Below are 55,024 nucleotides of genomic sequence, written 5' to 3'. Positions count from 1 at the left end.
ACCTTCAGTCGAGAGGATCGCGCCCGCTATCGCGACAAGGTCCGCCGCTGCCTAGATGTCTTCGCCGAGATGCTGCGCGAGTCGCGCTTCGACCTCGACCGGCCGATGACCGGCGTGGAGATCGAGCTGAACCTGGTCGACGAGGCGTCGAATCCGGCGATGCGCAACGCGGACGTGCTGGCGGCCATCGCCGATGAGAGCTTCCAGACCGAGCTGGGCCAGTTCAACGTCGAGATCAACGTGCCGCCGCGCCGGCTGACCGGCACCGGCACTGCCGACTTCGAGGAGTACGTGCGGGCCAGCCTCAACGCCGCCGAGGTGAAGGCCCGGGCGATCGGCGCACACATGGTGATGATCGGCATCCTGCCGACGCTGCGCCCCGAGCACCTGACCGCCGAGACGCTGTCGGCCAACCCCCGCTACAAGCTGCTCAACGAACAGATCTTCGCGGCCCGCGGTGAGGATCTGCCGATCACCATCAGCGGGGTGGAACGGTTGGCGGTCACCGCCGACACGATCACCCCGGAGGCGGCCTGCACCAGCACCCAGTTCCACCTCCAGGTCAGCCCGGCCCAGTTCGCCGACTACTGGAACGCCGCCCAGACGGTGGCCGGCATCCAGGTCGCGGTCGGCGCGAACTCGCCGCTGTTCTTCGGCCGGGAGCTGTGGCGCGAGACCCGCATCCCGCTGTTCCAGCAGGCCACCGACACCCGGTCGGAAGAGATCAAAGCCCAGGGGGTACGCCCCCGGGTCTGGTTCGGCGAACGCTGGATCACCAGCGTGTTCGACCTGTTCGAGGAGAACGTGCGCTACTTCCCGGCGTTGCTGCCGGTCTGCGATCCGGAGGACCCGGCGCAGGCCCTCGCGGCCGGCGAGGTGCCCAATCTGGCCGAGTTGCGCCTGCACAACGGCACCGTCTACCGGTGGAACCGCCCGGTGTACGACGTGTCGCGGGGCCGCCCGCACCTGCGGGTGGAGAATCGGGTGCTGCCGGCCGGTCCGACAGTGTTGGACACCATCGCCAACGGCGCCTTCTACTTCGGGTTGGTGCGCGCCCTCGCCGAGTCGGACCGGCCACTGTGGTCGCAGATGTCGTTCAGCGCCGCCGAGGAGAACTTCACCAGCTGCGCCCGGCACGGCATCGACGCGCAGGTCTTCTGGCCCGGTCTGGGCTACCTGCCCGTCACCGAGCTGGTGTTGCGCCGGTTGCTGCCGATGGCGCATCACGGCCTGGACCGGTGGGGGCTCGACCCCACCGAACGGGACCGGTTGCTCGGCATCATCGAGCAGCGCTGCCTGACCAGCCGCAACGGCGCGACCTGGCAGGTGGAGACGCTGCACCGGTTGGAGTCGGCCGACCACCTGGACCGGCCGGAGGCGCTGCGCGAGGTGGTCCGGCACTACGTCGACCTGATGCACAGCAACCGGCCGGTGCACGAGTGGCCGATCCCGTGAGCGCCCCGGGTGACCCGATCGGCGCGGGGCTCAGCCTCGCGGGGTGGGGACACCGAAGAGGTCGATGATGCCGCCGGGAAGCTGGGCGAGCAGGTCGTGTCGCTCGTCGTCATTCAGCGCCTCGGCGACGGTACGCAGCACCGCCTGGGCGTGTTGACGCACCTGGTCCGCGTTCGCGACCTGTTCGCGGTCGCCGACGTGCTTCAGGAACTCGCCAATGTCCCACCGGCGGCCCTGCGGATTACGGGTGACCGAGGCGTCCAGCCGATCCGGTAGCTGTGCCGCCAGGTTGTCCGCCTCCTGTCCGGCGAGCCGTTCGCCGAGCACCGACAGGACGGCCTGTATGGACCGCACGGCTTCGTTCTCACCGAGGCCCGCGCGCTGCCGTACCGTGGCGATCATCTGCTCGTACTCCATGCCCCGCTCCTTCGGTCTCGTCGGCATGCCGTGAGGGCCTGCCTGCGGACGAACGGGGTGAGTTCCCGGGCTCCCTGACCACAAACGGGGTCACTCGCGGATTCGGACTCCCCGCCATCGGCGGGCGGGGCCTCGCAAACATGCCAGTCACGTCACTCGGGTCGCCAGCTGAGCCAGGTCGCGCCGTGCGTCGTCCCTTGTAGACGGGACGCCGGTGGCCACTTCTAAAACAGACCCTTACGGCACCGGCCCCGAGTCGGCCGAGGCGCTCCGCAGGGCGGTGATGACCACCGCGCCCGTCACCATCTCCCGGGACCCGGCCGAGACAGCCGCCTCAGTGGTGGTGCCGGGGCGCGCAACGGGGCCCCTGCTCGGCGGCTGCCTGACGCTGATCTCCACCTCGCTCGGCGCGGGGGACAGCAACCGGCTGTACAGCTGGAAACCGGCCTTCTCCAGCGCCCGTTGCTCGGCGACGTTCTCCGGGTGCGTACCGGCCTGGATGCGCTGGGCCGGGCTGTGCTGAAAGAGGTAGTCGCAGAGCAACGCCTGCGCGCGCCAGCCGACGCCCCTCCCCCGCCACTGCGGCAGCAGGACAATGCCGATCTCCCAGTACGACGCCCGTCCGGCGTAACGCCCAGCGGTGTAGCTGACGATGCCGGCGGCGGCCTGCTCCTGCTCGACCTCGACGACGAGCCGTCCGTCGTCCCCGCCGAGGTAGCCGTCGACGGCGAACCGCCGCGCCGGCGCGCCGGCGTCCCGGAAGCCGGCCCAGTCCAGCCCGATCAGGCCCGGCTCGGTGCAGAACCGCCGCAACATCACCAGGTCGGGCTCGGCAACCGGCCGTAGCCGGGCAGTGAGATCAACCGAGACAGACATCGACATGTCACCAGTTCCATGGCGTCACGCCAACTCGCGCCGAGCCAAGGCCGGGTACGGCGCCGTGCGCACGCAGAGGGACTGATAGCCGAGGTTCTGGTCGGCTCCTTTGGAGCTGAATCGTTGACGACATCACCCCCGGCCCACCCCGGCCAAGCCGCCGGGCTCCCCGGCAGAGGCAGCCAAGCCCGCCGGACCGCATCGTTTGCGACATCAGCTCCAAAGGCAGCGCGCGAAGCCCGCCGGCCGGCAGACCTGGCCGCCGGTCAGACCTTGAGCAGCACCTTCGTACAGTCGTCCTGCTTCTTCTGGAAGATCTTGTAACCCTTCGGGGCGTCGCGCAGCGGCATGCGGTGGCTGACGATGAAGCTCGGGTCGATCTCGCCGCGCTGGATGCGCTCCAGTAGCGGTCGGGTGTAGCGCTGGACGTGGCACTGACCGGTCCGCATGATCAGCGAGCGGTTCATGAACGCGCCCATCGGGAACTTGTCGACGAAGCCGCCGTACGCGCCGACGACCGAGACCACCCCGCCGGAGCGACAGGCGAGGATCGCCTGCCGCAGGGCGAACGGCCGCTCAGTCTCGACCCGCGCGACCTGCTTGGCCCGGTCGTAGGCGTACATGGCGGCGTTGCCGTGGTGGCCCTCCAGGCCCACCGCGTCGATGCACGCGTCGGGGCCCCGACCGGCGGTCATCTCGTTGAGGGTGTCCAGCACGTCGGCTTCCTCATAGTTGATCGTCTCGGCGTCGATGTGCTCCTTGGCCAGCCGCAGCCGGTACGGGAACCGGTCGATGACGATCACCCGCTCCGCGCCGAGCAACCGGGCGCTGGCCGCGGCGAGCAACCCGACCGGCCCGGCGCCCCAGACGGCGATCACCTGCCCCGGTTTGATGTCGCACATCTCGGCGCCCATGTAGCCGGTCGGGAACACGTCGGCCAGCATGACCGCCTGGTCGTCACTGATCTCGTCGGGCACCTTGACCGGGCCGACGTCGGCGAACGGCACCCGGGCGTACTCGGCCTGGCCGCCGGCGTACCCGCCGAGCAGGTGCGAGTAGCCGAAGATGCCGGCCGGCGAGTGCCCCATGATCTTCTCGGCGATGCCGGCGTTCGGGTTGGAGTTCTCGCAGACCGAGTAGAGGCCGCGCTGGCAGGACGAGCAGTGCCCGCAGGCGATGGGGAACGGCACCACCACCCGGTCGCCCGGCTTGAGGTTGCGCACCTGCGGGCCGACCTCGACCACCTCGCCCATGAACTCGTGGCCGAGGATGTCGCCCTTGCGCATCGCGGGGATGTAGCCGTGGTAGAGATGCAGGTCCGAGCCGCAGATCGCTGTGGTGCTGATCCGGACGATCGCGTCCCGGGCATTCAGGATCTTCGGGTCGGGTACGTCGATGACCTTGACGCTGTCGGTGCCCATCCAGGCGGTGGCCTTCATCAGCGGTCCCTTTCGTAAAGCTCGGGCGGTCAGCGACGGGACGCCGGCAGCGGCTGGGCGGGTCGCTGCATGGCCTGTTGGCGTACGGAGATGCCGTTGGGGCTGCCCTCGGAGCGGACGACCTCGCCGGTCTCCAGGACCTGCTTGAACCGGCGCAGGTCGTCACGGACCTGCTGCTCGGGTTCCTCCCCGAAGAGCTTCGCCACCACTCGCCCGAGCGCGCCGGCCGGCGGGGCGTAGCGCAGCTCCACCCGTACCTCGGTGCCCCGGTCGCCGGGTGCGGGCACGAACCGGACCCGCCCGGCGTTGGGCACCCGGGTCCCCGGCAGCGACCGCCAGGTGATCGACGTGTTCGGCTGGTCGTCGATGATCTCGGCGTCCCACTCGACGCGGTGTCCGGCCGGACCACGGGCGATCCAGTGCGAACGGCGCAGGTCGTCGGCGCGGACGGACTCCAGGTGCGCCATGAACCGGGGCAGGTTCTCCATGTCCCGCCAGAACCGGTACGCCTCGGCGGGCGACCGGTTCACCGTCACCGCGATCTGCATCCGGATCACCCGGGCGCGGGCCCGTTGATCCCGACCGACGCGCACGGCGGCGAGCACGTCGACGGCGGTGATGCCGGCGATGGCGAGGGTGGTCAGCGCGACCCGCTGGCGGCGTTTCCCGCCGCGGTCGGCGAGGGCCCGCCCGAGCAGGGCGAGGTCCATGGCGTCGCCGGCCACCCGACTCCAGGCCCAGCCAGCCGGGCGGCGGCCGCTGAGCAGGCCGGCGGCGCTGCCCAGCTCGCGCAGGCCGATGGCCGGAAGCACGGACCGCGCGACCGGGGAGTCGTCCACCCCCGTCAGTCGCGCGAGAGGTCCGGGCGCGACCAGCGCGCCCACTCCCAGGGCCAGGCTCAGCAGGCCGAGCGCGCTCGGCAGCGTCGCCGGCACCGGCCCGTCCAGCTCCGGCAGGAGCACAGTGTCGACACGACTCATGTCCGGTTCCTTCCGGTGGGCATCGCCGCCGGTCCGCCGGCGGGGGCACCCGTGACGCTATGTCGTGCCGGTGCCGCATGCGGCGGGTTCGGGGCAGAACGTCCGATGCGGTCGGTGTGGCCGGTCGGCTGACCCGGATTCTGGCCGGAACCCGGAACCTTCTCCGCGGCCCGTTGGTGGGAATGGTGGAGAAGGGGGGTGACGGTGTCCGACGGCGATCTGATCTCCGAGCTCTACGCCGGCTGTTTCCGACGCCTGGTCGTCCAGCTGTACGCGGTGACCGGCGACCTGACCGAGGCGCAGGAAGCGGTCCAGGAGGCGTTCACCCGGGCGCTGATGACGCCGGGGCGGTTCGCCGGGCTGGAGAACCCGGAGGCCTGGTTGCGTCGGGTCGCTGTGAACTGGGCCCGCAGCCGGTTCCGCCGCCGTCGGATGCTCGACGGGCTGCTGCGCCGCATCGGTCCACCGCCGGCCGTCGCCGACCACTCCCCGGAGCACCTCGCCCTGCTCGCGGCGCTGCGCGCCCTGCCGGAGGGGCAGCGACACGCGCTGGCCCTGCACTACCTCGTCGACCTGCCGGTGGACGAGGTCGCCGCGACGCTGGGCGTGTCGTCCGGGACGGTGAAGTCCCGGTTGTCGCGGGGCCGGGTCGCTCTGGCGGCGTTGCTCGCCGACACCGACGCTACGGAAACCGGGAGGATCGATGTCCGTTCGTGAGTTCTCCGGCTTCGACGTTGACACCGTCACCGAGGCCGTCGCGCAGCCGCCCCTGGACGAGCTGCGCACCACCGCCCGCTCCCGTCGGCGCCGGTCGGTCGCGACGGTGACGACCGCACTGGTCGCACTGGCCGGGCTGGCGGTCGTACCGCTCGTGGTCGAGCCGGACCGGGCCGCGCCGGCCGACCCGCCGACGCCGTCGGGTGCGCAGTTCAGCCAGTTCACGCTGACCGGGCCGGATTCCGGGGTCGACGTACGGCAGGACGGATGCGTCGTGCGCTTCGCCTACACCGGCGACGGCGGCCGCAGCTGGTCGGACTGGGACGCGGCGCGCTTCGAGGGCACCCGATGTGCGGCCGGCATCGCCGCCGGGACGCCGGGCAGCGGCACTGACTTCTTCGTACTCGGTGAGCGGTCCTACCTGGTCACCGACTCGGGGACGGCGAAAATCTCCACCGACTACGGCCGCACCTGGCGGGACGCGGCGTCCGCGATCGTCGCCGTACCCACGTTCCCGGCGACGGCCCGACCGGTCCTCTGCGGGTTCGGCTGTCGGCCGGTGTTGGAGCCGCTGGCGGTGGACCCGTCGAGCGGAACTGTGTACCGACTCACCGCCACGGCGCCCTCGTGGCGTGCGCTGTACAGCCTCTACCCGGCAGCGGACGGCAGCATCTGGGCCACGTACCGGATGGCAAGCGCCCAGGGCTCGACAGTCGCCCGCAGCGCCGACCGAGGCGCCACCTGGACCACCTGGGAGGTGGCCGACGGCGGGGATGTGATCTCGGCGGTCGGGATCGACGACCAGGAAGGGTACGTGCTGACCGAACCGACCACGGCGGGTGGCGGGGCGCGGCTGCTGCGGACCACTGACGGCGCGAAGACCTGGACGGACACCGGCGCCGAGCTGTCGGATCAGCTCCACTACGACCTCACTGTGGGGTCCGACGGGTCCCTGCTGGCGATCACGCCCGGCGAGGGCACCGACGACGACCGCCGTGCGCGGCTGCTGGTCAGCCGGGACGACGGAGAGCACTTCACCGTCGCCCGGGAGTACGGCCGGCTCGTCGGTGCGGTCAGTGTCGCTCCCGGCTACGCCTGGATCTTCGGGCGTGACGACGGGTCGACGGGCGAGCCGGACCACGTCCTCGTCACCACGGACGCGACCACCTGGACCCGCTTCTCGCTCGCACAGTGAACAAGGGCGCCGCCCGGCGTTAGGAGTGCGCGGCACCGGGTAGCCGGCATCCGCTCTTACCAGCGCCCGAGGAGGTGGGATGTCGGCGACCAGCGCCTTCTTCGAGCGGTTGACGGTCGCCGGCCAGGATCCGCGGTTCAGCAAGGTCTGTGGCAGCGTGCGATTCGACATCCGCGACGACGGCCACCTGGAGCAGTGGCTGCTGGACATCGATCATGGTCGGATGCGGGTGACCCGAAGCGGTGGCCCCGCCACCACCGTCATCCAGGTGTCCGCGCAGGTCGCGGAGGCGATGGCGCGGGGCGAGGTGAACGGGCTGGCGGCGATCACCCGGGGCGAGATCATGGTGGATGGTGACCTCGCCCTGGCGTTGCGCATCGGGCGGCTGTTCCCGCAAGAGCCCGGAAGGCTTCAGCGCGACGACCCCGACAGTGGGACGTGACCGATGAGGGACATAGCGGGCACTGCGGCATGCATCGACGGGAACACCTTCATGGTGTCCGACGCCAGCGGCGACGTGGAGTCCTCCCCGAGCACCCCGGTCGGCCTCTTCGCCGCCGACACGCGCTTCCTGTCCCGCTGGAGACTCACCGTCAACGGCGAGTGCATGACAGCCCTGTCGGTGGACGACAGCCAGTACTTCGAGGTCACGTTCTTCGTGGTGCCGGGCGCCGCGGTGGACTACGTGGAGGCCGACGTGTCGGCCATTCGGCGTCGGCGCATCGGTCCGGATCTCACCGAGTCGCTGACGATCTTCAACTATGGCGAGCAGGACATGACACTCGACGTACGTCTGGAGGTGGCCGCCGACTTCGCCGACATCTTCGAGATCAAGTTCGACATCGGCGACAAGACCGGCGAGCACTACACGCGTGTCGGCCCGAACGAGTTACGGCTGGGCTACCGGCGCGGCACCTACCGACGTGAGGTCGTCGTGTCGGCGAGTGAGCCCGCGGAGTTCGACCCGGGGGGCCTCCGGTTCGCGGTCCGGCTGCGCCCCGGGCAGCAGTGGTCGACCCGGTTGCAGGCCGCCATGCTGGCGTTGCGTCCGGACGGCGTCGACCTGCGCGCCGCCCTACGCGCCCAACGGCCGGACGAGTCCACCCTGCCCACGAGCGTGCAGGCGTGGGTCGCGGCGGCCCCGACCCTGGACACCGACAGCGTCGGCCTCCAGCAGGTCTACCACCGCAGCCTGGTGGACCTGGCGGCGCTGCGCTTCGCGCCGCTCTCGCTCGGCGGCGCGAGCGTGCCCGCGGCCGGGTTGCCCTGGTTCATGACCCTGTTCGGCCGCGACAGCCTGTTGACCTGCCTACAGACCCTGCCGATCACCCCGTCGCTGACCCCACCGACGCTGCGGATCCTCGCGTCGTTGCAGGGCGCCCGGACCGACGACGTGCTGGAGGAGGACCCGGGCCGGATCCTGCACGAACTGCGCTACGGGGAGTCGGCAGCGTTCGAGGAGCAGCCGCACTCCCCCTACTACGGCACTGTGGACGCCTCACCGCTGTTCGTGGTGCTGCTCGACGAGTACGAGCGGTGGAGCGGCGACACCGCGCTGGTCATGGAGTTGGAGCAGGAGGCCCGCGCGGCCCTGACCTGGATCGACAGGTACGCGGACCTGACCTCCACCGGCTACGTCTGGTACCAGCGACGCAACCGCGCCACCGGGCTGGACAACCAGTGCTGGAAGGACTCCTGGGACAGCATCTCCTACGCCGACGGCCGGCTGCCGGGCTTCCCGAGGGCCACCTGCGAAACCCAGGGGTACGCCTACGACGCGAAGATCCGAGGAGCACGCCTGGCCCGTACCGTGTGGGGTGATCCTGCCTTCGCCGATCGCCTGGAGAGCGAGGCGGCGGCCCTGTACGACCGGTTCAACCGGGACTTCTGGCTGGAGGACCGCGGCTTCTACGCCCTCGCGCTCGACCACGACGGCACTCCCGTGGACAGCCTGTCCTCCAACATCGGGCACCTGCTGTGGAGCGGCATCGTGCCACCGGAGCGGGCTCCCCGGGTGGTCGAGCACCTGATGGGTCCGGCGTTGTTCTCCGGTTGGGGGGTGCGGACGTTCGCCGAGGGGCAGCGCCGCTACAACCCGCTCGGCTACCACAACGGCACGGTCTGGCCGTTCGACAACTCGTTCATCGCCTGGGGTCTGCGCCGCTACGGGTTCAGCAACGAGGCGGCCCGCATCGCCGAGGGCATCCTCTCCGCCGCCACCTACTTCGAGGGTCGGCTACCCGAGGCGTTCGGCGGGTTCGACCGCGAAACCACCCGGTTCCCGATCCGGTACCCGACCGCCGGCAGTCCACAGGCGTGGTCCAGCGGCGCCACCATGCTGCTGATCCGCACCATGCTCGGCATCAACCCGCACGATGACCACCTGACCGTGGACCCCGCGCTGCCCGCCACCTTCGGGCGGATCGCTCTCCTGGACATCCCCGGCCGTTGGGGCATGCGCGACGCGTTCGCCCGGCAACGCTCCGACCAGCACTAGCGAGACGCTCAACTGACGGTGAAGCCGCCGTGGGTACGCGCCTCCCGCAGCCAGTCGAGCCAGGCCATCCACAGCTCGTCGGTCTCCCACTCGGCCCGCGGGGTCGTCGGCGACGCCTCGTAGAGAATCAACGCCTGCTCGATCTCGGTCCGGCCCACCAGCCAGGGGCCGTTGCTCGTCAGCTTGAACTCGGGGATCCCCACCTTGCCGGGGCTGGTCTGCGCGGCTGCCGCCCGTTCGGCCTCCTTGTAGGCGTCGCGTCGGCGCTGATCGCTGCGCCAGTCGTCGACGCTGTCGAACTGCCAGTCCGGAAAGGGCTGTGGCGTTGCCTGGTAGGTCATGCCGGCTGACCGCATGCGTTCCCGGCAGAACCCCATGCCGGCGATGTTCAGGTTGAACTGGTGGGCGGCAGCGAGCGACGAGTACTCGTCGTAGCACTGTGGCCAGTTGCCGCACGATCCATTCAGATCCATGCACGCTTCGGCGTGGGCGCGCGCGGTAGCGGCGGGTTCGGGCAGATCAACGTGTTCGAAGGTGTAGCCCATCGGATCCCCCGGCCGCCGGCAGAACAGGAGCTTGGCATTCTGCCCGACGCCGACGAGCGACGCCCGCCGTGCCTACCCGGTCAGAACCCAACCGGCGGTAGGTCCGGTGGCCCGGAAGGTGCGCCGGTACGCGTCCGGTGGCACGCCGACGGTGCGGTGGAAGTGCCGACGCAGCGTCGCGGCCGTGCCCATGCCAGCCGCCTCGGCGATGGCGTCGATGCTGTCGTCGGTCTGTTCCAGCAGCTCCTGGGCGCGGCGGATCCGCTGCGTCGACAGCCACAGCAGTGGGGTGGTGCCGGTGGCCGACCGGAAGTGGCGGGCCAGGTTGCGTGAGCTCATGTTCGCCTGCCGGGCCAGGTCCTCGACGCTCAGCGGCCGGTTCAGGCGGGCCAGCGCCCAGGGGAACACTGTGGCGAGCGGGTGGTCGTCGCGGGCCGGCACCGGGGTGGTGACGTACTGGGCCTGACCGCCGGCGCGGTGCGGCGGCACGATCAGGCGGCGGGCGACGGCGTTGGCGACGGTCGAGCCATGGTCGCGTCGGATCAGGTGCAGGCACAGGTCAATCGCTGCGGCCTTGCCGGCGGAGGCGAGCACTGTGCCGTTGTCGACGTAGAGCACGTCCGGGTCGACCCGTACCCGGGGATAGCGGGCGGCCAACGCCTCCGTGTGCGCCCAGTGCGTGGTGGCCCGCAGCCCGTCGAGCACCCCGGCGGCGGCCAGCACGAACGCGCCGGTGCACAGCGAGACCATCCGGGCACCCGCCCGGTGGGCCGCGCGGACCGCGTCGAGCAGGTCGGGGGGTACGTCCCCGTCGACGTCCTCGACCGACGGGATGATCACGGTGTCGGCGCGGGCCAGCCGGTCCAGCCCGTCGTCGGGGGCCACCAGGAAACGGCCGATCCGGACCGGGGCGGGGCCGCAGATCGTCACGTCGTACCAGGGGTCGGCCAGGCCGGAGGGGTCGTGGGCGAAGACCTCGCAGGCCAGCGCCAGCTCGAAGTGCAGCATTCCGTCGGTGGCGGCGATCGCAACGAGGGCCATGTCCGAAACTGTACGGGGGTTGGCGTTCCCGACACTGGTCGGCCGTCGGCCGCTGCGGGAGGCTTGGTCCAGTCGATAGTTCGAGGGGGCAAGCGATGGGCTACAGCGTGGCGGTGTTCGGGGCGTACGGGCACACCGGACGGTTCGTGATGGCGGAGCTGCGTGAGCGCGGGTTCGGCGCGCTGGCGGTGGGCCGCGACCCGCGCCAGTTGGCGGCGTTCGGGCTCGCCCACCGGGTGGCGTCGGTCGACGATCGGGCCTCACTCGACGCGGCGCTGACCGGCGTGGACGCGGTCATCAACTGCGCCGGCCCGTTCGCGTCGACCGCCCCCGGCGTGATCGAGGCCGCGCTGCGCGCCGGGATCCCGTACGTGGACGTGGCGGCCGAGATCGAGGCGAACCTCGACACGTTCGCGCACTTCAACGAGCGCGCTCGGGCGAACGGTGTCGCGGTGGTCCCGGCGATGGCCTTCTTCGGCGGGCTCGGTGACCTGCTCGCGACGACGGCAATGGGCGACTGGACGTCGGCCGACGAGGCGCACGTCGCGTACGGACTGAGCAGCTGGCACCCGACGGCCGGGACGGTCGCCGCGGGCACCGTCTCCCGCGAGCGCCGCGCCGGCCGTCGGGTCCGCTACACCGGCGGCCGGTTGGAGTACCACTCCGGCGGGGATCTGCCGAGGGTGGACTGGGACTTCCCCGCGCCGCTGGGCCGGCGCACCGTCCTCGGGGAGTTCACCATGGCCGACGTCGTCACCATCCCCCGTCACCTGGCCATCCCCGAGGTCCGCACCTACATGACCGTCGACGCCGCCACCGACCTGGCCGCCGCGGCGGCGCCGGTCGCGGTCGACGGGCGGGGCCGGTCGGCGCAGACGTTCACTGTCGACGTCATCGTGCGCCGCGGCGACACGCGCCGCCGCGTCGTGGCCAGTGGCCGGGACATCTACGCCGTCAGCGCGCCCCTGGCCGTGGAGGCGGTCCGGCGCGTCCTCGATGGTCGGACGAGGACCAGCGGCGTCGCCTCCGCCGGCGAGATGTTCGACGCGCCCGACTTCCTGCGCGCGTTGTCGCCGACCATCCGCGTCGAACCGGTCAGCGACTGAGGCCGAGAATTCGACCACAATCTGTTACTCAAAATCCGTAATCATTGCGCCAGAACGGGGCGACGGGACTTATAAGAAACTTAAGACTGTACGAGCGAAAAATTGTCATCCGGAGCCACCGAGCTGGCTGCCAGGGCACTTGTCGAACGGCCTCCTTAATTCTTTCCCCGCGAGTTGATGAAGGCCCCTGACGTGCACATACTCCTCCCGACAGGAGCTTTTGTCGTCGACTCGAAGGAAACCACTGGTAATGCGGACTCCCCCCGCGCACGTCGCACCGCCGGATCGGGCGCGAAAGCGCCGTCGCGTCACTCGCATCACGCTCGCCTCCGCTGTCGTCGCCGCGCTGGCCGGCAGCGGCATCTACATCGCCGGCGCCCAGGCCGAAGAGGTCGCTGTGCCCGGCCGGGTGCAGGCAGAGGCCTTCGCGGCACAGTCCGGGGCGCAGACCGAGGGCACCGGCGACGCCGACGGCGGCCGGAACGTTGGGTGGCTCGCCAGCGGCGACTGGCTGCGCTACGACGGTGTGTCGGTAACGGGCGTCGACCTGACGGCCCGGGTCGCCTCGCACAACGCCGCCGGCGGCACCGTCGAGTTGCACCTCGGCGCGCAGAACGGTCAACTGCTGGCCAGCTTCCCGATCGCCCAGACCGGCGGCTGGCAGAGGTGGACGAGCGTCACCGCGAAGGCGTCCGCCGTGCCGGCCGGCGCGCAGACCGTCTTCGCCGTCCTGAGGAGCGCCTCGACGTCGGATTTCGTGAACCTGAACTGGTTCACGTTCGGCCCCGCGACGGGCTCGTCGCCGAGCGCGTCGGTCACGCCGAGCGCGTCGGCCGCCCCTTCGGCCACGCCGAGTTCCACCGCGTCCGCGTCCCCGTCGACGTCCGTCCCGCCGAGCGCGCCGGCCGGCGGCTGGGTGCCCGTCGACCAGGCGAAGTGGAACAGGGAACTGGCCGCCTTCAACGCCATCAAGCCGAAGGCGGTGCCGCCGGGCACCACCCGGGTGCCGGAGTTCCACACCGACTGCGGCGTCGCGAATTCCGCCCCGGACGACCCGATCGTCCTGCCGGGCCTCGCGGGCGCCTCGCACATGCACACCTTCTTCGGCCCGAAGATCGACGCCTTCACCACGACTGACAAGCTGTTCGCCGCGGCGAACACCTGCAACGCCCCCGGGGACAAGAGCGCCTACTGGACCCCGGAACTGCGCAAGGACGGCAAGGCCGTGCCGATCAAGAGCATGCGCATCTACTACGGCTCACGGGTCAAGGACCCGTCGACCGTCAAGCCCTTCCCGCCGGGCCTCGTGGTGGTCGAAGGCGACGCCAAGCGGCAGGTCGACACTCCGAAGAACGCCGGTAGCAACCAGTTCTGGTGCGCGGGCAGCGCCGAGATCGGCCGCAGCGCCGACGGCAACTGGCCGAGGTGTGCCCCCGGCGGCAACCTGATCTTCCAGCTCGTGTTCAAGGACTGCTGGGACGGCAAGAACATCGACTCCCCCGATCACAAGTCGCACATGGGCGACCCGGTGAACGGCGTCTGCACCGGCACGTACCCGGTGGCCGTGCCGGATCTCTCCTTCATGGTCAACTACGAGTCGCTGGGCGGTGACAGCCTCAGCCTCTCCTCCGGCAAGCCGTCATCCATGCACGGCGACTTCATGAACGCCTGGGAGCCGGAGCGTCTCGGCGACCTGGTGAAGTCCTGCCTCAACCAGAACGCCAAGTGCGGCGTCGACACGACCTTCGCCGGCGGCTGACCACCGCCCCCGCCGTCGACGGACGGCCCCCACGCTCAGGCATGGGGGCCGTCCGTCACCGCACCACGGTGGTCACAGAACCAGGCTGACGCCGAACGCCTTGCACACGGTCGAAATGTCCTTACCGGCCTTCTCGAAGACCGGATTGTCGGCGGCGGTCGCCGGGTCCGCCGCGGCCGCGGCCTTGGCCGCCTCGGCGCCGAACGTACGCAGGGCAGCGGCCAGCTTGCCGTCCCCGGTCGCGGCGACCGCTCTCACCTTCTTGTCCAGATCGCTCAGGATCTTCTGGTAGTCCGCCGCCGACGGCTCGCCGGCCGTGGCGAGCTTCACCAGCTCCACCCTCATCTCGTCGCTGGCCTTCTTCGCCGACTCGCAGAGTTCCTTGTCGCTCGCGCTACCCGCCGCGGGTGACGAGGCCGGAGTGGCGGCAGCGGAGGTGGCCACCGCGGACGGGGCTGCGGAGGTGGGAGCGGGCGTGGCGGATCCGGCGGTCGTCGCCTCGTCGGTGTCGCCACAGGCGGCGAGGGCTGTCGAAACGGCAAGGATCACCATGGCTGAGGCAAGACGGGAAGGTTTCACGGCGGCGATTCACCGTCGCCCACTGGCCACCGCACGGCAACCACCTATGTGGACGGCGGGGTGGTAGGAAGAGCGAGTTGCCTCACCTCAGGGAGATGATCGTGGCACGTTCCCACCTGTCCCGCCGTTCGCTGCTGACCGCAGGTGGCGCCGCCGCCGTGGCGCTCGGCGCGACCGCAGCCAGCCCGTCCGCCGCCACCGCCGCGCCCGCCGACAACCCGGTCGACACTCCGACGGAGGCGCTGCGTCGGCTGCAGGCCGGCAACCGGCGGTTCACCTCCGGCCACGGCCGGCACCCGCACCAGGGCCTGAGCGACCTGCACCGGCTCGCCGCCGGCCAGCACCCGTTCGCCATCACCGTCGGCTGCGCGGACTCCCGGGTGGCCCCCGAGGTGCTCTTCGACCAGGGGCTGGGTGACCTGTTCGACAACCGGGTGGCCGGCAACATCGTCGACGACCTGCTGCTCGGCAGCGTCGAGTTCGCCGTGGAGGAGTTCGGCAGCCTGCTCATCGTCGTCCTCGGCCACGAACGCTGCGGCGCGATCACCGCCACCATCGACGCCATCCACACCGGCGGTACGGCGCCCGGGCACATCGGCACCATCGTGGACGCCCTGCGGCCGGTCGTCGAGCCGGTGCTGGACCAGCCCGGCGACCCGGTCGAGAACGGGGTGCGCGCCAACATCGCCGCCCAGGTGGGGGCGCTCAGCGCACGCAGCACCATCATCGCCGAGAAGGTGCACGAGGGCGCGCTGCGGGTGGTGGGCGCCCGCTACGACCTGGACAACGGGCGGGTTTCCCTGGTGGCCTGAGGCAGTCACCCGATCCTGGGCCACCCGGACGGCGACGCTGGTCGGTCATCCACTGCCGCCGACCAGCGCCGCCGGTGGCGTCGCGGCAGACGGGTACGGCGGTAGTAGGACCAACCCGCCAGCGGCAGCGCGACAGTCCAGGCCAGCAGGAGCGGGAGGCCGATCAGGACGCCGGTCGGAGTGAAGATGTCGTCCGCGCTCGATTCCCCCAGATCCGCGGCGAACTGCCAGGGCAGGGTCGCCGAGTAGCCGATCATCAGGGCTGATCCCAGCACCGTTGGCGTCAGCGGCAGCCACTGTGGCACCCGACGTCCGCGCAGCCACGGCACCCACCGGGGGAAGACCACGCCCCAGTCCTGAATGAGCCCCAGCGCCAGCACGCCGCCGAGCCCGGCGAGAACGCACAGGAGGCCCAGGTAGAACGCTCCGGCCGGCAGGCCCAGGAAACCGTCGACGGGGTGGTCCCCCACCCCGGGCCCGCGACCGTGGTACCACTCGCGGAACGGACCGGGATTGGCGAACAGCGGGATGCCGAGGATCCATGGCACGTGCAGCGGGATGAACCCCATTACGGGGGCGATCCACGCCACGTGACCGGCTCGGCGGGCCCAGAGCGGCGGCGGGGGCGGGGCGGGCGTTGTCCTCGTACGTGGTGTTCGAGTCACGGCGTCGTCTCCATCAGCGGTGGGCGTTGGCACCTCTGAGATCACCGTGGCCGAACGGCGAGACGAGCGGATCGCCGCCCGGAGGGACTCGCCTCCCCCTGCCCGGGGATGGGGCCCGCACCGCGCTGATCGCGGCCGGCGTCCGCCGGGAGCGCCGCCCCGACTAGGGTGCTGACATGGTCGATCGGCACCAGGTGATGAACTTCCGGGTCCGGGCCCAGCAGCTCGACCGGGACGAGGGCACGCTCGCCGACACCGCCGTCCTGGACCTCGGGGTGCAGAACACCGGTCCGGACGGCGGCCGGTGGGCGCTGGCGGTGCGCGGGGTGGACGTGACCGGGGTGTCCGACACGGATCTGGTCCTGCTGTGGACCGTGCGGGGCGCTCCCCACCTCTACCGCCGGGCCGACGTTGCGAAGGTGGCGGCCGCCGTCGAACCCTTCTCCGAGGCCGACGCGGGCAAGCGCATCTACGACGCCGCGAAACCCTTGAAGGCCGCTGGCATCGACACGCTCGCGGCCCGGGACGAGATCGCCGACCGGATGCGGGCCGTCGTCAACACACCGACGGTCAAGGGGGACGTTTCCGGCCGGCTGGCCGCCATGCTGCCCGAGCCGTATCTGCGGTTCTGCCGGCCGTGCGACGCCACGCACCTCTACGAGATGCCGTTCCGGCTCGCCGCCGTGCGGGCCGGGCTGGAGTTGCAGCTCGACACCTCACCCCCGGTCCTGCGGCGCATCACCGGGTTCAGGAAGGCAGCCGCTGCGGGCGACCGCTTCGACCTCATCCGCGCGTATCTTCGCCTCCTCGGTCCGGCCACCCCGAAACAGGTGGCCGACTATCTCGACGCCCCGGTGAGGGACGTGAAGGCGCGCTGGCCCGACGATGTGATCGAGGTGACGGTCGACCGCGAGGTGCGCTCACTGCTGGCCGCCGACGAGGAGTCGCTGGAGTCGGCCGACGCCACTGTCACCCGTCTGCTCGGCCCGTTCGACCTGTTCCTCCAGGCCAAGGACCGGGCAACGCTGGTGCCGGACGCCGCCCACGCCAAGGAGCTGTGGCCGGTGCTGGGTCGCCCCGGCGCCGTCCTGGTCGACGGCGAGTTGGTCGGCACCTGGCGGCCGCGCAAGTCCGGCAGGACGTTCACTGTCGCCGTCCAGCCGTGGCAGCGGCTGCCGGACGCCACGCGTAGGGCCATCACCGCGCAGGCCGAACACCTCGCCGCGTACCGCTCCGTCTCCCTCAGCGGCGTCGACTTCGGCAGCTGACCGTCGACGACACTCACTCCACCGTCCAGTCGATGGCGCTCGGCTGCACCCGAGCGCAGATCGGCGCACCGGCGGCGTCGGTCAACCCGACCCGGCCGACCAGCGTCGCGTTGCCCTCGTGTGCGGCGCGCAGCAGCTCGGTCGGCACGTCGGTGAACATCAACTTCGCTCGTCGGAACATCGCGAAGCCGTCCTGGGTCACCGCGCCCCAGCTCAGGTAGAGAAACCGCGCCCCGGGGCGACCGTGCACCCAGGGGCCGCAGACGTCGAGCGCCCCGTCGATCTCGCGGCTGGACACCTCGAAGGACCAGGTGGCGCCAACCGCGTCGGCCGGCACCTGATCGACCACCTCGGCCTTGCGCTGAACCCCGACGTGCACGTTGCCCCGCCGCAGCGCGTCGGCCTCCGCACCGGAGCGCTGACCTGGGAAGTCGGTGCCGTCGATCCTGATCCGCATGCAGCGACTCTAGTTACCCGGCCGGTTGCTCGGCGGGGGTGTCGTCCTCGCCGTACTCGCCGCGGATGGGCAGGTAGTAGGCGGGCAGGAACGCGGCGATGATGGCGACGCCGGCGATCGGCACGAACGCGCCGACGAGGATGCCGGAGCCGATCCAGACCAGCGCGAGCGCGAACCGGCGGCCGATGGCCCGCGCACCGAAGGGACCGAGGCCGGGGTCCAGCAGCTTGGCCCGGCGCAGGTGCGCCCACACGATGTTGAAGAGGGCCGCCGCAATCCACAGTGTGCCGCCGTAGACGACGACCGACGCGCGCAGCCCCTGCTCCGCGCGCAAGGCGTCGGCGAGCAGTGACGTGGAGAACGGCAGGAACGCGATGACCATCAGGAGCAATGTGTTGAGGAACAGGACCCACCGGTCGACGTGCCGGACGCGGTCGAACATGACGTGGTGATTCACCCACACCTGCCCGATGAGCAGGAAACTCAGCGTGTAGGCCAGATACGACGGCCACAGCGCGCCGAGCCCCGCAACGAGGCGCCCGAAGTCGTGAGGCGGTTGGATCTCCAGCACCAGAAGCGTCACGGCGATCGCGAAGACACCGTCGCTGAAGGACAGCAACCGACCCGGGCTACGGGTGAGCCGCGAGGTTTCCCTTGTGGGAGGCACCTCACGAATTATGCTGTATGCCGGCTTTCCTTGTCGGCAACGCTGTCGGCGGTCTTCCGTAGGTAGGTCTCGGCCAACTGGCGAAGCCGTGACCTGTCGAAGCTGTCCCCGTGGCCGGGATGGACGACGGACACGTCGAGGTCGACGAGAAACTCCATGCTTCGCCGGTACGCGGCCACGTCGGAGTTCGGCAGACTGTCGATCAGGGTGCCCTCGTAGATGATGTCGCCGGAGTACAGGGTGCCGGTGCGCTCCTCCAACAGGGCGATGCTCCCCGGAGTGTGGCCGGGAAGGTGCAGCACGGTCAGCACCCGTCCGCCCAGGTCGATCCGGTCGCCGTCGTCGAGCAGGCGGTTCAGGGTCATCGGCGCGACGCGGTAGGCAGCCGGGTCGTAACCGGGATCGGGCAGGACGTCGATCATGAGCTCCGGAACGGCTTCTCCGGCGGCGTCGATGCCCAGCTTGTCGAAGAGTTCCGCGCCGTACAGGCTCGCCGGTATGCCCGCCGCCAAGATCCCGGCCTCGGCGGGGTGGGCGGCCCGGTCCCCGAACTCCGACGCCCCGCCGACGTGATCCAGGTGCGCATGGGTGAGCACGACCATCGGATCGCGCACGAACAGGCCCGGAATCGCCCGCCGCACGGCGACGACACCGAGCCCGGCGTCGATCACGATGTCCCGATCGTTGCCCCGCAACCACCAGAAGTTCGCCGACAGCAGCTCGTTGACGTGCGGCTCCGAGATCCGGATGACGTCGCCGTCCACTTCCGCCCGCGTGTACCAGTCGACCATGCCCGAGAGTGTGCCAGCGCGGCGATGCCACTTCGACCCCGCGAATCATGCTGGGCCAGGGAAAGCTCGGATGATCGAGAACAGACGGTCGGCGGGGTCCACCACTGCGGCCAGCACCGCGCCGGGCACGAGGGCCGGGTCGGTCGCGCGGATCGTGTCCGCCTCGAAGGTGGCGAACCCCGGCCCGCTGATGCGCAGGTGGAGTTCCAGCTCGGGATTCTCTCCAGCCAGGTGGTTCGCCACCGCGAGGATCTCCGCCGTCGCGGCCACACCGGTGGCGGACAGTCGACACGAGTCACGGCGCGAGCGGCCCACCACCCGCCAGCCGAAGACGCCGAACCCGACACCGACGGCTGTCGCGAGGACGCCGCCGACCAGCAGACCCCAGAAGTCGCTGGACGATCGCGGTGGGTCCAGCGTCACAGCGGCGACGAGCAGGACCGGTCCGGGTAGGCAGATCGCCAGGAACAGGAGCCGGGAGAGCAACGCGCCCACCGGTCCGACACGCGCTTCCGCTTCGCGAGGGGCACTCGTCACCCTCGCACCGTAGTGCAGCAGCTGGCTGGCCCACTCCACCGTCCAGGCGAGGCCGGGAGGCTGAATCCGTCAACGCCGGAACGCGGGAACGCCCGATCCGCCGATCCGAACGAGTACGACACACCGTCAGCCGGTCCGGGTCATGGAGATCGTCTGGCTGGTGACAGTCCTCTACATCGGCCCTGCCGCCGTCCCGCCTCTACTGGAACTGGGGCAGGCCCGAGGCCCGGCGCCCACTGCGCTCTCGGCTTCATCGAAAGCGAGCGGCAAGGAGATCACTCTCCCCGCCGCCTCTAACGTATACCGCACCTGGGGGCTTGCGGCAAGACCCCGGTCGTGGCGCAGAATCGGCGGCCGGACCAGCACAAACGAGGTAACGGGGGCGCGACGTGGGTGTGTTGTCGATGGACGGGGACCGCAGCGACCAGGCACCGCTGGTGGATCTTCGGGAGGTCGACGAGACGCAGGTGTCGGTCGTCGGCGGCAAGGCCGCGCACCTGGGCGCGCTGTCCCGGATCGACGGCATCCGGGTGCCGGCCGGGTTCTGCGTGACGACGGCCGCCTTCCGGCGGATCATGACGCAGACGCCGTCGATCGACGATCGGCTCGAACAGCTGTCGCGTCTGAGCCCGGACGACCGGGAGGCGGTTCGCACGCTCAGCGCGGAGATCCGCCGCAGCGTCGAGGAGACAGCGATCCCGGACGATCTGGCCGCCGAGATCACCGGCGCGCTCGCCCGGTTCGGCGAGCAGGCCGCCTACGCCGTGCGCTCCAGCGCGACGGCGGAGGACACTCCCACGGCGTCCTTCGCCGGCCAGCAGGACACCTACCTGAACGTGGTGGGGCCGGAGGCGATCCTGCGGCACGTCAGCCGGTGCTGGGCGTCGCTGTTCACCGAGCGGGCCGTCATCTACCGCCTGCGCAACGGCATCGACCACCGCACCGTCGAGATGGCTGTCGTCGTACAGCGGATGGTTTTTCCGGATGCCTCCGGCATCCTGTTCACGGCGGACCCGGTGACGGGCAACCGGAAGGTCGCGACAGTGGACGCCAGCTTCGGCCTCGGCGAAGCCCTGGTGTCCGGCCTGGTGAACCCGGACGTCTTCACGGTGCGCGAGGGCGAGGTCGTCGCCGGCACTGTCGCCGTGAAGGAGCGCGCCGTCGCCGCGCTGCCGGGCGGCGGGACACGCGAGGTGGCGATCGATCCGCAGCGGCAGGAGCAGCCGACGCTGACGCAGGCTCAGGTGGTGCGGCTCGTCCGCCTCGGGCGACGGGTCGAGGCGCACTTCGGCCGCCCGCAGGACATCGAGTGGTGCCTGGTCGACGACGACTTCCAGATCGTGCAGAGCCGGCCGATCACCACGCTGTTCCCCATCCCGGCGGCCGACGACCAGGAGAACCACGTCTACCTCTCGGTCGGCCACCAGCAGATGATGACCGACGCCATGCGGCCGCTGGGGCTCTCCATGTGGCAGCTGACCGCCATGGCCCCGATGCTCGCGGCCGGCGGGAGGCTGTTCGTCGACGCCACCCGGCTGCTGGCCTCCCCCGCCAGCCGCGCCGGCTTCCTCACGATGGCGGGGCGCGACGATCCGCTGATGAAGGACGCCCTGGAGACCCTCCTCGACCGCCGGGACTTCATTCCGACGCTCCCGGACCAGGGCGGTCCGGGTGAGCCGACGACCGGCGGCGCGTCCACCTCGGTCGAGACCGACCCGGCCGTCGTCGCCGAGTTGATCGAGCGCAGTGAGGCGTCCATCGGCGCCCTGCGGCGCGATATCGCGACGGTGACCGGTACGGCGCTGTTCGACTTCCTGCTGGAGGCCTTCCAGGAGCACAAGCGGGTCCTCGGCGATCCGCTGAACATGCAGGCGATCATGGCCGGCATGGAGGCCACCTGGTGGCTCAACGACCGGCTGCACGAGTGGCTGGGCGAGAAGAACGCCGCGGACACCCTCACCCTGTCCGCCCCCGGCAACGTCACGTCGGAGATGGGGCTGGCGCTGCTCGACGTCGCCGACGTGATCCGTCCGCATCCGGAGGTGGTGGCGTTGCTGAAGGACGTCGCGCACGACGACTTCCTCGACGAACTGCCGAAGGTCGCGGGCGGGGCCGAGGCGCGCGCCGCCATCGAGGCGTACCTCGACCGGTACGGCATGCGCTGCGTCGGCGAGATCGACATCACCAGGCCGCGGTGGAGCGAACGCCCCGGCACGCTCGTGCCCGTGCTCCTGGACAACGTCAAGCTCTTCGAGGCGGGCGCGGCCCGGCGGCGCTTCGAGCAGGGCCAACAGCAGGCGCAGGAGCAGGCCCGGGAGGTGTTGACGCGCCTGCGGGCGCTGCCGGACGGGCAACAGAAGGCCGACGAGACCGCGCGGATGATCGACCGGGTGCGGGCCTTCATCGGCTATCGGGAGTACCCGAAGTACGACATCATCAGCCGCTACTTCGCCTACAAGCAGGCGCTGCTGGCAGAGGCCGAGCGCCTGGTGCGGGCCGGCGTGCTCACCGAGGCCGAAGACGTCTTCCACCTCACGTTCCAGGAGTTCCACGAGGTCGCGCGCTCGCACCGGGTGGACGACGAGCTGATCCGGCGGCGCCGGGAGGAGTTCCGGTCGTACCAGGGGCTCACCCCGCCCCGGGTGTTGACCTCCGACGGCGAGGCGATCACCGGCGCGTACCGACGCGACGACGTGCCGGCCGGCGCCCTGGCCGGTGTGCCGGTGTCCGCCGGGACGGTCGAGGGACGCGCCCGAGTCATCCTGGACATGGCGCAGGCCGACCTCGAAGCGGGTGACATCCTCGTCACGGCCCACACGGACCCGAGCTGGACGCCTCTGTTCGTCGGCATCGCCGGCCTGGTGACGGAGGTCGGCGGGTTGATGACGCACGGCGCGGTGATCGCGAGGGAGTATGGCCTGCCGGCTGTCGTCAGCGTGCTCGACGCCACCCGGCTGATCCGCGACGGGCAGCGGATCCGCGTGCACGGCAGTGACGGGTACGTCGAGATCCTGCCCTGACCGACGGCACCCTCAGGAGGAACGACGATGGCGGTTTCGGTCCGACGGCTGGCGATCGTGGTGGCCACGGCGTCGACAGTGGTGTCGTTGGCGGCGTGCAGCGGCGGCGGGGACGCCACCGAGGCGCGGACGACGCCGAGCCCGCAGGTGACGCTCGCTCCGTCGCCGGCCGCCGACCAGGAGTTCCGGCGGCTGGAGGAGCAGTTCGGGGTACGGCTGGGGATCTACGCCGTCGACACGGGCACCGGCCGCACCGTGGAGTACCGCTCCGACGATCGGTTCGCGTACGCCTCGACGTGGAAGGCCCTCGCTGCCGCCGAGGTGCTCGACGGCACGACCGACGCCCAGCTGAACCGGGTGGTGCGGTACTCGGCGCGGGACCTGGTGGCGCACTCCCCCGTCACCGAGAAACACGTCGGCGAGGGCATGAGCCTGCGCGCCCTCGCCGACGCCGCCGTGCGCTACAGCGACAACACGGCCGGCAACCTGCTGCTGCGCCACCTCGGCGGGCCGGCGGGGTTCGAGTCGAAGCTGCGCGCGCTCGGCGACACGGTCACCGACGTCGCCCGCTACGAGACCGCGCTGAACGAGGCAACACCTGGCGACAAGCGGGACACCAGCACCGCGCGGGCCCTGGTGCGCGACCTCCGGGCGTACACAGTGGGGGACGTTCTGGAACCGGCGGACCGTGACGTGCTGCGCGGCTGGCTGCGAGGCAACACCACCGGCGCGGCGCTGGTCCGCGCCGGGGTGCCGGTCGGCTGGGTGGTCGGGGACAAGACCGGGACCGGCGGGTACGGCACCCGCAACGACATCGCGGTGCTCTGGCCGCCCGACCGGGCCCCGATCGTGCTCGCCGTGCTGTCCAGCCGCGACACGAAGGACGCCACCCCCGACGACGCTCTCATCGCCCAGGCCACCCGGGTGCTCGTCGCCTCGCTGTGAGCACTAGGCGGGGTGGTACTTCAGCAGGACGACCCCGGAGGTGAAGGGCTCGGCGGACATCAGCTCCAGTCGTGCCGGCGGCTGACCACCGTCGAACAGCGGCCTGCCGTGGCGCAGGAACACGGGATGCACCAGAAGGTGCAGCTCGTCGACGAGCCGGAGGTCGACGAGGGACCGGATCACTGTGAGACTGCCGTAGACCACGATGTCGCCGCCGGGCCCCCGCTTGATTTCGGTGATCTCGTCGGCGTCGAGGCGGGCGAGCCGCCGAGTGTTCGTCCAGGTGGCGGTGTTCCCCGAGGCGGAGACGACGATCTTCTCCAGCGCGTCGAGGCGTTGGGCATACCCTCGTACGTCGTCCGGCTGGTCGGGGTTCTGCGCGGTCGACGGCCAGTGGCCGGCGAAGTCGGCGTGCGTGATCCGGCCCAGCATCAGGCTGCCGGCGTTGTCCACCAGGGCCCGCTCGTACTTCTGCAGGTGGTCGTCGACCAGCAACCAGTCCATCTCGTCGTCGGGGCCGGCGACGAACCCGTCGAGGGTGGTCCACATCGACACGACGATCCTGCGCATCTCGTCCTCCGTCTTGGTGCGGTGATCCCCGGGCGGGCTACTGGCCGCCGCTGAGCGCGGCGCGGACGGGTGCTCATGCCGCGCGGGAAGGTCGCCCCTCCGGAAGCCCGTCCGCGGTGTCGATGCAGACCACCTTGCGGCAGGCTCATGTGAGCCACGCTAGGGGTCCAACTCCTAAAGAACAAGTGCTACTCCTGAATTAGGATCCAGGTAGGGTGGACGCCATGAGCGGCATGCGTAGTTACGGAGATCCGTGCGGTGTCGCGCGTGGACTGGACATCATCGGCGAGCGGTGGGCGCTGCTGGTGGTACGCGACCTGCTGCTCGGCCCCCGGCGGTTCAACGACCTGCTCGGCGGCCTACCCGGGGTGAGCCCGAACGTGCTGAGCCAGCGGCTGCGCCAGTTGACCGAGCACGGCGTGGTGCACCGGCGGGACCTGGGCCCGCCGACGCGGGTCCACCTCTATGAACTCACCGAATGGGGCCGTGCCCTGGAGCCCATCCTCCTGCAGTTCGGGCGCTGGGGAAGCCAGTCCCCACAGTCACCCGACGGCCCCCTCGGCGTCGACTCCCTGCTGCTCAGCATCAAGGCGGCGTTCGACCCGGCGCGAGCCCCGGAACTCGCCGGCAGCTACGCGTTCCACATCGACGCCGACACGTACCTCGCCGAGGTCGCCGGCGAGACGGTGCAGCTCCGGCGCGGCACGGCGTCCGCCCCCGATGCGGCGCTCACCACCGACATCGACACCCTCCGGGCCGTCTGCGGCCAGGAGATGACCGTGGGAGAGGCAGTGGAGTCGGGTGCGCTGCGGTTGAGCGGCGACGAGGAGGCCAGGCGGCGCCTCACCGATCTGCTCCTGGCCCCGTTCACCCTGCGCCCCGGCCCGCCACGCCCTGACGACCGGCGATCCGCCCCCGTGGAGAACGTCACCCTCGGCGTGGGCTGATTCCCGCCACCGCCAGCTCGAGCAGTCGGGTCGCTGCGGCGGCGGGATCCGGGTGGTGCTCGGTTGCCAGGGCGATGCCGGTGATCAGCACGAGCAGATCGGCGATGGTCACGTCCGGCGCCACCGCGCCGCAGTGCACGGCCCGGCGGACGAGTGGTTCGCCCGCCTCGGTGAGCTGCGCGGAGGCACAGTGCTCGTGCGCCTCGGTGGGGTTGGCCGTGCAGCCGCGGGTCAACGCGATGGCCAGGCCCCTGATGGTGGCGACGTTCCCGTTGACGGCGGCGAGCCAGTCCAGCAGCGCGGCCCGCGCGTCGGCGGCGTCGGAAAGCTCCCGGGCGCGGACGCCGAGGTTCTCGATCACGTCGCGGAAGACGGCGTCCAGCAGCGCGTGGCGGCTGGGGAAGTGTCGGCGCACCGTGGCCGAGCCGACTCCGGCGATGCGGGCGATCTGCTCGAGGGACGCGTCGGCGCCGTGCGCGGCGATCTCCTGCTCGGCCACGGCCAGCAGACGCGCGTAGTTGCGCCGGGCATCCGCTCGCTGGCTGGACATGGGGCGTCACCTCACGGGTTGCTAAGTGGCGGGGTCCGCCGTATCTTAGCGAAGCATAAACGGCGGGCCCCGCCGTTTATCGTTCACCCCGTGACAGGAGATTTCGCATGGCCACCAGATCCGCACCCGTCCTGGTCACCGGCGCCACGGGAAGGCAGGGTGGTGCCACCGCTCGCGCTCTGCTCGCCGCCCGCGTACCCGTCCGGGCTCTGGTCCGTGATCCCGCGACCGACCGCGCGCGGGCCGTCGAGGCCCTCGGGGCCGAACTGGTCACCGGCGACCTCGACGATCGCGACTCGCTGGTCCGGGCCGCGCAAGGAGCACGGGCCGTCTTCTCGGTGCAGATGCCCGCGATGACTGGCAACAGCATCAACTTCGACGGCGAGCTGCCCAAGGCCGTCAACCTGATCGAAGCCGCGCTGGCCGCCGAGGTGCCGCAGTTCGTGCACACGTCAGTGAGCGGGGCCGGCCAGCACACCGGAACGCCCGGCTGGACCGAGGGTCGGTGGGCGGCCATGGAGCCCTACTACACCACCAAGGCCGGCATCCAGGATCGCGTCCGCGAGGCGGGCTTCCCGCACTGGACGATCATCAAGCCGGGCTTCTTCATGGACAACTTTCTGCCCTCGGTGGCCTACCTCCTCCCCCGGGGCATCGCCGGCGGCTTGGCGACGGTCCTCAAGCCACAGACCTCGCTCTCCCTCGTCGCGGTCGACGACATCGGCCGGGCGGCCGCCGCGGCCATCGCGGAACCCGATCGGTTCCACGGGATCGAGCTGGAGCTGGCGAGCGACCACCTGACGATGACGGAGATCACCAAGGCGCTCTCCGACGCTCTGGGCGCCGAACTGACCGCACCCGACATGACCGAGGAGGAGGCGGTCGCCGCCGGGATGCCGGAGTGGGCCGGCATCTCCCACGAGCAGATGAACGTTGTCGGCCAACCCGCTCGCCCGGAGTACGCGCGGGCCCTCGGCATCCCCCTCACGACGTTCGCCGAGTGGGCGCGCGAGAACCTGCCTGAGCCGTCGCGGCGCTGAGGGGGCGGCGCCGCACTCAGGCCCGAGTCGCATCTCGCGGGTCTGCCCGGGTGGCGTGCATCGAACATGATCGTTAGCCTTGCCCAGCCTCCATCTTGGACAAAGGAAAGGCCCCTCATGAAGCGCAGAACGATGACCCGTCTGGTGGCGGTGCTCGCCATGATCGCGGCGACGCTGGTCGGCACCAGCAGCCCGGCGTCGGCCGGCACCACCGGCCCCTGGGTGATCCAGCCGTTCACGAACGACTACTGCATCCACCCCGAGGCGTACGCGTCGGCGAGCGGGACCGTGGTCGATCAGCATCTCTGCGACAGGGGGCCGATCCGCAACTGGAACTTCACCACGACCAGCTCGGGCTACTACCAGATCTCCTACCGCAATGGCGGGAAGTGCATGGCCGTCCGCAACGCGTCGAAGACCGAACGGGAGAAGATCGTCACGCAGCTGTGCGGCGACGCCCGCCTCAACGACCAGTGGCTGCCGATCAAGCTCTTCACCTCCGGGAGCGCCGACTACTACCAGCTGAAGAACCGCAACACCGGCAAGTGCATGGCGGTGGAGGGCAACTCGACGCAGAACGGCGCCGACATGATGCAGTTCACCTGTTACACGACCTCGAACAACCAGGCCTTCACCTGGGGCCTGGACTAGGCAACGCCGTCGAGCCGCGGCGGGACCTGTTCGGGTCCCCCGCGGTCCCGCCTCGCACGACATCGACTCGGTCTGGTTTGGCCGGGGCGTCCCCGACTCGGGCACGATCACACAGTGGCGGCTACCTGGCCCACCGGGAACCGCACGCCGGTGAGGTCTTCCGAGACGGCCCAGAGGCGTTGCTGCACGCTCACGTCGTAGGACTCGGGGCTGGAAGTGACCAGCCTCGGGTAGCCGCGCGCCTCGGCCGCGCCGTCGGGGCCGTAGTACTGCCCGCCGAGGACGGACGGGTCGGTGGCGGCCCGCAGGGTGGGCAGCGCGCCCGCCGTCGCGGGCTGGGTGATCACCGGAGCGAGCCAGGTGAGCGGTCGGCGGACGACCGCCGGGGCGTTGCGGGCCAGTTCGGTGTTGGAGATGCCGGGGTGTGCGGCCACCGCGACGGTGGTGCCGTGCGCGGCGAGCCGGCGCTGCAACTCGTAGGTGAACATCAGATTGGCGAGCTTCGACTGGCCGTAGGCGGCGACCCGACCGTAGGACCGTTCCCATTGCAGGTCGTCGAAGTGGATGGCGGCGCGGATGCGGTGGCCGGTGCTGCTGACCGTCACCACCCGGGAGCCGGGCACGGGCAGCAGCAGGTCGAGCAGCAGGCCGGTGAGCGCGAAGTGGCCCAGGTGGTTGGTGCCGAACTGCATCTCGAAGCCGTCGCGGGTGCTCTGCCTCGGCGTGTACATCACGCCGGCGTTGTTGATCAGCAGGTCGATCCGCGGGTGCGTGGCGCGCAGGCCGGCAGCGGCGTCGCGTACCGATTCCAGCGAGGTCAGATCCAGCTCCCGTACGGAGACGTCGCCGTTGATCCGGGCGGCGGCAAGGTTGCCTTTCTGTGTGTCGCGCACGGCCAGCACGACCGACGCCCCGCGCTCGGCGAGGCGCCGGGCGGTCTCGAAGCCCAGCCCGGTGTTGGCGCCGGTGACCACGGCGACCCGGCCGTCCTGGCGCGGAATGTGCTGCTCGGTCCACTTCATCTCAGGCTCCTTATGTACCGCCGGTAACTTATGCCAGAAACGGTAAAGTACCGCCGGTACTTTGTCAAGGCACCGCCGGTACCTAAGCTAGGGTTGGCGACATGACGTTCCAGCGGGCGCGCAGCGAGGAGCAGCGTGAGGTCCGGCGCCGGGCCATCCTGGAGACCACGTCGGCGATGCTCGACGAGATGCCGGTGGCCGAGGTGACCCTGAACGAGCTGAGCCGGCGGGTCGGCCTGGCCAAGACGGCGGTGCTGCGCTATTTCGAGTCCCGCGAGGCGGTGCTGCTAGACCTGATAAACGACCGGACGACGACCTGGCTGGCCGAGCTGGACCAGGAACTGGCCCACGGTGTCGACCCGGGCCGGCCGGCGATGGAACGGGCGGAGCAGACGGCCGACGTGCTCAGCCGGTCGCTCGCCGCCCAGACGGTGCTCTGCGATCTCTTCGGCGCGCAGGGCGGGGTGCTCGAGCACAACGTCTCGGTCGAGGCGGTCCGCCGGCACAAGCGGGCCTCACTGGGCAACCTCGCGGTGATGGCCGACCTCGTCCGGCGGCATTTACCCGAGGTCGGCGACAACGCCGAGCTGTTCTGCCTGAACGCCCTGATCATGGGTGGCGCGCTGTCCGCCTACACCTCGCCGCCGCCGAGCCTGCTCGCCGTCTACGAGTCCGAGCCGGCGCTCGCGGTCCACCATGTCGACCTACGGACAGCCCTGCGGGTCGCCATCATCACGTCGCTCGTGGGCATACTGCCGCGCTTTTGATCCGCTGCGGGAAACCCGGTGGTCATCGGGCTGGTTGCTGTCTACCGTTGCTCGCCGTGCTCTCCAACGAACAGATCATCGGGCAGGCCCTGGACCGGATCGAGGCCGGGTACGTCTTTCCTGAGAAGGTCGCTGACATCGACGCCGCGATCCGGCGCCGTCTCGCGGCAGGCGAGTACGACGACCTGGACGAGCCGGCGCTCTGCGAGACGGTGACCGCTCACCTTCAGCAGGTGTGTCCGGACAAGCATCTGCGGCTGCTGTGGTCGGACCAGCCGCAGTCGCTGGATCCAGCGGACGAAGACGGAGGGCGGGCCGCGTTCCTCGCGCTGCTCAGGGCGGAGAACCAGGGGGTCCGCCGGGTCGAGCACCTGAACGGCAACGTCGGGCTCATCGACGTGCGACGCATCGCGTACGCCGACGAAGGCGCCGCCGCGATCGGCGCGGCCATGCAACTGGTCGCCCTCAGCTCCGCGCTCGTCCTGGACCTGCGCGCCTGCTCCGGCGGAACACCGGAGGGAGCCGCGATGTGGTGCAGCTACTTCTTCCGCGACGACCAGGTGCACCTCAACGACTTCTACGAGCGGTCCACCGGCGCCACCCGCCAGTTCTGGACGACCGCCCACCTGCCCGCGCCGCGCTACGCGGACCGCCCGGTCCACGTGCTGACCAGCGCGGTGACGTTCTCCGGGGGCGAGGACGTGGCGTACACCCTTCAGGCGCACGGCCGGGCCGTCGTCGTCGGTGAGACGACGCGTGGCGGCGCGCACCCGACGGCCCGCCACCCGGTCACCGAACACATTCTCGTGACCGTGCCGACCGCCCGGACCATCAACAGCGTCACCGGCACCAACTGGGAGGGCGTCGGAGTGGTCCCCGACGTGCCCGTCCCGGCAGACCAGGCACTCGCCACGGCACTCAAGGCCATCCTGGCCGCGTAGGCCCAGCGGCGGCCGTTGCTGGGCCGCCGGGATAGGTGCCGCGAACCACGCCTGCCGCCGGTGGGACGAGCGTGGCCTACCCGACATCGACGGTGGCGCGCTGCCGTACGGCGTGACGCTGCTGCCCGACGGAGCGCAGGCCCAGGTAGGCGACCGCACCGGAGGCCAGGTACAGCAGGGCCTGCACATTGAGCACGAGCACGACGCTGAGCACGTCGCCGAGCAGGCCGGCAGCCGCCATGCCCAGCCCCTGCGAGGCGTTGAAGATCGCGTGGTAGACGCCGAAGGCCCGGCCCAACTCGGTGTCGGGCACGCTCTGTTGGATCTGCGCGAAAGCTCCGCTGGCGTACGCGATGCCTGGCGCACCGACCAGGATGAACAACCCGACGTACCACTCGGGTTGACGGGTGACCGCCGGCCCGTTCCAGATGACCAGGCTGATCAGGGCGAAGGTGGTCGCACCGAGGCTCATCAGCAGCCGGGGGCTGAGCCGAGCGCCCAGCATGCCGACGATGAGCCCACCTGCCACCCCGCCGATCGCCTGAACGCCGCGCAGCACACCGGTGAGGGTGCCGTCGGCATGCAGCGCGCGGCTGACGAAGACCACGAAGAGCACAACGAACAGGCCCTGCGCGATGCCGCCCAACGCCACACTCACGAGCGTCATCCGCACGGCACGGTTGCGTAGCATCGCCGTGAGGCCGTGTCGCCAGGCGGTGAAGAACGACGACGTACGGTCCGGGGTCGTCGGCTGCGCGGTTGCGTGGTGGATGGCGCGGCGGCCGGCGGCGGTCAGGGCTGCCGTGATCGCGAAGGCCACGACGGCGCCGACAGCGAGGTAACGGGTGCCGTCACGGGTGATCGCGAACCCGCCCAGCGAACCTCCGATGAGCCGTCCCACGCTCATGTTGAGCGCCACCACACTGTTGGCGCGCACCAGGTGCGCGGGCTCGACGAGGCGTGGCAGCGCGGCGTTGCGGGCGGAGTCGAACGTCTGCGTCAGCACCGCCTGGGCCCCGGCGACCAGCGAGATGACCCACAGGTGGTGGTCGGGTTGACCGAGCAGGGGGATCACCACCGCGGCCTGGAGCGCGGCGACACAGGTCATGAGCCGGAACCGGTCGAGACGGTCGGCGAGCGCACCGGCGAACGATCCCAGCGTGATGCCGCACAGCAGCTCGACGAGGAACACGGCGGAGGTGGTGAGCGCCGAGCCGGTCACCCCGAACACGTAGATCGGCAGCCCGGTGAGCAGCAGCCAGCTCGCGACGCTGGAGAAGAGCCCGCCAGCCCAGATCAGGACGAATCCGCGGAGTCGCAGCAGCGTCAGCATCTCAGATGAACTCCGGCGTGGGGTACGCCTGGAGGTTGAGGGTGACGGGCCGGGCGTCGCTCGGGGGCGCGGTGCGCAACGGGCGCAGGTACGGCCGGATGACGGCGTCCAGGGTCAGGGCGAGATGCCGCAACTCCTCCGGGGTGAGCGAGAGCGTGTAGTTGTGGAAGGTGGCGCTCTTCCGCCACTCGTCGGTCAGTTTGTGCTGCTGATGCTGGTAGCGCTGCAGCGATCGGAACACCTCGTCGACCCCCAGGGCGGTCAGCGCGTCGTTGATCTGCTGCCCCTCGGCGTCGTCGGGATCCGGAAGGAATTCGAACCCGGTGGCGGCGGCGCGCCACGGTCGGTCACGCCGGTTGGTCCCCTCGGCGTGGACTCGCTCGATGAGGCCGTGCCGGGCCAGTTGATGCAGGTGGTAACTGCAGTTCGCCCCGGTGTCGTCCAGGGCCTCGGCGCACTGCGCGGCGGTTCTCGGGCCGGCGGCGAGCAGGTAGCGCAGCAGCCGCAGGCGCAACGGGTGCGCGAGGGCCCGCAGCTTGGTGGCGTCCTGGACGCGCACCCGGCGTTCTGGCTCGTGTTGCTCCATGGGCACCCCTTAAACGAAAGACTCCTTTCGGTTATACGCCCTTGTGGCCGAGATTCGCAACAAGTCTTTCGCATCGGCCCGGCCACAGCGGTGGCCCCCGTCCCGCCCTTCCGATGGTGGCGAAGATCGACTCGGGCTTCGTGAAGTCGGGGTGCCCGTGGAGCCGGGACACCCCGACTTCCGTGAAGGCGAGCGGATCATCGGGTCGTCCTGCCGGTGCCGCCGCAACCGTCAGGGTTGTCCGCAGGTGGCACCATCGTTCTGATGAACGTGCGTCGCTTGGCGGCCATCGACATGTACGGCAGCCGAGGAACCACCCGCCGTCGGCGGATCATTCTGGCCGAGTTCCTCGTCGGCGTCGTTCTCATGGTGACGTCAGGCGTCTGGCTGCTGGCGTCGTCGAGCGGCCTCAGCACCCGAGCGATCGGCCTGTGGTTGACCGGCGCTGGTCTCAACTACGCACCGCTGTCCCTGTATGCGCTGGCACTGATGCGACCCGGCGCCCTCGACGCCGAACTGGCTGGCGTCGACATCGACCGGGAGCTGCGCCGGTACACAGTGCTGCAGCTCTGGGTCTTCGTGCCGCTCTCGCTCGTCGTTCTCGCCATCCGCAATGCACTCGCCCGGCGTAAGGATCGAACGACAACTCCTTGACCACCTGACGAGCGTCTTCGACGCGCCCGCCATCCCACAGGTTTGGCCGACGACAACTTCGAGCACAACCATGAACGCGAGGTCCTGCCAGCTAGTGAGGAGTGAGGCCAGTGAAACGACCGCCTCTCGGCATACTCCTCATGGGCTTGGGCTCTGTCGTCGGGTTCCTGCTCGCCGGCCCCGTCGCTGAACGCTATCCGGACGCCTTCGTGGGCACATCGACCGTGATCATCATCCTGGTCCTGCCTGCCATGCTCGTGCACGTGCTGCGCCGCCGGCGGCAGCAGAGGGACTGAGGAAACCGCAGACATGCGCAGGCAATCAAGGGGGTTCACGATGCGGCGTCGGCAAGCAACGGGCGCGCTGGTCCTTCTCGCGTTCTTCGTGTTGATCATCGCGGTGCAGTTCGCCTGGCCGGAGGTGTCACCAACGCTTCGATACCTGAGCGGCGGGCTGATCGCGGTTGGGCTGCTTCTCTTGGCCGTGGGCTTCGCGGTGAGGGAACGGCGGCGTCGCTCTGACGGCTGACGGCGGAGCGCTCGGTGCGAGGGTTCCGGGACGCGGTGGTCCGCTCCGACAGCGAGTGCGCAACTCCTGCTCTAATCTAAGAGCGTCGATTTTTGCCGCACGACCTGAACCCCCATCGGCAACTCCAACCGGTAGGCGAGGAGAGGAATCCCGATCGTGAACGTCGGTAACCGAACCCTTCCGCGACTCCTCTCCATCCTGCTGGCCCTCGTGCTCGCCACAGGCCTGTCCCTGCTCGGCGCCGCGACGGCGGCGGCCGGGCAGACCAGCCTGCGAGCCGCCGACCCCAGCGTGATCCGCGTCGGCGGCACCTACATCTCCGTCCAGTCGGTCAACGGCGGGATCGCCGTGCGGCAGGCGGCCTCTCCCGACGCGCTGGCCGCCGCACCCGCGCGGCAGGTCTGGACGGACAGCCGCAACCTCGGTGAGGTTTGGGCCCCGGAGATCGTCACCGATGGCGGCCGCTACTACATCTACTTCTCGGCCGGGCGCGGCACCGCCCACCGCATGTACGCGATCCACTCGGCGTCGCCGGCCAGCGGCTACACGGCCGAGCGGCAGCTCGCGCTGCCCGACGGCAGGTGGGCCATCGACGGCAGCCTGTTCACCTTCAACGGGCAGCGGTGGTTCGTCTGGTCGGGCTGGGCCGGAGACACCAACGTCGAACAGAACATCTACCTCAGCCGGATGAGTGACCCGCTCACCCCGACCGGTGGCCGGTACGTCATCTCCCAGCCACGCGAGAGCTGGGAGCGCGTCGTCGGCAACCCGTTCATCAACGAGTCCCCCGAGGCGATCAGGGACCCCAACGGGCAGCTCCACATCGTCTACTCCGCCAACGGCAGCTGGAGCGACCAGTACTGCCTCGCCGACCTGCGGCTGCGCGCCGGCGGCGACCCGACGTACGTGTGGGACTGGTACAAGTCGAACGGCTGCCTGTTCGGCTCGAACCGGGCCACCATGATGGCCGGCTGGGATCCCACCCTGCACGTGAACGGGCCTGGTCACCACAGCTTCGTGCTGCTCAACGGCGACATCGCCACCAGCCCACCCGCCGGGCCGAGGTTCCCGCTGATGTACCACGGGGTGCCCAAGGGCACCGCGTACTCCTGGGCGAACCGCTACTGGTACACCGGCACCTTCTGCTGGTGGGGCAACACCACCTACCGCCGCGCCAACGTGCCCGGCCCGACGGCCGACACCGGATTCAGCATCAAGTTCTTCGAGTGATCCGGACGTGCACCTGCTTCCTTGCCGGGCGCCCCGGCTCGATTGGCGCGCATCGATGGTGATCGTCTAGCCTTGGCGTTCCTCCACTGTGGACGACGGAAGGCACTTCATGTTGCGCAAGACGATGACCAGCCTGGCGGCGGTGCTCACCATGATCGCGGCGATGCTGGTCGGCACCGGCAGCCCGGCGGCGGCCGCCGCCACCGGCCCGTGGGTGATCCAGCCCTACACGAACGACTACTGCCTGTCGCCGGAGGCCTTCTCGTCCGCGCTGAACATCGTGGTCGACCAGCACCTCTGCGAGGGCGGGCCGAACCGCAACTGGACCTTCACCACTACCAGTTCGGGCTACTACCGCATCTCCTTCAACAACGGCGGACGGTGCATGGCCGTGCGCGGCGCGGTCACCACCGAGCGGGCGAAGATCGCCACGCAGGTGTGCGGCGATGCCCGCCTCAACGACCAGTGGCTGCCGATCAAGCTCTTCACCTCCGGGGGTGCCGACTACTACCAGCTGAAGAACCGGGGCACCAACAAGTGCATGGCGGTGGAGGCCAACTCGAGGTTGAACGGCGCCGACATGATGCAGTTCACCTGCTACACGACGTCGGAGAACCAGGCCTTCACCTGGGGCCTCTGGTAAGCAAAGCTCTTCGGCCGCGGCGGGACCTCTTCGGGTCCCGCCGCGGTTTCGCATTCCCGGCCGGCGACGAGATCGCCCCCGACGCCAGGTGGACCTCAAGAAAGTTAAGGCCAGCTTCTTGGAAGTTGAGGAATCTTAAGATACAACTTTAGTTATGACAGAACAGGCGATGGACTGGCAGGACCTGACCGGCCTGACGCGGGGGCAGCCGTTCGTCGTCGAGCGGGTGCGCCTGGCGAGCAACGGCGTTGCGATCGAGGGCGAGTTCGAGCCACCGCAACTGGCTCAGCTCAACGTCGATGACCAGGTCTTCGTCACGGCGTTCGTGCGCTGCCACGGTTCGATCAAGGAGATGGAACGCATCTTCGGGGTGAGCTACCCGACGATCAAGTCACGACTCAACCGGATCACGCAGATGCTCGACTTCGTCGAGACCGATCCGGCACCCTCGCGAGCCGACGTCATCGATCGGCTGCGCCGCGGTGAGATCAGCGCACAGCAGGCGCTGGCCGAGCTGGACGGTCGGTCGTGATGCCGCAGTTGGTGACCGTCACTGTCAACCGCCCGGACCGCCGGCCCGTCCGCCTCTGGGTTCCCGTACTCCCCGTGGTGCTCGTGCTCTTCCCGGTCGTGGTCCTGGTCGTGCTGGCGGCGATCGTGGCCTGCGTCGTGTTCCGCATCGGTGTGGTGCGGGCACTCGGCGCCGCTTGGCGTGTCATCTCGGCACTGCCCGGCGCCCGCTTCGACATCGAGCACTGCCGCACGGCCGTGCTCGTGGCTATCCGATAAAGGAGAGGTTCGAATGACCGAACAACGCAAGGACATCCTCGACATGCTGGTCGCCGGCAAGGTCACCGCAGAGGAGGCGGAGCAGCTGATTGCCGCACTCGAACGGGACCAGGCACCGGCGACGGTGAGTCACGACGCCCGGCCGAAGGGCAAGGTGAAGTACCTGCGGGTGCTGGTGGACTCCACCGACAACCTCGAGCCGTCACGGGTCAACGTGCGGGTGCCACTGCAACTGCTGCGGGCCGGTGTACGGCTGGCGGCGCTGATCCCGCCGCAGGCCCTGGTCAAGGCCAATGCCTCACTCAGCGACTCCGGTGTGCCGATCGACCTGACGCAGCTCAAGCCCGAACAGTTGGAGGCGCTCGTGGAGCACCTCGACGAGGTGACAGTGGAGGTGGATTCACCCGATGCCACAGTGCGGGTCTTCTGCGAGTAGGCGCCGTCTGATGGGACGGCCCCTCGAGAGGGTGCTGGAACACCCTCCCGAGGCTGCGCCCGCCGCAGCAGAGCACAGGTGAACTGCCAACCTGAAGTCTAGCCACTCACCAGCAGACCAGCGGAGGGACCACTCGGACGGGTGGTCCCTCCGCGGCTCGCGCACTGACCGACTCTTCAGCTCTTGGCCTGGCTGCGACGGGCCCGCCGACGGGGCTTGTCGTCGCCGCCGGCAAGCCGGGTGAAGGTGAGCATGTTCGCCAGCGCCACGGCGATGATCGCGACACCGACCTGGATCGCGAGCACGACCCAGTCCCAGCGCAGCACCCACACCTTGACGCCGGCTCCGTCGTCGATATCAAGCGCCCTGGCGACAACGGTGCCCAGCACCGCCGAACCGACGCCGAGAACGAACGTGGCGACGACGCCGATCCGCTGCCTCCCCGGCAGGATGAGTCGGCCGAGCAGGCCGACGAGGGCACCGATGAGCACCGCGCCGAGATAACCAGTTACCAGCATTTGCTGTCTCTCCCTCCAGCAGTGCCGAGATACATGCCCGAATCTCACGTTCCCGGAAACCCGGTCCCGATCAGGGCCGCGGGCATGTCGGTCTGATCCACTACCCTGGCGGAGCTTTCATCCCTGAACGAAGGACGTCCATGGCCCGCCCCTACAGACCCGGACCGAAGCAGTTCGTCTTCGCTGCCGGTGATGGCAACGATCAGCACGTCTCGGTGGGCGACCCCCAGGAGGCCTACGTGGCGTTCTCGGCGTTCTTCCGGGGCCGCGAGTCGGACACCTACACCATCACTGACGAACCGGCGGCGCAGAGTTTGGTGCTCATGCCCCGCCTGGGGAAGATCTCCCGGATCAAGCATGCGGACCAGCTCAGGTCGGAACACCTCCGGGTCGACAGGCCCAACCGCTACCTTCCGAGCGCGATGCTGTTCTTCGAGAACGGATACGCCGGCCTCGACCACTTCGGCCAGTGGTTTTCCGACCTCTCCGACCTCGACGCCTCACCGGAGACCCGCGGTGCCGCCCGCGCCGCCGCGTTCACGATGGAAGCAGCGGCGATCGAGGAAGTCGCCCGGATCTGGGCGGATTCGGGCATCGTCGACCCGAGCGACAGGTACTACGTCTTCTTCGACTCGCACGATGTCGGCGAGGACCGCGCCGAGCGAGCCGAGCTGCTCCAGTTGATCGAATTCCTCGGTCTCGAACGGGTCGACGGCCCGGCTGCGGCCGCCGGGGGCGAAGTCTGGGTGCGCACCGACCCACGCCTCGATGTCGAATGTGCACGGTGGTCGTGAACAGATGAGAGACATCGTGTTCACGCGTAGCGGCAACGGCTGGATCCCGAAGGTGATCCGCGAGGACGGCGAGCTGAAACTGATGCTCGCCGCCGGGGCCGACGCCAACCATGACCCTCGCACGTTCACGGTCCCGATCTCCGAAGCCCACCTCGCGGTGATCCGGGAGGACCTGGCCAGACACCTGCTGCTGTGGAGTGCGGTCCTTCCGCTGTGCGACGCTGCCGGAACCCGGGGCCAGCTCGACGAGAACGCTGCCGTCGCGCTCCTGGACCCGATCCTGCTCTCCCCGCCCCCGGACGTCGACGCGCTCTTTCGGCGCATCCGGTGGGACAGGATTCGGCTCGTCGCCCATGGCGCCGACATCGCGCTACTGGAGCGCGGCCAGGTTTGCGAGGCGATGGGCGCGGCAACGGAGCTGTCGAACGAGAAACGTGCCCAGGAGTATCACGCAAACCGCCGTCGCTCCGAGCGCGGAGTAGTCCTCGGGGCACTCGATGCTGCGATTCTGAGGTACACGGGCCAGTATCTGCATGGCGCGACGGTGCCACGGCGGAGCCCCGATGCCGTCGACCCCGCACTGCTGCCCCAGGTCATGCGGGTGATCGACACCGCTGAGCAGGCGTGCGCCGGAAAGCGGATCGGCCTCGATCCGCGGCGGGGAAACCGGGACACTGACAAGCGTGACTGGGATCGGATGGCAGCGACTGTCGACGCGGCAGTGCGCCGCGCGTACCCCGAACTCGCCGATGACGCGGTGCGGACGGTGGGCTTTCTGCTGTGCTCGGAGGCTGCGGGCCGCTCCAGGAGCACACCGGTGCTAGACGACGAGGAGGCCACCGACGACCACGGTAAGACGGCCCTGACCTTCACCGATGACAAGGGCGGCGAGAAGAATTGGGTACGGGACGGTTCTCGCACTGCCTCCGCCGAGTTCTGGGAGTTCGTCGCCGATCGCTCTGCCGGGGACAACGAAGTGTTCACCATCGAGGACGAGGAGATGGGCGAGGGGATCCAGCTGCACTTCTACGCGGACTCCATCGCCCGGATCACGACGGTGCGACACGGGGAAGCCGGGTCGGACCCGGAGTACCAGGTCGAGTACAGCCTGGTCGACGGGATCGGCGGGTACCGGAAGCTGGTGAGCGCCTTCGTCCGCGGCGGCTGCGCCGCACTCGACCAGCACGGTCAGTGGATGTCGGATGTCGCCGAGTTCGAGCGCGCGCGTCGTCAGCGCAAAGCCCGGTAGTTCCCAGAAAAAACCCACGCGAGGCCGGTGCGGAGGCCAGCGGGCGTCAGCGGGTGAGGCCGACAAGCGTCGCCAGTCGCGCCACGCCGCGTAGGAGGCGGTTGCGCCGCCGATGTTAGGTTCGCTGACATGACTGGGCAGATCACGGCCGCCCAGTTCCACGCGGCCGACGGTGTCGAGGACTGGCGCTGCCTCTACCATCTGGTCTCGGCCTACTTCCCGACCGGCTCGCTGTCCAAGGGCGTCGCGCTCGTCGATGAGATCGGCCGGCTAGCCGACGAGGCCCAGCAGCAACATCTCATCATCGACCTGCGCGGCGCCGGCGTCACGGTGAGCCTGAATCGGCGCGACATCTCGTTGGCCCGGCGCATCTCGGCCGCCGCCAAGGAACTGGGCCTCCCCGCCGACCCGACCGCCGTGCAACTCATCAACGTCACCCTTGACGCACTCGTCGGCGCGGATGTGCTGCCGTTCTGGCGCGCGCTGCTCGGCTATCGGCAGTTTGGCGACGACTACCTGTTCGACCCGTCGCGCCGCGGCCCGGGCTTCAATTTACAACCGATGGACGAGGCGCGCCCACAGCGCAACCGCATGCACCTCGACATAGCGGTCCCGCACGATCAGGCAGAGGCTCGCATCGCCGCCGCCCTGGCCGCCGGCGGCCACCTGGTGTCCGACGCGCACGCACCCAAGTGGTGGGTCCTGGCCGACGCCGAGGGCAACGAGGCGTGCGTCGCCACCTGGGTCGGCCGCGCGTAGCAGGACGGCGAGCTTTCATCTCGTGAGCCCGACCAGGGTGGCGAGTCGCGCCACGCCGGCCGGCGCCAGCTGGCGCGGGCAACATCGGCGATCACGGTACGCGCCGGCGGCCGACACCGAACCTCGGCCGGCGCGACACTGTCCGCGTCCACCAGGGATCGACGAACTGGGCTCGCTGAATCACCTCCTCGTCGGCGAGGCCGTCCGCGCCACCCTCTTCGTCATCTGCGGCACCGCAGGCGTCGGCAAGACGGCGCTGGCGTTGCGATGGGCGCATGCCGTACGACAGCGGTTTCCCGACGGGCAGCTATACGCGAACCTCCGCGGCTACGATCCGGGCCAGCCCAGACATGAGGTATCGGCTTGTTGGGCCACCACGCTGAGCACTACTGTCCTGACCGACAGTATTTTTAGCCGTCTGCTCTTCTGTTGGAGGTCGAGATGAGGCTGACCAAGCTCTACAAGGATCCTGGCTCGGGTGGCAACGGTTGCCCCACGGTCTACCTCGGCGAAAACGGGGAGCTTGTCGTTCAAGGAAGCCTCATCGACGAGGACACCGCTGGCGAGCTAGAGAACGTACTTCCTGGTGAGGGCGCGGTACGGATTCCTGCTGAAGTCCTGCTCGGTGCCATTGAGCGCTACCGCGAGTCCGAGCAGCGGTGATCGGGAGTTGACCCGATCGTTCACGTCCCTGGCTGACGACGAGTTCAACCAACTGTTTCGCGACTTCCGTTACACGGCGTACCGGCTGGAGACCCTTCAGCGGTATGACGTGTCGTACGAGCAGGACGAGTTCGCACGGTTCCTGGCGGGCGAGACGCGCGGAGAGTTTCCGGGGATCGCGGCGTGGTGCGACACAGTGCGGGCGGCGGCGTCGGCGGGCAAACGCATGCACCGGGTCCATGTCGTCACCGAACCGCTGTCAGATTACGTGCGGTTCGAGTGCGGTTGGGCCTACGAGCACACGGTCGAGGCGGGCGAGGACGTCCGCCTCATCGTGGTCCCGGGCGACGACTGGCCGACCACATTGCCGCATTACGACTACTGGTTGTTCGACTCCGCCCGTCTCGTGGCCATGTACTACGACGAGGAGGGCAGGTTCGTCTCCGGCGAGGTGGTCAGCGAACCAGAGCAAATAGTGCAAGCCAATCTGTGGCGTGATGCGGCCGTCTCGGCGTCGGTTTCCTACCGGGAGATCGCAGACCAGCTCCAGATCAACGCCCCGTGACCCGCCGCTCGCTGCCGGGCCGGCAGCGTGAAGGTCTACAGCCACCGCGTCAACTCCCCCTCGACGCAACCGGTTTCGTCAACCGCGAGCGAACCCTCAGCCGACTGGACGCGGCACTGCCGTCCGACGACGTACCTGCGGCTGCGGGCCACCCGCCGATGATCGTGGCTACTATCGCGGGCGCCCCCGGCGTGGGAAAGACAGCGCTGGCCGTCCACTGGGCTCACCGAGCACGAGGGTGGTTCACCGATGGCGACCTCTACGTCGACATGCGCGGCTACGGTCCGGGGCCAGCCCTCGATGTCGGCCAGGCACTGGACACGTTCCTCCGCGCGTTGCACGTGCCGGCGGAGCAGATCCCTACGGACACAGACGGACGGGCGGCAATGTTCAGGTCCGTCCTGAACGGCAAGCGCGTCCTGATCGTGGTGGACAATGTGTCCACCGTCGGTCAGGTCCGGCCACTTCTCCCGGCAACACCGACGTGCATGGCGATCGTCACCAGCCGCAGCCGGCTTTCCGGCTTGGTGGCACGGGAAGGAGCGTCGCGGATGACCTTGGACGTCCTGTCTCCCGAAGAAGCAGTCACGCTGCTCAGCGATACCATCGGCGGGGGCCGGGTCCGCACAGAGCCACAGGCCGCCGCTGAACTTGCCCGCCGCTGTGCCTACCTTCCCCTCGCCCTGCGGATCATCGGGGAGCGCATCGCCAACTCTCCCCATGTGACCCTCGCGGAGTTCGTGGCAGACCTCGCACTGGTCGAGCATCAGCTTGACGCTCTCGCGGTCGACGATGACGAGCTGTCCGACGTACGGGCGGTGTTCTCCTGGTCCTACCAAGCGCTGCCCACCGAAACGGCGCGGCTCTTCCGACTCCTCGGGTTGCACGCCGGCTCCGACACCTCGGCCTCAGCAGCGGCGGCCCTCGCCGGCGTGAGTCTGTCCCGATCCCGCAATCTGCTTGACCAGCTCACCGCTGCGCACCTTATGCAGAACCCCAGCCGCGACCGATACCTGTTCCACGACCTTCTCCGCGCCTACGCGCTCGAACGAGCACAGGCCGAGGAGACGCCCGAGCAACAGCGCCAATCGCGACGCCGCGTCTACTTCTGGTACCTGCTGATGGCTGAAGAAGGTCGCAAGGTCATCCTCCCGTACTCACATGCCGTCGCCCTGCCTCCAGGCGAGCCCGGTGTCATCCTCGCTCCTCCGCACACCGTGGCCGAGGCGATGGCATGGTTCGAACGCGAACGGCTCAACCTTCTGGACACCGTTCGGCAGGCCGACGATCTGGGAGAACTCGAGGTTGCCTGGCAGCTGCCGGTGGTCAGCGACGGGTTCTTCGAGCTCAAGTCCTACTGGGCCGACTGGCGCGACATCCACCTCACCGGCCTGCGTGCGGCGCGCTCGGCCGGGTCGCGCCTCGGCGAGGCTGCCAACCTCCGCTGCCTCGGCGACGCCCACTGGCGGATGGGGCAGCGCGAGACCGCGCTCGACTGCTATCACCAAGGCGTCGCCGCGAGCCGCGAGGTCGACGACCACTGGGTGGAAGGATTCTGTCTGCGTGGGCTGGGCCTCATCCACGAGGAGCTTGGGCAGACGAACGAGGCCATGGACTTCTTCGGTCAGGCGCGAGAGGTCTTTCGCCGCCACGGCATCACCCGAGGCGAAGGTATGTCCTTGCTCAGCCTCGGCAACGGGCACCGCGCACACGGACGCCTCGACACGGCCATCGCGCACTACCTGGAAGCCGTCACCATCCTCGACGGCATCGATGATCAGTGGAGTGTCGCCTGGGCCTCCTATCCGCTCGGCCTGGCATATCAGCAGGCCGGTCGACTCGACGAGGCCCTGGAACGGCACACGGACGCCCTGGAGCTGTTCCGCCGGTTCGACGACCGCCGCTGCGAAGGGCTCACTTTGGCAGCGCTCGGCGACACCCACCACGCCGCCAGCCAGCACGATGCCGCGCGGCGCTGCTGGCAGCAGGCGCTACGGATCCTCGATCCCCTCGGAGATCCCCAAGCCAGTGTCGTTCGTGGCCTTCTCGCACGAACCGGCAGCCGCAAGAGCACCTGATCGCCCATTACGGTTACCTCCAGGCGACCGAGTCTCACCGGGTGAGGCCGACCAGCGTCGCCAGGCGCGCCACGCCGGCCGGCGCCGGCTGCGCGCGGGCGACATCGGCGATCACGGTACGCGCCAACGGCCGGCACCGAACCTCGGCCGGCGCGACACTGTCCGCGTCCACCAGCGCGCGTGCCGCCCTGCGCAGGTCACCCACCTGGAGGTACGCCCGCGCGACGTCCACCAGGTACGCGCCCCGATACTCGGCCGGCAACCGCCGCCACGCCTCCCGCCGAACCACCGTCGTGTGCCTCTGGAGCGCCTCGACGGTGTCACCCCGCGAGGTCGCCACCAGCACCCGCGCCAGCTCGACGGCGACCGGCCCGAAGCTGGTGCGGTGCGTGTCGTCGCACCCCCTCAGGCTGGCCGTGATCCCTGCGGCCCGGTCGGTCAGCTCGTCGGCGCGGCGGTGCTCGCCGCAACCGGCGGCAGCAAGCGCGGCCTGCACCAGCAACGTCCCACCCACCGCCCTCCCCCGGTGGTCCCCCTCCCCCTCGCCCCCGCCCTGCCCCTCGCCCCCGTGATCATGAGCTTTGCGGGCGGTTTGATCTCCAAAAGCGCCGCTAACCTCATGATCACCGGAGCGGGTTGGGTGTGAGAGGACGCGGTTGGCGGCGGGGAGCAGGGCGGCCAGGGCCAGGCGGTCACGGTTCTGCACGCGGAGCGCCTGGCCCACCGAGATGGTCGCTGCCGCCGCGAGCAGTGGGTCGTCGGCGGCGGTGGACATCGCGCGGTCGGCGGCCAGCCAGGCGAGGTCGGCCTCGCCGAGCTTCACCAGCAGCGACGAGGTGATCCGGTACGCGTGTACCAGCAGCTCCGCCGACCGCGCGCCCTGGGCAGCGTCGAGCAGACCCGGCAGCAGGCGCACCAACTGCCCGTAGTGCGCGTGCTGGTAGGTCAACCAGGCGTGCCCAACCTGCCTTCTCAACTCGTCCGTCTGTGGTGGAGCTTGCGGGATGTCGTAGCGGGCGAGCGCGGCCCGGATGTCGTCCACCCCGTCCGGCGTGCCCGCCGGGCTGCTCTGGGGCTGACCGAGCAGCACCTCCGGATCGACCCGCAGGACGTGGGCCAGCTCCTGGATCACCGAGTACCGGTCCAGGGTGCGGGCACCCCGCTCGATCTTGTCCACCCAACTCTTCGACCTGCGCAGCCGGTCGGCAAGCATCTGTTGCGTCATCGACCGCCGCACCCGCCAGCGGGCGACCCGGCGGCCGATCGGGAGGTCATCGTTGGTCACGCCGCCACCGCCGGTCCGGGACCGCGCGGGTCGTGTCCTCCACGGGTACGCGCTCCGCCTCGGCCTGCGCCAGGAGGCGCTGTTTGGCAGCCTCCCGCTCGGCCGCTTCGGACTGCTCGCCCTCGCTTGCCGACTCGTCGTTATGCATGCCCACCTCCATCGAACAGTGGGCGCGACATCAGTCTGAGTAGCCACCAGCGCCGTCACCCACCGTCATCGTCTATGTGACAATCGGTGGCGGACCAGGCGAAACGCGTCCGCTACGGCATAGCGGACAGTCGGAGATGGTGGACAGCCTCGGCCACCTGACGGGCGAGTTCTCGGGATGCCGTGGCAAGCGCAATGGCGTCTGCCGCCGCCAGGGTCTCGCGGGCCGTCGCCGCGTCCCCGCCCTGCGCCTGAGCGACGGCGAGATGCACCAGGTTGCGGCCATGCCACTCGGCACCGCTTGCCTCCTCGCTGACGCCCGCGACACCGGTTGTCAGCAGTGCCAGCGCGCGATCGTTCGCACGACTGTCCGCAGCACCGAGATAGCGCCAGACGCTCCCCTGTTGAACGGCGAAGAACGATGGCGTGTACCAGTAGCCCCATGGGGACAGTGGTTCCTCTGTCGATTGGGCCGAGAGGTCCGACGCCTCCGACAGCCGCGCCAGTACGTCAGCGCTAGCTGCTCCGGCCATGGCTAGACCCCTGGCCTCCTGCCCTGCGCAGTAGGCGCGTAGGGCCGCGTTCACCGCCTCATCCCGCCGCGATGCCCGCGATAGCTCAATCATGGACGGGAGATCGTTCCGCAACTCTGCCTGGTGCCCCTGAAAGGACAGTACGGTGGCGATCAAATCGGTATTGCCAGCCTCAGTAGCCCATTGCAAGGCCCTCGCGTTCCAGGCCGTGGCAATGCGCTCCTCGCCCCGGGCGATGCTCAACCAGCCTGCGAACTGCGCCCACTGCCCAGCGACATCGATAATCCAGGGCTGCAAGGCGTGCGGGGCCTCCCGCAGCAGATCGATCATGGTGCCGAGGTGGGCGCGGACCGGCCCGATGATCGGACCTGACCCTACGGCGTCCTCCAACCGGCGGTAGCCACCGAGAAGGCCTGCGAGGGCATCTGCGGCTGCACGGTCGACGCTGCGAGGACGTCCGGTCAAGTACGCCAAGCGGTCGCCGCCGTCGGGGGCGTCAATGACCAATGCTGCCAAAGCGCCGTTTGCCTGCAAGGCGTCGTCGAGCCGGGCCGCCACCTCTACTGTCGGCTTCGTCTGTCCCGCTTCCAACTGGTGAATGAGGCTCTTGCCGTGGTTCACGGCGGCGGCGAGTTGCCGCAACGACATGCCCAGCGCCTCCCGAAGGTGGCGCAGTTCCCCGGCGAAACGCGGGTCGACGATTGTGGTTGCGCGTGGCGGCATGCAGCACTCCTACTTACGCCAACGCCGGCCACTGCAGCCGGCAACCTCTGATATCTCGATGGTACTCGGAGCAACGAATCATTTTGATCTCTGTTAGGATCGCATGCCAGCCCTCCCGGGTCTACTTCAACCCGCCGGGACTCACCGTAGAGGATCATGACGTTAGTGGGCGGGTCAAGACCAGAAGGATAGGGCTTCGGCGCATTACCGTAGTCCAATGAGAAGAGCAGTGCTATCGGTAGGCAGTTTTATTAAATACGCAATAACTATTGTTTCGTTGGCCAGGAACCGGTTGGGGCAAGGGGTAGCCAACGTGCGGGGGTCGAAAAATATCCGAGACGGTCCTAGAGTGTCAGCATGCGCCCCTTGGAAGCAGGCCTCGTCGAACGCCTCAACCTCAAGTTGGCCTTAGAGGTCGAAGCCGCTGCCGTTCGGGACCTCATGCCCGAAGAACCGGCCTGGAGAAACTTGGTCGCGAATGCCAACGCCATCAGTGATTGGCTTGCTGCCCAACTGCTGTCTGGTCATCTACCTGCGCCCCAAGCTGTGGTTGGCGCACGCAAGGCGGGGCATGGGGTAAGACCAATTGCGATGCTATATCAAATCGACAGAATTGTTTATCGAGCACTCACCTCGCTCGCACTTACAGGGCGGAAGTCCGTGGATAGATCACGGCAACGGTACCTTGATTTTGTGGTTGCACCGATCAAGTACAGCTTCAATGATGAACAGTTGGTCAATCCCACCGAACCTTGGGCAACCACAAGTCGCATCCAATATATCGTCAAGAGTGACGTAAGTTCGTTTTACCAGTACATTGACCACGAGATCCTGGCCAAGGAACTTATGCTTCAAACCGGTGAATTTGCCGCGATTGAGCCCTAATCGACTTTCTGGCCGACGTGCAGGGACGAAGGTTCGGTTTACCCCAGCAACTTCAGCCTTCCCATGAGCTGTCGGAGTACTACATAGATATTGTCGAGCGGAGGATGATTCGAGAAGGCTTCCCAATATGGCGATACAACGACGATTTTCGCATAGCGACTCGTTCCTATGGAGACGCCCTCCGCGCCGTAGATGCACTCTCGGCAGTAGCACGCGAGCTCGGCCTTGTCGTCAGTGAGCATAAAACTTCGACACCTTCGTTGACGACCTACGTATTTGATACTACAGGCCTAACGGCCGACGACGCCATTCCAAGCGATATTAGCGCGGAAGACGCGGTTGGAGATTACCTCGAAGAGTTGGATGAAAGCACTCTTGGGGAGGCTAGACAGCTTATTGGTGAGGCGAATCCCATCGCCGCCGCAATTAAGGACGGGAATCCCAGTCTTAATGATGTACGCAGACTCAGGCGAACAATTGCGGCTTTCCGCCTTGAGGAGAATCCGGGACTAACTTCAGAGACTGTCCGAATAGTTGCATATGTTGCTTCGCTGACGCCAGACGTCGCCCGGTACCTGTCATCGTTAGACGAAATGTCACCAGTTGCGGGATCTGTCGATTCGATCATTGCGGAAGTTTCTCTAAACGAATGGCAAGAGCTCTGGATTATCGATGTTATTCGTCGCCTCAAATTTCTCGATGAGAACGCGGCGGGCGACGTCATCTCCCGACAGAGATGGGTCCGGAAGCTCTCTTTTACTGACCGTTCGCCCGTTGTGCGTGCTTCCTGCTTCTGGGCACTTGCCGCAGCGGACATGGTGACGGTTCAGCAGGTTGACTCAGCAATGCGCGAGGCTCCGTCCTGTCTATCGTCGTGGTATCTCGTTGCCCTTCAGACGCTTGTTGTCAACGCGGATGACAAGGCAGCGCGGCTCGTCAAGGCAGTCAAGTCTGAATCAAAGCTGCACGGATGGATCTTGTCATGAATCGACGCGTTCCTCGTCAGTCCACCGAGACGGCTCTTCGCCTCATTCGGATCACAATTTCGGAGAGTCTTAACGATCCCGGGGGACTACACCTTGGACGGATCCGAGATACGCCCTCACTTATAGGCGGCAGGAATACTTCACAAGCGTCGCGTCAGTCCTCATACCTTCGCATTGTGAGTGTGGCGGAGTCCTACACCGACACTCTTCTTTCCGAAGTGCTGCGAGAGCGGGTGGATTCCGACGAGGAGATAGTCGCCAAGTTGATGCACGTTGTCGACGGTTTATCCGCCAACACTTGGCCGAGACGCGAGCAGCTCTTCAATCATCTTTTCGGCATCACTCTCAGGCTTCCCTAGCAACAGCGAATTTGCCGCTATCAAACGTGTTCGAAACATCATCGCTCACGGGTTGGGGAGAGCGTCCAAGCGAGAGCTCGGGAATCTATCTAAGCTAAATTCGGTTGGAATCCAAGCACGAGATCACGAGATCGTAATCTCGCAGGCAAGCCTACTGACAGCCGGAGACGTTGCATTCAACTACATATCGTGGCTGGATAGCCAATCATGAAAGAGTTGAATTCTCGATTTAAGAATTTCGCAGTAGCGCACTCCTTAGAGCGCCACGATCGCCGCAGTTTCCGCCGGCAACTGAATCCGGTCCCGCATCACGGTGACACCCTCCCCCGTAGCCAGCAGCACCCGCCGCGCCACCCCAGGCAGCGACACCCCCTGCCCCCGCCCAGCGAAGTTCGCCACCACCAGCGTGTCCCCCCGCCGCATTACCAGGAACTGGTCCCCGTGCTGCACCGAGACAGCGTTCAACCGAGGATCCGACAGGTCCGGAGAAGAACGGCGCAAGGCAATCAACCGCTGGTAGAACGACAACATCTCCCGATGCTCAGGCTTGTCCAGCTCAGCCCAGTCCAACCGCGACCGTACGAACGTCTCCGGGTCCTGCGGATCGGGCACGTCCCCCTCGGGCCACCCGTGCGCTGCGAACTCCCGCCGCCGCCCGGTCCGCACCGCAGTAGCCAACTCCGGCTCCGGGTGCGACGTGAAGAACTGCCACGGCGTGGAGGCCGCCCACTCCTCCCCCATGAACAGCATGGGAGTGAACGGCGCCGTCAACAGCAACGTAGCCCCAACGCGGAGCAGCGAAGGCGAGAGAGAAGCCGAGATCCGATCCCCGGTAGCCCGGTTTCCAATCTGGTCATGGTTCTGCAGGTAGGCAACAAGCCGATGACCAGGAACGCGGGAGTCCAGTGGCCGCCCATGGTGACGGTTCCGGAAGCTCGACCACGTCCCCGCGTGGAAGAACCCACCCGTCAACACGTCCGACAGCGTCTCCAGGGACCCGAAATCCCCGTAGTACCCCTGCCGCTCCCCCGTCAGCAACGTGTGCAGGGCGTGGTGCGCGTCGTCGTTCCACTGGGCGTGCAGCCCGAAGCCGCCCGCCTCCCGAGACGTGATCAGCCGCGGGTCGTTGAGGTCGGACTCGGCGATCAGCGACAACGGCCGCCCCAGGTGCGTCGACAGCGACTCGACGGCAAGAGCCAGCTCCTCGAGCAGCGGAACAGCCCGCGAGTCCGGCAGCGCGTGCACCGCATCCAACCGCAGCCCGTCGACGCGGTAGTCGCGCAGCCACATGAGCACGCTGTCGATGATGTAGCGGCGTACCTCGTCGGAGTGCGGCCCGTCCAGGTTGACCGATCGCCCCCAGGAGTTCGACTGCTCCGCGAGGTAGGGCCCGAACTGCGGCGCGTAGGCCCCGGAGGGCCCGAAATGGTTGTAGACAACGTCGAGGATCACCCCCAGACCGCGAGCGTGGGCGGCGTCGACGAACCGTTTCAGGCCGTCGGGGCCGCCGTAGGGCTCGTGGGGGGCGTACCAGCAGACGCCGTCGTACCCCCAGTTGTGTTCGCCGTTGAAGGCGTTGACCGGGAGCAGTTCGATCAGGTCGACGCCCAGCGACACCAGGTGGTCGAGGCGGTCGATGGCCGCGTCGAAGGTGCCGTCCGGGGTGAAGGTGCCGATGTGCAGCTCGTAGAGGATGCTGCCGGGCAGCTGCCGGCCCGTCCACGAGGAATCACTCCACTGGAACGCGGAATGGTCGTAGCGTCGGCTCGGCCCGTGCACTCCCGCAGGTTGCCACGGTGACCGGGGGTCGGGCAGTGGGGTTTCGTCGTCGTTCAGCAGAAAGGAGTAGTCGAGGCCGGCGTCGGGCACCTCGACTTTCCACCAGCCGTCGGCGGCGGCGCGCATCTCGTGGTCGGTATCGCCGGCCAGGCGCAGCCGCACCCGGGTGGCGTCCGGTGCCCAGACGGAGAACTCGGTCATGAAACGGCCTCCTCGGCAGCGGTGGGAGGAGCCAGCAGAGCGACGGGGTAGTCGGCCAGAAGAGTGTCCAGCGACGTCTCCCCGCCACTGTAGACCCGGCCGGTGAACAGGTCCTTCATCTCGTGAACGGGAAGTGACAGGGCTGTGTCACACCACCCACCGGCGCGGGCCAGGCCCAGCGGCAGCCGGGTCGCCACGGCGATCACGCCGCCCCGGTCGAACGCCACCACGTGCCGGCCCACCGGCCCGTGCGCGGGCACCGGCCGGTAGGTGGTGAACAGCTCCGGGTGCGCCCGCCGCAACCGCAGTGTCCGCGACACGACGAGCAGCTTCGCCGCTCCGTCGGTGTCGACCGGGGGACGCCAGCCGCCGTCGAGGCGTGCCAGCATCTCTCGGCGTACGTCGAAGTCGACAGGGCGGCGGTTGTCCGGGTCGACGAGGGAGTTGTCCCACAGCTCGGTGCCCTGGTAGGTGTCCGGCACTCCGGGCATGGTGAGCTGGATGAGCTTCTGCCCGAGCGAGTTGCACCAGCCGGCCGGGGCGATGGCGGCGGCGAGTTCGGTCAGCTCGTCGTGCAGGCTCGGGTCGTCGTACATGCGGTCGACCACTGCGTGCACTGCCTGCTCGAAGGCCGGGTCGGGGTCCGCCCAACTGGTCGAGGCACCGGCCTCCCGGGCGGCCTTCTCGACGTACGCGTGCAGCCGTTCCCGCTCGATCGGCCACGCGCCGACGGCGGTCTGCCAGAGCAGGTGGGCGAACGCCGGGTCGGGCAGCGGCGCGTACTCCATCCAGGTCTTGACCTGCTCCGCCCAGCGGCCCGGGAGTTCGCTGAGCACGGCGAGCCGGGCGCGGACGTCCTCGCCGCGTTTGGTGTCGTGGGTGGAGAGGGTGGTCATGCTGGCCGGCCAGCGGACCTGTTGGGCGGCGGCGAAGCGGTGGAACTCCGCCGGCGGCACCCCGAAGTGGGAGGGGTCGTCGCCGACCTCGTTGAGCGCCACGAACCGGGTCCAGCGGTAGAACGCGGTGTCCTCCACGCCCTTGGCCATCACCGCGCCGGTGAGCTGCGGGAACCGCATGCCCAGCTCGTCGTCGGGGTTGCGCAGTCGGCGGGTGACAGCGTCCAGGGCGATGGCCAGGTCGGGGCGGCGGCGGCCGGCCTCGGAGCGGGCGGCGGCGAGGTGCCGGGCGCCGTGCGGCGGGTAGCCCCGGTAGACGGCGAACGCGGCGGCCAGCTCGGCGAGGGACGCGCGGGCCTGCTCGGTGGGCACCTCGGGGGCGAGGGCGGCCAGCCGGGTCAGCTCGGCGGCGAGCAGTTGGGTGGCGGCGGCCAGCTTCGTGGCGTGGGTCAGGTCCTCCCAGGAGGTGTGCTGCCCGGTGAGGCGGTTGTCCAGCGCGGTGAAGTCGCCCTCGGCGTCGGTGTCGACGAAGAGCCCGCCGACCGCGGCCAGGGCGTCGTAGCCGGTGGTGCCGTCCACCGGCCAGTCCGGCAGCTCCTCGCCGTACTCCAGGATCTTCTCCACCACGAGCCAGGCGTCGGGCGCTTCGGCCCGCAACCGGGCCAGGTAGCCGGCCGGGTCGCGCAGGCCGTCCGGGTGGTCGACGCGGATGCCGTCGACCTCGCCGGCGGCGGCCCAGCGCAGGATCAGCTCGTGGGTGGCGGCGAAGACCGCCGGGTCCTCCACGCGCAGGCCCGCCAGGCCCGCGATGGCGAAGAATCGGCGGTACGTCAGCTCGGCGTCACCGCGCCGCCAGGAGACCAGCTCGTAGTGCTGCCGGTCGTGCACCTCCGCGGCATTGCCGTCGCCGGTGCCGTCGGCGAGCGGGAAGCGGTGCTCGTGGTAGCGCAGCTCCCCGTCGACCACCTTGAGGTCGTCGAGGGCGGCCTCGTCGTCGGCGAGCACCGGCAGCAGCAGCCGGCCCCGGTCCCAGTCGATGTCGAACCAGTCGGCGTACGCCGAGTCGCGCCCCCGGCGCAGCACGTCCCACCAGGCGGGGTTGGCGGGCGGGACGGCGACCCCGGCGTGGTTGGGCACGATGTCGACGACCAGGCCGAGTTGCTTGTCGCGCAGGGCGGCCAGCAGCCGCTGCCGGGCGGCCTCCCCACCCAGCTCCGGGTTGACGGCCCGGTGGTCGACCACGTCGTAGCCGTGCTGGGAGCCGGGGGTGGCGGTCAGCAGCGGGGCGCTGTAGAGGTGGCTGACGCCGAGGTCGTCCAGGTAGTCGACGATCGCGGCGGTGGCGTCCAGGTCGAAGCCGGGGCGGACCTGGATCCGGTAGGTGGCAGTGGGAGGGGTGGCCGGCATGTCAGATCGTCCTCTCCAGCACGACGAGGGAGCGGTCCGGCACCCGGATGGTGCTGCCCGCGCTGATCACCGTGGCGTCGCCCGGCTCGGGTTCGGCAGTGCTGATCACCCGTTCCCACTTCTGGCCGTACTCGCTGCCGGGCATGGTGAAGTCCAGCGGCGCGTCGTGGGCGTTGAAGCAGAGCAGGAACGAGGCGTCGTGGTGCTTCTGCCCGTACTGGCCGCGCTCGCGGATGCCCTCGCCGTTGACGAACAGCGCCACCGAGCGGCCGAAGTCGTTGCCCCAGTCCTCGCCGGTCATCTCCCGCCCGTCCGGGGTGTGCCAGGCCAGGTCGGGCAGCGGCTCGTCGATGCCGCGCCCGTTCACCGGCAGGCCGGTGAAGAAGCGGCGACGCCGGAACACCTGGTGACGTTTGCGGAACGCGGTGAGCGTCTGCACGAACTCCAGCAGCTGCTCGTCGACGTTGTCCCAGTCGACCCAGGCCAGCTCGCTGTCCTGGCAGTAGACGTTGTTGTTGCCGTGCTGGGTGCGGCCCAGCTCGTCACCGTGGCCGATCATCGGCACGCCCTGCGACAGCATCACTGTGGCCAGGAAGTTGCGCCGCTGCTTGGCCCGCAGCGCGAGGACCGCCTCGTCGTCGGTGTCGCCCTCGACCCCGCAGTTCCAGGACCGGTTGTGGCTCTCGCCGTCCCGGTTCTCCTCGCCGTTGGCCTCGTTGTGCTTGTCGTTGTACGACACCAGGTCGTTGAGGGTGAACCCGTCGTGCACGGTGACGAAGTTGATGCTGTGGAACGGTCGGCGGCCGTCGTCCTGGTAGAGGTCGGCGGAGCCGGAGATCCGGGACGCGAACTCGGCGAGGGTGGCCGGCTCGCCGCGCCAGAAGTCCCGGACGGTGTCGCGGTATTTTCCGTTCCACTCCGTCCACAGCGGCGGGAAGTTGCCCACCTGGTAGCCGCCGGGGCCGACGTCCCACGGCTCGGCGATCAGCTTCACCCGGCTGACCACCGGGTCCTGCTGCACCACCTCGAAGAAGGTGGAGAGCCGGTCCACCTCGTAGAACTCCCGTGCCAGGGTGGCCGCCAGGTCGAACCGGAAGCCGTCGACGTGCATCTCGGTCACCCAGTAGCGCAGCGAATCCATGATCAGTTGCAGGGAGTGCGGGCTGCGCACGTTGAGGCTGTTGCCGGTGCCGGTGTAGTCGACGAAGTAGCGGCGGTCCTCCTCGCTGAGCCGGTAGTAGCTCGGGGCGTCCACACCCTTGAAGCTCAGCGTCGGGCCGAGGTGGTTGCCCTCGGCGGTGTGGTTGTAGACCACGTCGAGGATGACCTCGATGCCGGCCGCGTGCAGCGCCTTGACCATGCCCCGGAACTCCTGCACCTGCTGGCCGGTTCGGCCCAGCGCGGAGTAGCCGTGGTGCGGGGCGAAGAAGCCGATGGTGTTGTAGCCCCAGTAGTTGCGCAGCCCCAGGTCGTCCAGGCGGTTGTCGTGGATGAACTGGTGCACCGGCATCAGCTCGATCGCCGTCACCCCGAGCCGGGTCAGATAGTCGATCATCGGCGGGGAGGCGATGGCCGCGTACGTGCCGCGCAGCTCCTCCGGGATGTCCGGGTGGCGCATGGTCAGCCCGCGCACGTGCGCCTCGTAGATCACCGAGTGGTGGTAAGGGATGCGCGGCGGCTTGTCGTTGCCCCAGTCGAAGTACGGGTTGACCACCACCGACTTCGGCATGAACGGCGCCGAGTCGGTCTCGTTCATCCGTTCCGGCTCAGCCATGTCGTAGTCGTAGACCGCCGGGTCCCACTGCACGTCACCGTCGATGGCCTTGGCGTACGGGTCGATCAGCAGCTTGTGCGGGTTGCAGCGCAGCCCGTTCGCGGGGTCGTACGGGCCGTACACCCGGTAGCCGTAGCGCTGGCCCGGCTCGATGCCCGGCAGGTACGCGTGCCACACGTAGGCGTCCACCTCGCGCAGCTCGACGCGGCGCTCCGCGCCGGTGTCCCACTCGTCGAAGAGGCACAGCTCGATCCGCTCGGCCACCTCGGAGAAGATGGCGAAGTTGGTGCCCATCCCGTCGTAGGTGGCGCCCAGGGGGTACCGCTCGCCCGGCCAGACCTGCATGTCGCTCCTTAGACCATGGTTATGTGCGCACCGGCCGAGATCGCCCGCGCGCAGGCGGGTATTGCCCCCCGACCGGGCGCGCCAATCCATCCTTGCAGCCGTGCCCGGAAACCACCTGTCTGATGCGCGCTACACCACTCGGGTGTCCTCCGTCACGATGACCCTTTTCGAGGTGCGTTCTTGGTCCCGATGGACTTTCCTTGTTCGGGGGCAAGCGTCCGCGCGCGTCCCGCCGGGCCCTCGGCCACCCCTTACACCTCTCGCTCCGCCGCCACTGACGCCGGCGCGCACCACCATGCATGGACGGAGATTGATGTGACGACCCTGCGGGTCGACGAGCAGTTCGCTGCCACCAAGGACCGGGCCCACCGGCCCACACTGACCTCCCGGCCTCCCGCGCAGGGCGGTCCCACCGCGCAGCCCGGCACCCCCGTTCCGGCGCAGTCCGGCCCCGGGGTGCCCCCGCAGACCCGCCGCATCCTCATGCTGTCCTGGGAGTACCCGCCGGTGCTCGTCGGCGGTCTCGGCCGACACGTGCACGCCCTCTCCGTCGCCCTCGCCGCCGCCGGCCACGAGGTCACCGTCGTCACCCGCCACAGCGACGGCGCGCCCCTGGAGGAGTA

58 protein-coding genes (1 of these 58 cut by a window edge) are annotated in these 55,024 nt (G+C 69.1%); 34 read left to right on the top strand and 24 right to left on the bottom strand.

The window, feature by feature from the left end:
* Positions 1–1,455, top strand: partial view of a glutamate--cysteine ligase gene (locus ABZS40_RS26950; protein ID WP_354946291.1) — the 3' portion only. It extends 24 nt beyond the left edge of the window; 1,455 of the gene's 1,479 nt are visible here — the last part of the coding sequence; its start codon lies beyond the left edge, outside the window; it ends in the stop codon at positions 1,453–1,455.
* A 30-nt stretch (positions 1,456–1,485) separates the two neighbouring features.
* Here the strand turns inward: ABZS40_RS26950 and ABZS40_RS26945 are convergent, their stop codons facing one another.
* The 4 genes from ABZS40_RS26945 to ABZS40_RS26930 all read right to left on the bottom strand — a co-directional run bounded on the left by ABZS40_RS26945 (position 1,486) and on the right by ABZS40_RS26930 (position 5,167).
* A complete protein-coding gene (locus ABZS40_RS26945) occupies positions 1,486–1,872 on the bottom strand; it encodes a DUF2267 domain-containing protein (RefSeq protein WP_328654578.1) in 387 nt (128 codons plus the stop codon).
* 237 nt (positions 1,873–2,109) lie between these two features.
* The gene (locus tag ABZS40_RS26940) at positions 2,110–2,748 is read right to left on the bottom strand and encodes a GNAT family protein (protein WP_354946290.1); all 639 of its coding nucleotides are present in this window, start codon (positions 2,746–2,748) and stop codon (positions 2,110–2,112) included.
* Between the two features lie 266 nt (positions 2,749–3,014).
* Positions 3,015–4,187 (bottom strand): zinc-dependent alcohol dehydrogenase, encoded by a 1,173-nt coding sequence (locus ABZS40_RS26935; protein WP_354946289.1) that lies wholly within the window; start codon positions 4,185–4,187, stop codon positions 3,015–3,017.
* Between the two features lie 29 nt (positions 4,188–4,216).
* On the bottom strand, positions 4,217–5,167 hold the full coding sequence (locus tag ABZS40_RS26930) for an SRPBCC family protein (protein ID WP_354946288.1): 951 nt from the start codon (positions 5,165–5,167) through the stop codon (positions 4,217–4,219).
* A 204-nt stretch (positions 5,168–5,371) separates the two neighbouring features.
* Between ABZS40_RS26930 and ABZS40_RS26925 the strand changes: the two genes are divergently transcribed.
* The 4 genes from ABZS40_RS26925 to ABZS40_RS26910 all read left to right on the top strand — a co-directional run bounded on the left by ABZS40_RS26925 (position 5,372) and on the right by ABZS40_RS26910 (position 9,576).
* A complete protein-coding gene (locus tag ABZS40_RS26925) occupies positions 5,372–5,884 on the top strand; it encodes a sigma-70 family RNA polymerase sigma factor (protein WP_354946287.1) in 513 nt (170 codons plus the stop codon).
* A complete protein-coding gene (locus ABZS40_RS26920; protein WP_354946286.1) occupies positions 5,871–7,079 on the top strand; it encodes a sialidase family protein in 1,209 nt (402 codons plus the stop codon). Before ABZS40_RS26925 ends, ABZS40_RS26920 begins: the two co-directional genes overlap by 14 nt.
* A 79-nt stretch (positions 7,080–7,158) precedes the next feature.
* Complete coding sequence (locus ABZS40_RS26915) at positions 7,159–7,521, top strand: SCP2 sterol-binding domain-containing protein (protein ID WP_354946285.1); 363 nt, start codon at positions 7,159–7,161, stop codon at positions 7,519–7,521.
* A gap of 3 nt (positions 7,522–7,524) precedes the next feature.
* Complete coding sequence (locus ABZS40_RS26910; RefSeq protein WP_354946284.1) at positions 7,525–9,576, top strand: glycogen debranching N-terminal domain-containing protein; 2,052 nt, start codon at positions 7,525–7,527, stop codon at positions 9,574–9,576.
* Between the two features lie 8 nt (positions 9,577–9,584).
* Here ABZS40_RS26910 and ABZS40_RS26905 read toward each other — a convergent pair whose 3' ends face one another.
* Together ABZS40_RS26905 and ABZS40_RS26900 are read right to left on the bottom strand one after the other, a co-directional pair.
* Entirely contained in the window at positions 9,585–10,049 is a 465-nt protein-coding gene (locus ABZS40_RS26905; RefSeq protein WP_354946283.1) for a hypothetical protein, read from the bottom strand.
* Between the two features lie 144 nt (positions 10,050–10,193).
* Positions 10,194–11,162 (bottom strand): helix-turn-helix domain-containing protein, encoded by a 969-nt coding sequence (locus tag ABZS40_RS26900; RefSeq protein ID WP_354946282.1) that lies wholly within the window; start codon positions 11,160–11,162, stop codon positions 10,194–10,196.
* A gap of 95 nt (positions 11,163–11,257) precedes the next feature.
* Between ABZS40_RS26900 and ABZS40_RS26895 the strand changes: the two genes are divergently transcribed.
* Together ABZS40_RS26895 and ABZS40_RS26890 are read left to right on the top strand one after the other, a co-directional pair.
* Entirely contained in the window at positions 11,258–12,268 is a 1,011-nt protein-coding gene (locus ABZS40_RS26895) for a saccharopine dehydrogenase NADP-binding domain-containing protein (protein WP_354946281.1), read from the top strand.
* Positions 12,269–12,518: 250 nt separating this feature from the next.
* Entirely contained in the window at positions 12,519–14,027 is a 1,509-nt protein-coding gene (locus ABZS40_RS26890; protein ID WP_354946280.1) for a DUF1996 domain-containing protein, read from the top strand.
* A 72-nt stretch (positions 14,028–14,099) separates the two neighbouring features.
* On the opposite strand, the gene ABZS40_RS26885 is transcribed toward ABZS40_RS26890, so the two are convergent.
* A complete protein-coding gene (locus ABZS40_RS26885) occupies positions 14,100–14,579 on the bottom strand; it encodes a hypothetical protein (RefSeq protein WP_354946279.1) in 480 nt (159 codons plus the stop codon).
* Between the two features lie 128 nt (positions 14,580–14,707).
* On the opposite strand from ABZS40_RS26885, the gene ABZS40_RS26880 reads away from it, so the two are divergent.
* Positions 14,708–15,418 (top strand): carbonic anhydrase, encoded by a 711-nt coding sequence (locus ABZS40_RS26880; protein ID WP_354946278.1) that lies wholly within the window; start codon positions 14,708–14,710, stop codon positions 15,416–15,418.
* A 5-nt stretch (positions 15,419–15,423) separates the two neighbouring features.
* On the opposite strand, the gene ABZS40_RS26875 is transcribed toward ABZS40_RS26880, so the two are convergent.
* Positions 15,424–15,987, bottom strand: coding sequence for a hypothetical protein (locus ABZS40_RS26875; protein ID WP_354946277.1), 564 nt, complete (start codon positions 15,985–15,987; stop codon positions 15,424–15,426).
* Between the two features lie 272 nt (positions 15,988–16,259).
* Here ABZS40_RS26875 and ABZS40_RS26870 point away from each other — a divergent pair, with 272 nt between their 5' ends.
* Complete coding sequence (locus tag ABZS40_RS26870; protein ID WP_354946276.1) at positions 16,260–17,351, top strand: winged helix DNA-binding domain-containing protein; 1,092 nt, start codon at positions 16,260–16,262, stop codon at positions 17,349–17,351.
* Positions 17,352–17,364: 13 nt separating this feature from the next.
* Here the strand turns inward: ABZS40_RS26870 and ABZS40_RS26865 are convergent, their stop codons facing one another.
* Genes ABZS40_RS26865 through ABZS40_RS26850 form a run of 4 tightly spaced genes read right to left on the bottom strand, consistent with a single transcriptional unit; the run spans position 17,365 to position 19,803 of the window.
* Positions 17,365–17,808, bottom strand: a complete 444-nt coding sequence (locus ABZS40_RS26865) for a DUF5990 family protein (protein ID WP_354946275.1) — start codon at positions 17,806–17,808, stop codon at positions 17,365–17,367.
* A 13-nt stretch (positions 17,809–17,821) separates the two neighbouring features.
* A complete protein-coding gene (locus ABZS40_RS26860; protein ID WP_354946274.1) occupies positions 17,822–18,475 on the bottom strand; it encodes a TMEM175 family protein in 654 nt (217 codons plus the stop codon).
* A gap of 8 nt (positions 18,476–18,483) precedes the next feature.
* Entirely contained in the window at positions 18,484–19,266 is a 783-nt protein-coding gene (locus ABZS40_RS26855; protein ID WP_354946273.1) for an MBL fold metallo-hydrolase, read from the bottom strand.
* Positions 19,267–19,311: 45 nt separating this feature from the next.
* A complete protein-coding gene (locus tag ABZS40_RS26850) occupies positions 19,312–19,803 on the bottom strand; it encodes a hypothetical protein (RefSeq protein ID WP_354946272.1) in 492 nt (163 codons plus the stop codon).
* Between the two features lie 404 nt (positions 19,804–20,207).
* Here ABZS40_RS26850 and rph point away from each other — a divergent pair, with 404 nt between their 5' ends.
* Positions 20,208–22,823, top strand: a complete 2,616-nt coding sequence (gene rph / locus ABZS40_RS26845) for a rifamycin-inactivating phosphotransferase (RefSeq protein ID WP_354946271.1) — start codon at positions 20,208–20,210, stop codon at positions 22,821–22,823.
* A 27-nt stretch (positions 22,824–22,850) separates the two neighbouring features.
* Entirely contained in the window at positions 22,851–23,768 is a 918-nt protein-coding gene (bla, locus tag ABZS40_RS26840; protein WP_354946270.1) for a class A beta-lactamase, read from the top strand.
* Between the two features lie 3 nt (positions 23,769–23,771).
* On the opposite strand, the gene ABZS40_RS26835 is transcribed toward bla, so the two are convergent.
* Positions 23,772–24,338 carry a dihydrofolate reductase family protein gene (locus ABZS40_RS26835; RefSeq protein WP_354946269.1) on the bottom strand — a complete coding sequence of 189 codons (567 nt, stop codon included), beginning with the start codon at positions 24,336–24,338 and terminating at the stop codon, positions 23,772–23,774.
* A gap of 224 nt (positions 24,339–24,562) precedes the next feature.
* Here ABZS40_RS26835 and ABZS40_RS26830 point away from each other — a divergent pair, with 224 nt between their 5' ends.
* Positions 24,563–25,285, top strand: a complete 723-nt coding sequence (locus ABZS40_RS26830) for a winged helix-turn-helix transcriptional regulator (protein WP_354946268.1) — start codon at positions 24,563–24,565, stop codon at positions 25,283–25,285.
* Here ABZS40_RS26830 and ABZS40_RS26825 read toward each other — a convergent pair.
* Positions 25,266–25,835: a TetR/AcrR family transcriptional regulator gene (locus ABZS40_RS26825; RefSeq protein WP_354946267.1), complete on the bottom strand. Its 570-nt coding sequence runs from the start codon at positions 25,833–25,835 to the stop codon at positions 25,266–25,268. The two genes, ABZS40_RS26830 and ABZS40_RS26825, sit on opposite strands and share 20 nt — an antisense overlap.
* 107 nt (positions 25,836–25,942) lie before the next feature.
* Between ABZS40_RS26825 and ABZS40_RS26820 the strand changes: the two genes are divergently transcribed.
* On the top strand, positions 25,943–26,875 hold the full coding sequence (locus ABZS40_RS26820) for an NmrA family NAD(P)-binding protein (RefSeq protein WP_354946266.1): 933 nt from the start codon (positions 25,943–25,945) through the stop codon (positions 26,873–26,875).
* Positions 26,876–26,992: 117 nt separating this feature from the next.
* The gene (locus ABZS40_RS26815) at positions 26,993–27,526 is read left to right on the top strand and encodes an RICIN domain-containing protein (protein WP_354946265.1); all 534 of its coding nucleotides are present in this window, start codon (positions 26,993–26,995) and stop codon (positions 27,524–27,526) included.
* 107 nt (positions 27,527–27,633) lie between these two features.
* Here the strand turns inward: ABZS40_RS26815 and ABZS40_RS26810 are convergent, their stop codons facing one another.
* Positions 27,634–28,548, bottom strand: a complete 915-nt coding sequence (locus tag ABZS40_RS26810) for an SDR family NAD(P)-dependent oxidoreductase (protein ID WP_354946264.1) — start codon at positions 28,546–28,548, stop codon at positions 27,634–27,636.
* Between the two features lie 101 nt (positions 28,549–28,649).
* Here ABZS40_RS26810 and ABZS40_RS26805 point away from each other — a divergent pair, with 101 nt between their 5' ends.
* Positions 28,650–29,315 carry a TetR family transcriptional regulator gene (locus ABZS40_RS26805; protein ID WP_354946263.1) on the top strand — a complete coding sequence of 222 codons (666 nt, stop codon included), beginning with the start codon at positions 28,650–28,652 and terminating at the stop codon, positions 29,313–29,315.
* 56 nt (positions 29,316–29,371) lie between these two features.
* Positions 29,372–30,256, top strand: a complete 885-nt coding sequence (locus ABZS40_RS26800; RefSeq protein WP_354946262.1) for a S41 family peptidase — start codon at positions 29,372–29,374, stop codon at positions 30,254–30,256.
* A 76-nt stretch (positions 30,257–30,332) separates the two neighbouring features.
* Here ABZS40_RS26800 and ABZS40_RS26795 read toward each other — a convergent pair whose 3' ends face one another.
* Both ABZS40_RS26795 and ABZS40_RS26790 read right to left on the bottom strand, forming a co-directional pair.
* Positions 30,333–31,589, bottom strand: a complete 1,257-nt coding sequence (locus ABZS40_RS26795; protein WP_354946261.1) for an MFS transporter — start codon at positions 31,587–31,589, stop codon at positions 30,333–30,335.
* 1 nt (position 31,590) lies between these two features.
* Positions 31,591–32,175, bottom strand: a complete 585-nt coding sequence (locus tag ABZS40_RS26790; protein ID WP_354946260.1) for a winged helix-turn-helix domain-containing protein — start codon at positions 32,173–32,175, stop codon at positions 31,591–31,593.
* A 264-nt stretch (positions 32,176–32,439) separates the two neighbouring features.
* Here ABZS40_RS26790 and ABZS40_RS26785 point away from each other — a divergent pair, with 264 nt between their 5' ends.
* The 8 genes from ABZS40_RS26785 to ABZS40_RS26750 all read left to right on the top strand — a co-directional run bounded on the left by ABZS40_RS26785 (position 32,440) and on the right by ABZS40_RS26750 (position 36,455).
* Complete coding sequence (locus tag ABZS40_RS26785; protein ID WP_354946259.1) at positions 32,440–32,829, top strand: hypothetical protein; 390 nt, start codon at positions 32,440–32,442, stop codon at positions 32,827–32,829.
* Positions 32,830–32,939: 110 nt separating this feature from the next.
* A complete protein-coding gene (locus ABZS40_RS26780; protein ID WP_354946258.1) occupies positions 32,940–33,125 on the top strand; it encodes a hypothetical protein in 186 nt (61 codons plus the stop codon).
* A gap of 40 nt (positions 33,126–33,165) precedes the next feature.
* A complete protein-coding gene (locus tag ABZS40_RS26775; protein WP_354946257.1) occupies positions 33,166–33,357 on the top strand; it encodes a hypothetical protein in 192 nt (63 codons plus the stop codon).
* A 156-nt stretch (positions 33,358–33,513) separates the two neighbouring features.
* The gene (locus ABZS40_RS26770; RefSeq protein WP_354946256.1) at positions 33,514–34,587 is read left to right on the top strand and encodes a glycoside hydrolase family 43 protein; all 1,074 of its coding nucleotides are present in this window, start codon (positions 33,514–33,516) and stop codon (positions 34,585–34,587) included.
* A 109-nt stretch (positions 34,588–34,696) separates the two neighbouring features.
* A complete protein-coding gene (locus tag ABZS40_RS26765; protein WP_354946255.1) occupies positions 34,697–35,230 on the top strand; it encodes an RICIN domain-containing protein in 534 nt (177 codons plus the stop codon).
* Positions 35,231–35,384: 154 nt separating this feature from the next.
* On the top strand, positions 35,385–35,762 hold the full coding sequence (locus tag ABZS40_RS26760) for a DUF2089 domain-containing protein (RefSeq protein WP_354946254.1): 378 nt from the start codon (positions 35,385–35,387) through the stop codon (positions 35,760–35,762).
* Positions 35,762–36,019: a hypothetical protein gene (locus ABZS40_RS26755; RefSeq protein WP_354946253.1), complete on the top strand. Its 258-nt coding sequence runs from the start codon at positions 35,762–35,764 to the stop codon at positions 36,017–36,019. The genes ABZS40_RS26760 and ABZS40_RS26755 overlap by 1 nt, the downstream gene beginning before the upstream one ends.
* Positions 36,020–36,032: 13 nt before the next feature.
* Positions 36,033–36,455 carry a hypothetical protein gene (locus tag ABZS40_RS26750; RefSeq protein ID WP_354946252.1) on the top strand — a complete coding sequence of 141 codons (423 nt, stop codon included), beginning with the start codon at positions 36,033–36,035 and terminating at the stop codon, positions 36,453–36,455.
* A 176-nt stretch (positions 36,456–36,631) separates the two neighbouring features.
* Here the strand turns inward: ABZS40_RS26750 and ABZS40_RS26745 are convergent, their stop codons facing one another.
* The gene (locus ABZS40_RS26745; protein ID WP_354946251.1) at positions 36,632–36,973 is read right to left on the bottom strand and encodes a GlsB/YeaQ/YmgE family stress response membrane protein; all 342 of its coding nucleotides are present in this window, start codon (positions 36,971–36,973) and stop codon (positions 36,632–36,634) included.
* A gap of 140 nt (positions 36,974–37,113) precedes the next feature.
* On the opposite strand from ABZS40_RS26745, the gene ABZS40_RS26740 reads away from it, so the two are divergent.
* From ABZS40_RS26740 to ABZS40_RS26715, 6 genes are all read left to right on the top strand, one after another.
* Positions 37,114–37,767 (top strand): hypothetical protein, encoded by a 654-nt coding sequence (locus ABZS40_RS26740; RefSeq protein WP_354946250.1) that lies wholly within the window; start codon positions 37,114–37,116, stop codon positions 37,765–37,767.
* Positions 37,768–37,771: 4 nt separating this feature from the next.
* Entirely contained in the window at positions 37,772–39,016 is a 1,245-nt protein-coding gene (locus ABZS40_RS26735; protein ID WP_354946249.1) for a DUF6357 family protein, read from the top strand.
* A gap of 129 nt (positions 39,017–39,145) precedes the next feature.
* Positions 39,146–39,775, top strand: a complete 630-nt coding sequence (locus ABZS40_RS26730) for a VOC family protein (protein WP_354946248.1) — start codon at positions 39,146–39,148, stop codon at positions 39,773–39,775.
* A gap of 441 nt (positions 39,776–40,216) precedes the next feature.
* Positions 40,217–40,438, top strand: coding sequence for a hypothetical protein (locus ABZS40_RS26725; RefSeq protein WP_354946247.1), 222 nt, complete (start codon positions 40,217–40,219; stop codon positions 40,436–40,438).
* Between the two features lie 7 nt (positions 40,439–40,445).
* Complete coding sequence (locus ABZS40_RS26720) at positions 40,446–41,003, top strand: DUF6879 family protein (protein ID WP_354946246.1); 558 nt, start codon at positions 40,446–40,448, stop codon at positions 41,001–41,003.
* A complete protein-coding gene (locus ABZS40_RS26715; protein ID WP_354946245.1) occupies positions 41,000–43,081 on the top strand; it encodes a tetratricopeptide repeat protein in 2,082 nt (693 codons plus the stop codon). The genes ABZS40_RS26720 and ABZS40_RS26715 overlap by 4 nt, the downstream gene beginning before the upstream one ends.
* 34 nt (positions 43,082–43,115) lie before the next feature.
* Here ABZS40_RS26715 and ABZS40_RS26710 read toward each other — a convergent pair whose 3' ends face one another.
* The 3 genes from ABZS40_RS26710 to ABZS40_RS26700 all read right to left on the bottom strand — a co-directional run bounded on the left by ABZS40_RS26710 (position 43,116) and on the right by ABZS40_RS26700 (position 45,769).
* Positions 43,116–44,366, bottom strand: a complete 1,251-nt coding sequence (locus tag ABZS40_RS26710) for a helix-turn-helix transcriptional regulator (RefSeq protein WP_354946244.1) — start codon at positions 44,364–44,366, stop codon at positions 43,116–43,118.
* Positions 44,353–44,514, bottom strand: a complete 162-nt coding sequence (locus tag ABZS40_RS26705) for a hypothetical protein (RefSeq protein WP_354946243.1) — start codon at positions 44,512–44,514, stop codon at positions 44,353–44,355. Before ABZS40_RS26705 ends, ABZS40_RS26710 begins: the two co-directional genes overlap by 14 nt.
* Positions 44,515–44,626: 112 nt before the next feature.
* On the bottom strand, positions 44,627–45,769 hold the full coding sequence (locus tag ABZS40_RS26700) for a helix-turn-helix transcriptional regulator (RefSeq protein ID WP_354946242.1): 1,143 nt from the start codon (positions 45,767–45,769) through the stop codon (positions 44,627–44,629).
* A gap of 357 nt (positions 45,770–46,126) precedes the next feature.
* Here ABZS40_RS26700 and ABZS40_RS26695 point away from each other — a divergent pair, with 357 nt between their 5' ends.
* From ABZS40_RS26695 to ABZS40_RS26685, 3 genes are all read left to right on the top strand, one after another.
* Positions 46,127–46,654, top strand: a complete 528-nt coding sequence (locus ABZS40_RS26695; RefSeq protein ID WP_354946241.1) for a hypothetical protein — start codon at positions 46,127–46,129, stop codon at positions 46,652–46,654.
* A gap of 17 nt (positions 46,655–46,671) precedes the next feature.
* Positions 46,672–47,640, top strand: coding sequence for a hypothetical protein (locus tag ABZS40_RS26690; protein WP_354946240.1), 969 nt, complete (start codon positions 46,672–46,674; stop codon positions 47,638–47,640).
* 176 nt (positions 47,641–47,816) lie between these two features.
* A complete protein-coding gene (locus ABZS40_RS26685) occupies positions 47,817–47,999 on the top strand; it encodes a hypothetical protein (protein WP_354946239.1) in 183 nt (60 codons plus the stop codon).
* Positions 48,000–48,254: 255 nt separating this feature from the next.
* Here the strand turns inward: ABZS40_RS26685 and treZ are convergent, their stop codons facing one another.
* Genes treZ through glgX form a run of 3 tightly spaced genes read right to left on the bottom strand, consistent with a single transcriptional unit; the run spans position 48,255 to position 54,401 of the window.
* Positions 48,255–49,979 (bottom strand): malto-oligosyltrehalose trehalohydrolase, encoded by a 1,725-nt coding sequence (gene treZ, locus ABZS40_RS26680; protein ID WP_354946238.1) that lies wholly within the window; start codon positions 49,977–49,979, stop codon positions 48,255–48,257.
* Positions 49,976–52,282 carry a malto-oligosyltrehalose synthase gene (gene treY / locus ABZS40_RS26675; RefSeq protein WP_354946237.1) on the bottom strand — a complete coding sequence of 769 codons (2,307 nt, stop codon included), beginning with the start codon at positions 52,280–52,282 and terminating at the stop codon, positions 49,976–49,978. Before treY ends, treZ begins: the two co-directional genes overlap by 4 nt.
* Before the next feature lies 1 nt (position 52,283).
* Positions 52,284–54,401: a glycogen debranching protein GlgX gene (gene glgX, locus ABZS40_RS26670; protein WP_354946236.1), complete on the bottom strand. Its 2,118-nt coding sequence runs from the start codon at positions 54,399–54,401 to the stop codon at positions 52,284–52,286.
* A gap of 315 nt (positions 54,402–54,716) precedes the next feature.
* On the opposite strand from glgX, the gene ABZS40_RS26665 reads away from it, so the two are divergent.
* Positions 54,717–55,024, top strand: a 308-nt coding sequence (locus tag ABZS40_RS26665; protein WP_354946235.1) for a glycogen/starch synthase, incomplete at its 3' end; no start/stop codon positions are given.

Origin of the sequence: Micromonospora sp. NPDC005324, from assembly GCF_040607155.1 — a bacterium.
In the GTDB taxonomy this organism is placed as follows: Bacteria; Actinomycetota; Actinomycetes; order Mycobacteriales; family Micromonosporaceae; genus Micromonospora; species Micromonospora trifolii.
The sequence above is the reverse complement of the archived record's forward strand: the minus strand, read 5'-3'. Positions and strand labels throughout refer to the sequence as shown.

Coding starts and splice junctions, on each gene's coding strand:
- ABZS40_RS26945 (WP_328654578.1), bottom strand. CDS start 1,872: ATGGAGTACGAGCAGATGATCGCCACGGTACGGCAGCGCGCGGGCCTC.
- ABZS40_RS26940 (WP_354946290.1), bottom strand. CDS start 2,748: ATGTCTGTCTCGGTTGATCTCACTGCCCGGCTACGGCCGGTTGCCGAG.
- ABZS40_RS26935 (WP_354946289.1), bottom strand. CDS start 4,187: ATGAAGGCCACCGCCTGGATGGGCACCGACAGCGTCAAGGTCATCGAC.
- ABZS40_RS26930 (WP_354946288.1), bottom strand. CDS start 5,167: ATGAGTCGTGTCGACACTGTGCTCCTGCCGGAGCTGGACGGGCCGGTG.
- ABZS40_RS26920 (WP_354946286.1), top strand. CDS start 5,871: ATGTCCGTTCGTGAGTTCTCCGGCTTCGACGTTGACACCGTCACCGAG.
- ABZS40_RS26915 (WP_354946285.1), top strand. CDS start 7,159: ATGTCGGCGACCAGCGCCTTCTTCGAGCGGTTGACGGTCGCCGGCCAG.
- ABZS40_RS26910 (WP_354946284.1), top strand. CDS start 7,525: ATGAGGGACATAGCGGGCACTGCGGCATGCATCGACGGGAACACCTTC.
- ABZS40_RS26905 (WP_354946283.1), bottom strand. CDS start 10,049: ATGGATCTGAATGGATCGTGCGGCAACTGGCCACAGTGCTACGACGAG.
- ABZS40_RS26900 (WP_354946282.1), bottom strand. CDS start 11,162: ATGGCCCTCGTTGCGATCGCCGCCACCGACGGAATGCTGCACTTCGAG.
- ABZS40_RS26895 (WP_354946281.1), top strand. CDS start 11,258: ATGGGCTACAGCGTGGCGGTGTTCGGGGCGTACGGGCACACCGGACGG.
- ABZS40_RS26890 (WP_354946280.1), top strand. CDS start 12,519: ATGCGGACTCCCCCCGCGCACGTCGCACCGCCGGATCGGGCGCGAAAG.
- ABZS40_RS26885 (WP_354946279.1), bottom strand. CDS start 14,579: ATGGTGATCCTTGCCGTTTCGACAGCCCTCGCCGCCTGTGGCGACACC.
- ABZS40_RS26875 (WP_354946277.1), bottom strand. CDS start 15,987: ATGGGGTTCATCCCGCTGCACGTGCCATGGATCCTCGGCATCCCGCTG.
- ABZS40_RS26870 (WP_354946276.1), top strand. CDS start 16,260: ATGGTCGATCGGCACCAGGTGATGAACTTCCGGGTCCGGGCCCAGCAG.
- ABZS40_RS26865 (WP_354946275.1), bottom strand. CDS start 17,808: ATGCGGATCAGGATCGACGGCACCGACTTCCCAGGTCAGCGCTCCGGT.
- ABZS40_RS26855 (WP_354946273.1), bottom strand. CDS start 19,266: ATGGTCGACTGGTACACGCGGGCGGAAGTGGACGGCGACGTCATCCGG.
- rph (WP_354946271.1), top strand. CDS start 20,208: ATGGACGGGGACCGCAGCGACCAGGCACCGCTGGTGGATCTTCGGGAG.
- bla (WP_354946270.1), top strand. CDS start 22,851: ATGGCGGTTTCGGTCCGACGGCTGGCGATCGTGGTGGCCACGGCGTCG.
- ABZS40_RS26835 (WP_354946269.1), bottom strand. CDS start 24,338: ATGCGCAGGATCGTCGTGTCGATGTGGACCACCCTCGACGGGTTCGTC.
- ABZS40_RS26830 (WP_354946268.1), top strand. CDS start 24,563: ATGAGCGGCATGCGTAGTTACGGAGATCCGTGCGGTGTCGCGCGTGGA.
- ABZS40_RS26825 (WP_354946267.1), bottom strand. CDS start 25,835: ATGTCCAGCCAGCGAGCGGATGCCCGGCGCAACTACGCGCGTCTGCTG.
- ABZS40_RS26820 (WP_354946266.1), top strand. CDS start 25,943: ATGGCCACCAGATCCGCACCCGTCCTGGTCACCGGCGCCACGGGAAGG.
- ABZS40_RS26815 (WP_354946265.1), top strand. CDS start 26,993: ATGAAGCGCAGAACGATGACCCGTCTGGTGGCGGTGCTCGCCATGATC.
- ABZS40_RS26810 (WP_354946264.1), bottom strand. CDS start 28,548: ATGAAGTGGACCGAGCAGCACATTCCGCGCCAGGACGGCCGGGTCGCC.
- ABZS40_RS26805 (WP_354946263.1), top strand. CDS start 28,650: ATGACGTTCCAGCGGGCGCGCAGCGAGGAGCAGCGTGAGGTCCGGCGC.
- ABZS40_RS26795 (WP_354946261.1), bottom strand. CDS start 31,589: ATGCTGACGCTGCTGCGACTCCGCGGATTCGTCCTGATCTGGGCTGGC.
- ABZS40_RS26790 (WP_354946260.1), bottom strand. CDS start 32,175: ATGGAGCAACACGAGCCAGAACGCCGGGTGCGCGTCCAGGACGCCACC.
- ABZS40_RS26785 (WP_354946259.1), top strand. CDS start 32,440: ATGAACGTGCGTCGCTTGGCGGCCATCGACATGTACGGCAGCCGAGGA.
- ABZS40_RS26775 (WP_354946257.1), top strand. CDS start 33,166: ATGCGGCGTCGGCAAGCAACGGGCGCGCTGGTCCTTCTCGCGTTCTTC.
- ABZS40_RS26765 (WP_354946255.1), top strand. CDS start 34,697: ATGTTGCGCAAGACGATGACCAGCCTGGCGGCGGTGCTCACCATGATC.
- ABZS40_RS26760 (WP_354946254.1), top strand. CDS start 35,385: ATGACAGAACAGGCGATGGACTGGCAGGACCTGACCGGCCTGACGCGG.
- ABZS40_RS26755 (WP_354946253.1), top strand. CDS start 35,762: ATGCCGCAGTTGGTGACCGTCACTGTCAACCGCCCGGACCGCCGGCCC.
- ABZS40_RS26750 (WP_354946252.1), top strand. CDS start 36,033: ATGACCGAACAACGCAAGGACATCCTCGACATGCTGGTCGCCGGCAAG.
- ABZS40_RS26745 (WP_354946251.1), bottom strand. CDS start 36,973: ATGCTGGTAACTGGTTATCTCGGCGCGGTGCTCATCGGTGCCCTCGTC.
- ABZS40_RS26740 (WP_354946250.1), top strand. CDS start 37,114: ATGGCCCGCCCCTACAGACCCGGACCGAAGCAGTTCGTCTTCGCTGCC.
- ABZS40_RS26735 (WP_354946249.1), top strand. CDS start 37,772: ATGAGAGACATCGTGTTCACGCGTAGCGGCAACGGCTGGATCCCGAAG.
- ABZS40_RS26730 (WP_354946248.1), top strand. CDS start 39,146: ATGACTGGGCAGATCACGGCCGCCCAGTTCCACGCGGCCGACGGTGTC.
- ABZS40_RS26725 (WP_354946247.1), top strand. CDS start 40,217: ATGAGGCTGACCAAGCTCTACAAGGATCCTGGCTCGGGTGGCAACGGT.
- ABZS40_RS26705 (WP_354946243.1), bottom strand. CDS start 44,514: ATGCATAACGACGAGTCGGCAAGCGAGGGCGAGCAGTCCGAAGCGGCC.
- ABZS40_RS26700 (WP_354946242.1), bottom strand. CDS start 45,769: ATGCCGCCACGCGCAACCACAATCGTCGACCCGCGTTTCGCCGGGGAA.
- ABZS40_RS26695 (WP_354946241.1), top strand. CDS start 46,127: ATGCGCCCCTTGGAAGCAGGCCTCGTCGAACGCCTCAACCTCAAGTTG.
- treZ (WP_354946238.1), bottom strand. CDS start 49,979: ATGACCGAGTTCTCCGTCTGGGCACCGGACGCCACCCGGGTGCGGCTG.
- treY (WP_354946237.1), bottom strand. CDS start 52,282: ATGCCGGCCACCCCTCCCACTGCCACCTACCGGATCCAGGTCCGCCCC.
- glgX (WP_354946236.1), bottom strand. CDS start 54,401: ATGCAGGTCTGGCCGGGCGAGCGGTACCCCCTGGGCGCCACCTACGAC.